46 protein-coding genes, 1 tRNA gene and 1 CRISPR repeat array (2 of these 48 cut by a window edge) are annotated in these 57671 nt (G+C 44.5%); of the genes, 28 read left to right on the forward strand and 19 right to left on the reverse strand.

What is annotated here, in order from left to right; genetic code table 11:
• Positions 1-1525, reverse strand: the 5' portion of a protein-coding gene (lipA, locus tag RDV52_RS01490) for a lipoyl synthase (protein ID WP_004363460.1). The gene continues 299 nt to the left of window position 1, outside the view; the window shows 1525 of its 1824 coding nt (coding positions 1-1525); it begins with the start codon at positions 1523-1525; its stop codon lies beyond the left edge, outside the window.
• A gap of 312 nt (positions 1526-1837) precedes the next feature.
• Here lipA and RDV52_RS01495 point away from each other — a divergent pair, with 312 nt between their 5' ends.
• The 6 genes from RDV52_RS01495 (at position 1838) to RDV52_RS01520 (ending at position 7938) form a co-directional block, all read left to right on the forward strand.
• A complete protein-coding gene (locus RDV52_RS01495) occupies positions 1838-2911 on the forward strand; it encodes an FMN-binding protein (RefSeq protein WP_004367778.1) in 1074 nt (357 codons plus the stop codon).
• A gap of 413 nt (positions 2912-3324) precedes the next feature.
• Positions 3325-3468 carry a hypothetical protein gene (locus RDV52_RS01500; RefSeq protein ID WP_155812042.1) on the forward strand — a complete coding sequence of 48 codons (144 nt, stop codon included), beginning with the start codon at positions 3325-3327 and terminating at the stop codon, positions 3466-3468.
• A complete protein-coding gene (locus RDV52_RS01505; RefSeq protein ID WP_004367772.1) occupies positions 3449-4897 on the forward strand; it encodes a leucine-rich repeat domain-containing protein in 1449 nt (482 codons plus the stop codon). The genes RDV52_RS01500 and RDV52_RS01505 overlap by 20 nt, the downstream gene beginning before the upstream one ends.
• Before the next feature lie 22 nt (positions 4898-4919).
• Entirely contained in the window at positions 4920-5651 is a 732-nt protein-coding gene (locus RDV52_RS01510) for a hypothetical protein (RefSeq protein ID WP_004367770.1), read from the forward strand.
• A gap of 456 nt (positions 5652-6107) precedes the next feature.
• A complete protein-coding gene (locus tag RDV52_RS01515) occupies positions 6108-6836 on the forward strand; it encodes an SDR family NAD(P)-dependent oxidoreductase (protein ID WP_004367767.1) in 729 nt (242 codons plus the stop codon).
• Between the two features lie 163 nt (positions 6837-6999).
• Positions 7000-7938 carry a cation diffusion facilitator family transporter gene (locus tag RDV52_RS01520; RefSeq protein WP_004367765.1) on the forward strand — a complete coding sequence of 313 codons (939 nt, stop codon included), beginning with the start codon at positions 7000-7002 and terminating at the stop codon, positions 7936-7938.
• Positions 7939-8123: 185 nt separating this feature from the next.
• On the opposite strand, the gene RDV52_RS01525 is transcribed toward RDV52_RS01520, so the two are convergent.
• A tRNA-Met gene (locus tag RDV52_RS01525) sits at positions 8124-8196 on the reverse strand.
• Positions 8197-8516: 320 nt separating this feature from the next.
• Here RDV52_RS01525 and RDV52_RS01530 point away from each other — a divergent pair.
• Positions 8517-9275 (forward strand): SDR family NAD(P)-dependent oxidoreductase, encoded by a 759-nt coding sequence (locus RDV52_RS01530; protein ID WP_004367764.1) that lies wholly within the window; start codon positions 8517-8519, stop codon positions 9273-9275.
• 100 nt (positions 9276-9375) lie between these two features.
• Here the strand turns inward: RDV52_RS01530 and RDV52_RS01535 are convergent, their stop codons facing one another.
• From RDV52_RS01535 to RDV52_RS01565, 7 genes are all read right to left on the reverse strand, one after another.
• The gene (locus tag RDV52_RS01535) at positions 9376-9633 is read right to left on the reverse strand and encodes a hypothetical protein (protein ID WP_172606462.1); all 258 of its coding nucleotides are present in this window, start codon (positions 9631-9633) and stop codon (positions 9376-9378) included.
• 11 nt (positions 9634-9644) lie between these two features.
• Positions 9645-10310, reverse strand: coding sequence for an RluA family pseudouridine synthase (locus tag RDV52_RS01540; protein ID WP_004363485.1), 666 nt, complete (start codon positions 10308-10310; stop codon positions 9645-9647).
• A 65-nt stretch (positions 10311-10375) separates the two neighbouring features.
• A complete protein-coding gene (gene fabG / locus RDV52_RS01545; RefSeq protein ID WP_004363487.1) occupies positions 10376-11122 on the reverse strand; it encodes a 3-oxoacyl-[acyl-carrier-protein] reductase in 747 nt (248 codons plus the stop codon).
• 124 nt (positions 11123-11246) lie between these two features.
• On the reverse strand, positions 11247-11864 hold the full coding sequence (locus RDV52_RS01550; protein WP_004363488.1) for a TetR/AcrR family transcriptional regulator: 618 nt from the start codon (positions 11862-11864) through the stop codon (positions 11247-11249).
• Between the two features lie 268 nt (positions 11865-12132).
• Entirely contained in the window at positions 12133-12894 is a 762-nt protein-coding gene (locus RDV52_RS01555; protein ID WP_004367762.1) for an MBL fold metallo-hydrolase, read from the reverse strand.
• 9 nt (positions 12895-12903) lie between these two features.
• Positions 12904-13908 carry a UDP-N-acetylmuramate dehydrogenase gene (murB, locus tag RDV52_RS01560; RefSeq protein ID WP_004367761.1) on the reverse strand — a complete coding sequence of 335 codons (1005 nt, stop codon included), beginning with the start codon at positions 13906-13908 and terminating at the stop codon, positions 12904-12906.
• Between the two features lie 29 nt (positions 13909-13937).
• Positions 13938-14792: a DUF4348 domain-containing protein gene (locus tag RDV52_RS01565; RefSeq protein ID WP_004367760.1), complete on the reverse strand. Its 855-nt coding sequence runs from the start codon at positions 14790-14792 to the stop codon at positions 13938-13940.
• 162 nt (positions 14793-14954) lie between these two features.
• Here RDV52_RS01565 and pheS point away from each other — a divergent pair, with 162 nt between their 5' ends.
• A complete protein-coding gene (gene pheS, locus RDV52_RS01570; protein WP_004367758.1) occupies positions 14955-15995 on the forward strand; it encodes a phenylalanine--tRNA ligase subunit alpha in 1041 nt (346 codons plus the stop codon).
• 33 nt (positions 15996-16028) lie between these two features.
• Here the strand turns inward: pheS and RDV52_RS01575 are convergent, their stop codons facing one another.
• The 3 genes from RDV52_RS01575 to tamL form a co-directional block, all read right to left on the reverse strand.
• Positions 16029-16274: a hypothetical protein gene (locus RDV52_RS01575; RefSeq protein WP_004367757.1), complete on the reverse strand. Its 246-nt coding sequence runs from the start codon at positions 16272-16274 to the stop codon at positions 16029-16031.
• Between the two features lie 217 nt (positions 16275-16491).
• Entirely contained in the window at positions 16492-17295 is an 804-nt protein-coding gene (locus RDV52_RS01580; RefSeq protein WP_004367756.1) for an MBL fold metallo-hydrolase, read from the reverse strand.
• Between the two features lie 57 nt (positions 17296-17352).
• Positions 17353-19626, reverse strand: a complete 2274-nt coding sequence (gene tamL / locus RDV52_RS01585; protein ID WP_004367755.1) for a translocation and assembly module lipoprotein TamL — start codon at positions 19624-19626, stop codon at positions 17353-17355.
• Positions 19627-19710: 84 nt separating this feature from the next.
• Here tamL and RDV52_RS01590 point away from each other — a divergent pair, with 84 nt between their 5' ends.
• The 4 genes from RDV52_RS01590 (at position 19711) to trmB (ending at position 24606) form a co-directional block, all read left to right on the forward strand.
• The gene (locus tag RDV52_RS01590; RefSeq protein ID WP_040557259.1) at positions 19711-20451 is read left to right on the forward strand and encodes an RNA methyltransferase; all 741 of its coding nucleotides are present in this window, start codon (positions 19711-19713) and stop codon (positions 20449-20451) included.
• A 42-nt stretch (positions 20452-20493) separates the two neighbouring features.
• Positions 20494-23193: a 3'-5' exonuclease gene (locus tag RDV52_RS01595; protein ID WP_004367753.1), complete on the forward strand. Its 2700-nt coding sequence runs from the start codon at positions 20494-20496 to the stop codon at positions 23191-23193.
• Positions 23194-23250: 57 nt separating this feature from the next.
• A complete protein-coding gene (locus RDV52_RS01600; RefSeq protein ID WP_004367752.1) occupies positions 23251-23661 on the forward strand; it encodes a hypothetical protein in 411 nt (136 codons plus the stop codon).
• A gap of 153 nt (positions 23662-23814) precedes the next feature.
• Positions 23815-24606: a tRNA (guanosine(46)-N7)-methyltransferase TrmB gene (gene trmB / locus RDV52_RS01605; protein WP_004367751.1), complete on the forward strand. Its 792-nt coding sequence runs from the start codon at positions 23815-23817 to the stop codon at positions 24604-24606.
• 66 nt (positions 24607-24672) lie between these two features.
• Here the strand turns inward: trmB and RDV52_RS01610 are convergent, their stop codons facing one another.
• Positions 24673-24876 carry a hypothetical protein gene (locus RDV52_RS01610; protein ID WP_004367750.1) on the reverse strand — a complete coding sequence of 68 codons (204 nt, stop codon included), beginning with the start codon at positions 24874-24876 and terminating at the stop codon, positions 24673-24675.
• A 188-nt stretch (positions 24877-25064) separates the two neighbouring features.
• On the opposite strand from RDV52_RS01610, the gene glyA reads away from it, so the two are divergent.
• Complete coding sequence (gene glyA / locus RDV52_RS01615; protein ID WP_004363501.1) at positions 25065-26345, forward strand: serine hydroxymethyltransferase; 1281 nt, start codon at positions 25065-25067, stop codon at positions 26343-26345.
• Between the two features lie 404 nt (positions 26346-26749).
• Here glyA and RDV52_RS01620 read toward each other — a convergent pair whose 3' ends face one another.
• A complete protein-coding gene (locus RDV52_RS01620) occupies positions 26750-27967 on the reverse strand; it encodes an SH3 domain-containing protein (RefSeq protein WP_004367749.1) in 1218 nt (405 codons plus the stop codon).
• Positions 27968-29178: 1211 nt separating this feature from the next.
• Here RDV52_RS01620 and RDV52_RS01625 point away from each other — a divergent pair.
• Positions 29179-32277, forward strand: a complete 3099-nt coding sequence (locus tag RDV52_RS01625) for a leucine-rich repeat domain-containing protein (protein WP_040557255.1) — start codon at positions 29179-29181, stop codon at positions 32275-32277.
• A gap of 981 nt (positions 32278-33258) precedes the next feature.
• Here the strand turns inward: RDV52_RS01625 and RDV52_RS01630 are convergent.
• The gene (locus tag RDV52_RS01630) at positions 33259-33960 is read right to left on the reverse strand and encodes a DUF421 domain-containing protein (protein WP_036882088.1); all 702 of its coding nucleotides are present in this window, start codon (positions 33958-33960) and stop codon (positions 33259-33261) included.
• A 246-nt stretch (positions 33961-34206) separates the two neighbouring features.
• Here RDV52_RS01630 and RDV52_RS01635 point away from each other — a divergent pair, with 246 nt between their 5' ends.
• Complete coding sequence (locus RDV52_RS01635; protein WP_023925484.1) at positions 34207-34368, forward strand: hypothetical protein; 162 nt, start codon at positions 34207-34209, stop codon at positions 34366-34368.
• A gap of 92 nt (positions 34369-34460) precedes the next feature.
• Here the strand turns inward: RDV52_RS01635 and dnaB are convergent, their stop codons facing one another.
• Entirely contained in the window at positions 34461-35981 is a 1521-nt protein-coding gene (gene dnaB, locus RDV52_RS01640) for a replicative DNA helicase (protein WP_036875235.1), read from the reverse strand.
• Between the two features lie 185 nt (positions 35982-36166).
• Here dnaB and ispE point away from each other — a divergent pair, with 185 nt between their 5' ends.
• The 4 genes from ispE (at position 36167) to RDV52_RS01660 (ending at position 38267) form a co-directional block, all read left to right on the forward strand.
• Positions 36167-37000 carry a 4-(cytidine 5'-diphospho)-2-C-methyl-D-erythritol kinase gene (gene ispE / locus RDV52_RS01645; RefSeq protein ID WP_004367741.1) on the forward strand — a complete coding sequence of 278 codons (834 nt, stop codon included), beginning with the start codon at positions 36167-36169 and terminating at the stop codon, positions 36998-37000.
• A 618-nt stretch (positions 37001-37618) separates the two neighbouring features.
• Entirely contained in the window at positions 37619-37882 is a 264-nt protein-coding gene (rpmB, locus tag RDV52_RS01650; protein ID WP_004364425.1) for a 50S ribosomal protein L28, read from the forward strand.
• A gap of 4 nt (positions 37883-37886) precedes the next feature.
• Entirely contained in the window at positions 37887-38075 is a 189-nt protein-coding gene (gene rpmG / locus RDV52_RS01655) for a 50S ribosomal protein L33 (protein ID WP_004364424.1), read from the forward strand.
• 33 nt (positions 38076-38108) lie between these two features.
• Positions 38109-38267 carry a DUF4295 domain-containing protein gene (locus RDV52_RS01660; RefSeq protein WP_004364423.1) on the forward strand — a complete coding sequence of 53 codons (159 nt, stop codon included), beginning with the start codon at positions 38109-38111 and terminating at the stop codon, positions 38265-38267.
• 163 nt (positions 38268-38430) lie between these two features.
• On the opposite strand, the gene radA is transcribed toward RDV52_RS01660, so the two are convergent.
• Positions 38431-39810 (reverse strand): DNA repair protein RadA, encoded by a 1380-nt coding sequence (gene radA, locus RDV52_RS01665; protein ID WP_004367739.1) that lies wholly within the window; start codon positions 39808-39810, stop codon positions 38431-38433.
• A 70-nt stretch (positions 39811-39880) separates the two neighbouring features.
• On the opposite strand from radA, the gene RDV52_RS01670 reads away from it, so the two are divergent.
• The 7 genes from RDV52_RS01670 to RDV52_RS01700 all read left to right on the forward strand — a co-directional run bounded on the left by RDV52_RS01670 (position 39881) and on the right by RDV52_RS01700 (position 50138).
• Positions 39881-40780, forward strand: a complete 900-nt coding sequence (locus RDV52_RS01670) for an ABC transporter substrate-binding protein (RefSeq protein ID WP_004364421.1) — start codon at positions 39881-39883, stop codon at positions 40778-40780.
• Positions 40781-40999: 219 nt separating this feature from the next.
• Entirely contained in the window at positions 41000-43162 is a 2163-nt protein-coding gene (locus tag RDV52_RS01675; RefSeq protein WP_004367738.1) for a tetratricopeptide repeat protein, read from the forward strand.
• Between the two features lie 405 nt (positions 43163-43567).
• Positions 43568-45010 (forward strand): DUF5687 family protein, encoded by a 1443-nt coding sequence (locus RDV52_RS01680; protein ID WP_004367737.1) that lies wholly within the window; start codon positions 43568-43570, stop codon positions 45008-45010.
• Positions 45011-45067: 57 nt separating this feature from the next.
• Positions 45068-45772: an ABC transporter ATP-binding protein gene (locus tag RDV52_RS01685; protein WP_004367736.1), complete on the forward strand. Its 705-nt coding sequence runs from the start codon at positions 45068-45070 to the stop codon at positions 45770-45772.
• A 32-nt stretch (positions 45773-45804) separates the two neighbouring features.
• On the forward strand, positions 45805-46677 hold the full coding sequence (locus RDV52_RS01690) for a GLPGLI family protein (protein WP_004367735.1): 873 nt from the start codon (positions 45805-45807) through the stop codon (positions 46675-46677).
• Positions 46674-47522, forward strand: coding sequence for a GLPGLI family protein (locus RDV52_RS01695; RefSeq protein WP_004367734.1), 849 nt, complete (start codon positions 46674-46676; stop codon positions 47520-47522). The genes RDV52_RS01690 and RDV52_RS01695 overlap by 4 nt, the downstream gene beginning before the upstream one ends.
• Before the next feature lie 60 nt (positions 47523-47582).
• Positions 47583-50138, forward strand: coding sequence for a peptidase associated/transthyretin-like domain-containing protein (locus tag RDV52_RS01700; protein WP_223381211.1), 2556 nt, complete (start codon positions 47583-47585; stop codon positions 50136-50138).
• 319 nt (positions 50139-50457) lie between these two features.
• Here the strand turns inward: RDV52_RS01700 and crcB are convergent, their stop codons facing one another.
• On the reverse strand, positions 50458-50832 hold the full coding sequence (crcB, locus tag RDV52_RS01705; protein WP_036875237.1) for a fluoride efflux transporter CrcB: 375 nt from the start codon (positions 50830-50832) through the stop codon (positions 50458-50460).
• A 7-nt stretch (positions 50833-50839) separates the two neighbouring features.
• Positions 50840-51052, reverse strand: a complete 213-nt coding sequence (locus RDV52_RS01710) for a hypothetical protein (protein WP_004367731.1) — start codon at positions 51050-51052, stop codon at positions 50840-50842.
• Between the two features lie 182 nt (positions 51053-51234).
• Here RDV52_RS01710 and RDV52_RS01715 point away from each other — a divergent pair, with 182 nt between their 5' ends.
• Positions 51235-52074: an aldo/keto reductase gene (locus tag RDV52_RS01715; protein WP_040557251.1), complete on the forward strand. Its 840-nt coding sequence runs from the start codon at positions 51235-51237 to the stop codon at positions 52072-52074.
• A 95-nt stretch (positions 52075-52169) separates the two neighbouring features.
• A complete protein-coding gene (locus RDV52_RS01720; RefSeq protein WP_004364770.1) occupies positions 52170-52562 on the forward strand; it encodes a MoaF-related domain-containing protein in 393 nt (130 codons plus the stop codon).
• Between the two features lie 139 nt (positions 52563-52701).
• Positions 52702-57671: a CRISPR direct-repeat array (repeat unit 47 nt; unit sequence GTTGTGATTTGCTTAAAAAGTTGTATCTTTGTGGTGTCAATTACAAC) (it continues 764 nt past the right edge of the window).

Raw genomic sequence — 57671 nt, forward strand, 5'->3', positions numbered from 1 at the left:
AACTGCGGTCATATTGTGCCACGCTGCGCACCGATGGAGTAAGCCTGCGCACCGTCTCCATGTTGTGTCCACACACGTGTGGCTTTGTGGTTAGCACCTTTTGTATCAGTTCTTTCTTCCCCATGAAGTCCGGTATAAGCAGTTCTATCTTTGTGTCAGGGTTCAGTTGCTGTATGGCTTCCACGGTTTTCACCCAGTGTTCGGCACCGTAGTCGGGCAAATCGTCGCGGTCTACCGACGTGATTACGGCATAACGAAGGTTCAAAGCCTTTATCGATTCAGCCACGTGTCGGGGTTCTTCAGGGTTCAAAGCGTTGGGACGTCCACTCAATGTGTTGCAGAATCGACACTTGCGGGTACATATTTCGCCCCCTATCATGAGCGTTGCGGTGCGTGCTGCCCAGCATTCTGTGCGGTTGGGGCATAGTCCGCTGGTGCAGATAGTGTTCATGTGGTGGCGTGCCAGAATGCCCGCTGTTTCGCCAGACGACTTCTTTGAGGTTAGGTTTATCTTCAGCCAATCGGGCTTCATCACGTGTGGCGGACGTCCGAAGAGCAGGCGCAAGAACTGTTCGGTGGTGAAATTGCGAATCACGTTGCCCATTTCCACGCCCTCGATAGCCTTCTCTACCGCCTCGCGCGTAAAGCTGACACCATGCAGAAGGTCGAGCAATTCACGGTCAAGGTCGCCCGACAGGAAGTAATCGCCCATCAGATTGATGTTCACAATCTTTTGGTTCTTCAGTTCAATATGTGCCTGAATGGTACCCACATCGGCAAAACGCTTCTGCCGAACCTCCGTATATTTAGGGTTCTTGCCGTATGTAAAGTCGTCAGAAGCAAGTCCTTTCTCAATCTCTTCAATCTGTTTCATGTCGTCAGGAGTAAGTTCCAGCACCTCGTTTCCACACATATACTTGCGTACGTAAGCCATAAACGCCTCTATATCGAGCGTGGTATAGTTGCCCACATTGGCAACACGCTGGCGCACGGACGCTACCCCCTTGCTCTGCAACTTCTCCTTTCCGGGTGTCAATGCTTCTGAAAGGTGTTCCAACTGCGTGCTGAACAAGAGCGAATTGTGCAGCACGCTGCGCCCTTTAAGGCGGTAGAAGGCACTTCCAGCCACCTTCTTTCCCTCCACGAGAATATCGTTTCTGCCCGAAAGCTCGGTGTTAATGCCAAGACTTCTTATCATGTCGGCAATGCCCTGCATATACTCTACAAAGGCACTATTCACGTTTTCGGCAAACGAGATGTACGAAAACTGCATGCAGCCCTTGTCGGCATAGATGCAGCCTCCGCCACTCTTACGGCGGAAAATGTGTATGCCGTTGCGCTTGCAGTAGTCTATGTTCACTTCGTTTTCGGTCAGCTGGTTGCGTCCAAGCATGACCGTCGGCTCTACACGCCACGCCATAAAGTAGTCGTCGTCGGTGTATTTGCGTGCCACATACTCTTCTACGGCAAAGTAAAAAGGCAGTTGGTGGGTAGTCTTTCGTTCAGGAATAATGATATATTTCATTGTTCAGATCTATGTTCTCAATATGTGTTGATAGGTTGTTTCACCTTATCGTATATATAATGCCCACAATTTCATCGGCAAGTCGCTACACCCTGCCAATGCCATCGAGGGCTTGCAAATGTACGAAAAAATATTGATTTGGGCGAAAATACACCCTTTTTTATTACAAACGATACTTTCCCGGAGGATTAAAAAAGATGAAATTACACCATAAAACGAATATTTTCTTTAACTTTGTACAATTGTTTGCGAACTGTGACAGCTACAAAACGCAACGGAAGAACAATACAATAAGAATAGAAAACATTGATAATGAAGAAACTACAGCAGGTCTTAATGCTCGCTGTCTGCCTACTGATACTGATGGTGGCAGCCGTCCAGCGCGATGGAAAACTATGGGGAAACAGTCTGAAAGCTGCGAAAGCCGACAGCCTGAAGACTGCAAGAATAGACACGATGCGTACGCTCGATGACGGAACAAAGGTGATAAATACCACCATGTTGAGTAAAGACATTACGGGATATGGTGGTGCTGTGCCGTTAGAAATATATGTAAAAGACAACAAAATAGTGAAAGTGAAGGCGTTAAAGAATGCCGAAACGCCCGAATTCTTTGCCGAAACGAAGCCATTGCTTGCCAAATGGAACGGCAAGACCATAGACGAAGCACTGCGATTGAAGGTAGATGCCGTCAGTGGAGCTACCTTCTCGTCGCGCGGAATCATCGGAAACATGAGGCGCGGACTGGCTTACGCTTCGCAAAAAGCCGTAGAGCCAAGCATTCTGGAGCAGATGGACCTCAATGCAAAAACCGTTTCGGCACTCTTGGTTGTACTCTTGGGTGCCATTGTTCCGCTGTTCTATCGAAACAAACACTACCGCACGGTGCAGCTTTTGCTAAACGTTGTGGTGCTGGGCTTCGGTTGTGGTACGTTCCTTTCGTGGTCGCTGTTCGTCAATTTCGTGTCAAGCGGCATTAATTTCTGGGCTTCGCTCGTACCTGTTCTTATGTTAGTCACTGCCTTTGTCTATCCGCTTTTTGGCAAGAAGAACTATTATTGCACGAACATTTGTCCGTGTGGCTCGCTCCAAGACCTGGCTGCGAAAACGAAAAACAGGAAGTGGCGCATGGACGGAAAGACGGTTAAAGCACTCAATGCTGCCCGTAGACTCTTGTTTGCAGTGCTGTTGGTGCTTGCACTTTCCGGCATTTGGTTCAAGTGGATGGACTACGAAGTGTTCTCTGCCTTCATCTTTCAGACGGCTTCGGTGTTTGTCCTGGCGCTCGGTGGAGTTTTTTTGCTACTTTCCTTCTTCGTTGCCCGCCCCTATTGCCGCTTCGTCTGCCCTACGGGAACACTGTTCAAGATAGCCGAACGCCGTTAGACGATGGCAGGAAACAAATAGGATAAAAACAATAACAATAGGGAAAAATCAGTTTCCGACCTACCCTTTGCCTAATACTTGCCGCCATTTCGCAATTCTGCATATATATGAAGAAAAGCAAGCAATGGTGCAAGAAATCCACCGAACGGAAAGCATGGTGTAACCATTTCATTATCAATACATAACAAAAACCATTGTTTCGCCTCATAAAAACGCCTGTTTTGCATGGTAAAACAGGCTCTTTCGTCTTGCAAAACAATATCTTTTGCAAAGCCAAAACGCTGCTGTCGTTTTCCCGTCGGATATTCATTAGGAGACAAAAGTATCTTTATGCAGAAACCGTATATGGCAGGAAGAAGACAGAAAGTGCGTGTTGCGCATTACACCAACCATGCAGTCGTGTCTTATGAGTCATGCAACAAGGTGAATTTCAAACAGGAACTGCAGAGCAGGCAAAAAAATATTGGAAAACCATTCCGCACAATTGGATTTCCAGGAAATATTTTGTAATTTTGCTTTCAAATAATAAAAATGACGATGAAAAAGAGATTATTTAGTGCAGTGCTTGTACTGTTGTTCAGTGTTGCATGCTCGGTTATGGCAGTTGCGGCTACCTCTGGTGGCGACGAGGCAGACGAAGTGGTGCGTGCGGGAGGCTTTCTGTTTCATTTCAACCGCGACAGAACGGCACTCTCGCTGTGGTTCTGCAACCGTGCCGACCGCAACATGACACTGCCCGACAAAGTTTATTACGACGGCACAACGAAGGAGGCAAGTCTCAAACCGTTCGGTAAGGCAAAGGCTTACACTGTGGAAGAGCTCGAAGAGCGCACGTTCAGAGGCAACCCCGATATACAGTCCGTCACCATTCCAGCCTCGTATCGCACCGTGGGCGGCACCGCCTTTATGAATTGTCCGAACCTGAAGACCTTCGTAGGCTTGGGCAAGGACGTCATGTATGGCAACGATCTTTTTTCTGGATGTACGGCTTTGGAGAACGTAACCATAGATGCACGCGCCATCGGTTCACACATTTTTGAAGGATGCGAAAGGCTCATCAAGCCTCACATTACGGGCACATTGGATCACATTCCCGATGCCGCTTTCCAGAAAAGTGGCATCAGAAGCATCGACTTTATACCGCAGAGCGTTACCGCTATATGGGCGGGAGCCTTTACAGAGTCGCAGTTGGAGGGCGACCTTGTGCTGCCGTTGCGTTTCGCCGTCATAGTCAATGGGGCTTTCTCGCTGACGAATATCCGAAGCGTAACCGTTCCGGAAGGCTTCAGAGAACTGCGTGATGGGGTCTTCGCAGGGTGCCGTTCGCTCAGCAAAGTGTCGCTGCCGAGTACGCTGAAATACCTTGGCGGCATGGAATTCTCGGCTACGGCAATCAAGCAGATCGATATTCCGAACTCGGTTATAGACCTCGGTCCGTCAGCTTTCTTCAACTGTTTACAGCTCGATTCAGTCCGTCTTTCAAATCAATTGGACAAGTTAGAACCTTCTATTTTCCAAGGTACGGCATTGAAACACATATACCTTCCGGCTTCCATCAAGAGCATAGGGAAAGGCTGTTTCATGTTCTGTAAGCAGCTAACCGATGTCTACTGCTTTTCAACAACCCCGCCAGAGGCTCACGAATATAGCTTCAACGACTTTGACAAGCCCACCATACATGTTCCGAAAGGTACGCTCGCGGCATATAAAAGTGCTCCGACATGGAAGAAATTCAAGAAGTTCAAGGAGATGCCTGCCGCTGCAACAGATATTTCTACCACACAGTTTGCCACATCAAACATATACCGTCAGGACAACGAAGTGCACGTTAACGATGTTCCTGACGGCACGCTCGTACAGGTCTACACGCTTGATGGTCAGCTAATAAGCGAGGTTACGGTTCACAACACTGGGGCTGTTCTGCCGCTGAACACCGAGAACCCTGTTATTGTCAGGGCAGGCAGACAAACCGTAAAGCTTAGATAAACAACACTGAATATTGAGGCTTATGGAAACTGACGATAAATATCAGCCGCTTTTATACTATATAGTGTTTGGTTCTGACGCATCAGAGTTAGTCGTTTCTCGTACGAAACACCATGTAGACACTATTCCGCATGGATTGGAAATAGAACAACTGAATCGTCAAGAACACGGAGAGAGAATGGACTGGCTGCTGAACGGAACGATAGAAAAGGTGTTCCGGCAACACGATGCTACACTGTACGATACCTGCAAGGACACAGACTGCTGGACCATTCTGCGCGGACGGATTGCCACTGACGGCGGTTCAGACTATTTGCGAAACACCATCGGGCTGGTTCAGGCACTCATCGAACAAGGCGGAATAGGCGTCTTCGACCTGCTGACGCTCGACTTGCAGCCGGCAAGCAAGTGGTCTGCCCGCTACTTCGAAAAGGAAACAGACCCGCAGACACATGTAGTTGTGCTGAAATCGGACAACGAAGATGGCAGCGTATGGCTGCATACGCGAGGCATGATTAAGTTCGGTCGCCCCGATTTCAGCGTCCTTCAACTTGCTCCATCGCAGGTAAACGATGCCAAGCAAGCCCTCGACCAACTCATCTTCCATAGTGGAAAAGGTGCGGAAATGAGTAAGAAACTACGCCTGCATACGGCAAACGGCAAGACCATCGACGCACAACTCCGCCTCGTTCCCGACTTCGACAACTTCGATTTCAATAACGCATACTACGAAACAGAGCTGAAGTTGCAGTAAAGCAGTAACGACTCTATCCTTCTCTCACCCTCGATTGGACAGCCCCTCGTGTGCCTATGCTGCTTCCTCTCGTTGCCAGCACATTGCAAAACCCGTAGGTTTTAAACGGTAGAAGCATAACTCCGAACGCTATCCGAACAAGCAGAACACTATCAAAAAGCAGAACCAAGAAGATTCCTGCAGGTTCTACGTTGCCATGTCGCATGCCAAACGCTACCCCATTGTAGTCTATTCCCTCGCCAGCTGCGATTGGCACAACGTGTCGCACACCCGCAAATTCACCCCATTTATAGACAGTATAGCCTGCTATTTCAAGGAATCAAACGTCTGGACACACTTCCCGAGAAACGAAAGACGAACGATTTTTTGGTTGTTTGATACTTTTTTATTATCTTTGTAAAACAACGACTTACAGATTGAAAGCTGACAAACAAGTAACAAATCAATTTTCGGACTATGAAAAGAGCTATTGTAATGGGTGCCAGCAGTGGCATCGGGCATGAGGTGGCAAGGCTTCTTATCATGCAAGGGTGGACGGTTGGAGTGGCAGCACGCCGCAAGGAAAAGTTGGAAGACCTGAAGAACTGTGCGCCCGAACGCGTCTTCACAGCGCAGATTGATGTAACCAACGAGAAGGCAGACGAGGCACTCTCCCAGCTTGCAGACCGGATAGGAGGGCTCGATCTTTATTTCCATGCAGCAGGAATTGGGTGGAAGAATCCGACCTTAGAGCCTGAAAAGGAGATGAAGACAATGCAAACCAATGGACTCGGATTCGTACGAATGGTGAGCGAGGCCTATCGTTATCTTGCCAAGCATGGTGGCGGACACATTGTCTGCATCACTTCCGTGGCAGGCACAAAAGGCATAGGGACCATTCCTGCCTATAGTGCTACGAAAGCAATGCAGAACACCTACCTGCAAGCCTTGGAACAGTTGGCAGCCAATAATCATCTTAACATTCGCTTCACGGATATTCGCCCCGGTTTCGTAGATACTCCGTTATTGCCCGATTCCTCTCATTTCCCCATGCTGATGAAGACAGATGATGTAGCGAACAGCATTATGAAAGCCATAGAGAGGAAGCGCCACGTCTGCATAATCGATGGTCGCTGGTGTGTCTTCACAGCCATGTGGCGACGTATTCCGAACTGGATTTGGAGGCGAATGAAACTGAAAGAATAACTACATGTATTGTATGCAGTTTCACAAAAAAGCAAGATTGCACAAGAATTATGGTATTTCAGAGTCCTCAGATGACCTTGTACTAACATGTGGAAACGACTTTTGGATAAAATTTTCGGTAACTTTGCAACGCAGAACGAACCGAATTACTTAACAGACAGAGATGGAGCAAGAGAAAAACAAGGGTGGAATGATGAGTGTTATTGCCGCTTTGGGTGCTAATGTGCTGGTGGCAATATCTAAGTTTATAGGTTTTGCGGCATCGGGTTCGGCTGCCATGCTGAACGAATCGATACACAGTATAGTAGATTGTGGCAACGAAATACTTCTGCTTGTGGGCAATAAGCAAGCTGAAGCGAGGGTGTCCGACAAGCACCCGTTCGGTCAGGCTCGTGCAAAATACTTTTACAGTATGGTAGTTGCCATGATGTTGTTCTTTGCCGGTGGTGCATTGGGAATCATGGAAGCTGCCGAAAAGTTGTTCCACCCCGAGCACAGTGTAGAAAACACGTGGCTTGTAATGGGGATATTGGTGTTCGGACTGATTGTAGAAACTGTGAGCTTGCGTGTTGCGTTAAAGGAAATAGAAGCACTTAACAAGGAGAACTTGTCGCTTTACAAATTTCTGCGAGAAAGCCGCCACAGCGAAATTCTTATAATTTTTGCTGAAGATAGTTGTGCCGTTGTGGGCTTGCTGATAGCTTTTGGTGGCACGTTGCTTAGCCATTTCACCAATAATCCGTTCTATGATGCCCTGTCTGGTGTGTTAATTGGATTGTTGCTTTGCGGTGCAGCCCTCTTTTTGGCACGCGAGTTTTACAGTCTGCTTATTGGCGAAAGCGTTACAACAAAAGACTTGGTGCGTATAAAGTCAGCTTTCAATCGTGCCGAAGTAAGTAGGTTGATTAATGTAAAGACCATACATTTAAGTCCTACAGACATATTGGTTACGGCGAAAATAGATTTAAAACCCGAGTTCGAGGCGCAGTCGTCTGCCATAGTTAACGACATTGAACGGAATATGCGAGCCGATTTTGCCAGCTACAACATATTCATATATATAGAAATAGACGAATATAAAGACGGTTACAAACGTTCTTGATGGGGTGGACAAGCCCAATAATTCCTCCATGTGTTCTATGAAATTTAGGATTTATAGGAGAATTAGTAGCTTTAGGCTTCATAAATTGCGAGTGTCCCTTCATAAAAACACATTGAATGCCACGTGCACTGACCACCAAAAACAAAAAAAGTCGCCTTGATTAAGACGACTTTTCATTTCTGTTGTTGCGGGTGCAGGACTCGAACATGCGACCTCCAGGTTATGAGCCTGGCGAGCTACCAACTGCTCCAACCCGCGATATTAACCGTTTGCAATTATAAAATAAGTTTCGTTTACTCGTTCCTGAATTGCGAGTGCAAAGGTAGATATTTATTTTTAGATATGCAAGACATTCGGATAATATTACTGATAAATTGGTTCGTTTTAACATAAGTAAACATTATACCTGATAAAAAAGTAGAGAAGTGCGTATAAATTAATTTTGCAGACTAAATAAAATCCATTACCTTTGTTGTCTGTTCTGTCTGTTGCACATTGTGCGAGGGCAGAACCGAGATGAAACAATTAATATAAAGGTGTAGTGGAAACACTATGCCGCAACTTAAACAAGATAATACATGGAAAAGAAAATCGTAATGGTTACGGGTGCAACGAGTGGCATTGGAGAAGCATGCGCACGCAAGTTTGCAAGTGGTGGATACAATGTCATCATTACCGGACGCAGGGGAGAGAAGCTCGATGCGCTAAGACGAGAGCTTGAAAGCATGGGGGCAGAAGTGCTGGCAATGCAGTTTGATGTGTGCGAACGCGAATCTGCACGAAAGGCAGTAGATTTTCTGAAGGGTAAATGGGCTAAGATAGATGTTCTGATAAACAATGCCGGACTTGCATTGGGCTTGGACAAAGAGTATGAAGGCGACTTCAATGACTGGGATACCATGATAGATACCAACATTAAAGGATTGCTGAACATGACTCGTTTTGTAGTTCCGGGTATGGTGGAACGCAACGAGGGACACGTTATTAATATTGGTTCGGTGGCTGGCGATGCGGCTTATGCAAACGGAAATGTGTATTGCGCTACGAAGGCGGCAGTAAAAGCTTTGTCGGACGGACTGCGTATTGATGTTGCAGAAAGTGATGTGCGTGTAACAAACTTGAAGCCGGGACTGGTTCAAACCAACTTCTCTAATGTGCGTTTCCATGGCGACGACGCTCGTGCAGAAAGTGTTTACAAAGGAGTGAAGCCACTGACGGGCGACGATATTGCCGATGTTGCTTTCTATGCAGCCAGTGCTCCGGCTCATGTCCAGATAGCTGAGGTGCTGATTTTGGCGACACATCAAGCCAATGGCTCGGTGATTGCAAGAAAGTAAGGCAAATATTATAAGACCTTTTGGGGAAAACAAAAAAGCGAAACATGCGATTGTGGTTGTTGCAACTGCACGGTGTTTCGCTTATTCATATCTGTAATTACTACCTTTTCAGCTTCGCTTTCAATCGTTTGTAGCCGTCTACGCCCAAAATAGCAAGTCCGCTGTATTGCAGTGCCTTAGCCAATCCGAAGAATGCTGCCCACAAAATACCTTTTGCAGCTACGGAAATGGGGAGGATTGCCTGTGCAAACGATGTGATATAGCACAACACACACATGGAAAGAACGATGACTCCGGTGCGGAACGACAGCTGTTGAAGCCATGCTATAAAGCGTTTCAATAGGGGAGGAGTAGTCATTTGTGTGGGTGTTATCTGAAGTCGTCCCATACCTTTTCGGCAGGTAGAGGTGATGTTACAACTATTTTCTCTTTACTTACGGGGTGTATGAACTCAACCTTGTGGCTCAGCAGCGATATGCTTCCATCGGGGTTGGAGCGGCGTGCACCATATTTCAAGTCGCCTTTAACGGGGCAACCAATGGCTGCAAGCTGGCAACGTATCTGGTGGTGTCGCCCAGTAAGCAAATTTATTTCGAGCAAAGTGTAGCGTTCGGTGTGTCCTATGGTTTTGTATTTCAGTATGGCTTGCTTTGCGTTCGGCACATCGTGGTCGTACGCGTAGCTTTTGTTCTGCTTCTCGTTTCGTACCAACCAGTTGGTTAGTGTGGCTTCCGGTACATCGGGAGCCGTCTGAACCATTGCCCAATATGTTTTCTTCACTTCGCCATTTCGGAACATATCGTTGAGTCGGGAGAGCGCTTTCGATGTCTTCGCAAAGACAACTAACCCAGAAACGGGACGGTCTAAGCGGTGCACAACACCCAGAAACACATTTCCAGGCTTGGCATATTTCTCTTTAATCCACGCTTTAATGGTTTCCGAGAGAGGCTTGTCGCCCGTCTTGTCGCCTTGTATTATCTCTCCGCTTTGCTTGTAGACGACAATAATGTGGTTGTCTTCGTAAAGAACTTGCATCGTTTAAAAAGTTCTATCGCCCCTTTACCCATAAGAGCAAGGGGGATAGATATTAGAAAGGAATATTACATATTCATACCGCCATCGACCTGAATGACCTGTCCAGAGACGTAGCTTGAGAGGTCAGATGCAAGGTATAGCGCAGTATTTGCTATGTCCTCGGTAGTGCCTCCGCGTCGCAATGGTATCTTGGAAGTCCATTCCTTGCGGATTTCTTCAGAAAGCTGCTGTGTCATGGCGGTGTCAATGAAGCCTGGAGCAATGGCATTGGCGCGCACGCCCTTTGGTCCCATCTCCTGAGCCACGCTCTTTGCGAGTGCAATCATGCCCGCCTTAGAAGCCGCATAGTTTGCCTGACCCGCATTGCCGTGTACTCCCACAACGCTTGCCATGTTGATTATGCTGCCATTGCGTTGGCGCATCATGACCGGAACGCACGCATGTATGAAGTTGAATGCACTTTTTAGATTGACACCAATGACGGCGTCCCACTGTGCTTCAGACATACGGAGCATTAATCCGTCCTTGGTTATACCGGCGTTGTTGACTAAAATGTCTACGCTTCCGAACTCTTCTTTTACTTGTTTCACTACTTCTTCAGACTGAGCGAAGTCGGCAGCATTGCTGGCATAGCCTTTACACTTTACTCCGAGTGCTGAAATTTCAGCCTCAGTAGCCTTTCCGTTCTCATCGATAACGAGGTCGGTGAATGCAATATTGGCACCTTCGCTTGCAAATTTTATCGCAATTGCTTTGCCTATTCCGCGTGCTGCCCCTGTAATGAGGGCTGTCTTACCCGTTAATAATCCCATAATCTGTTTCTATTTATGTTTTTAATATCTACGTTTTTGGCAGGTTTGGTATCTTAATGATGTACGTTCCGTAGTCTTAAACGATACGAATTGCACCTACGTAAAATAGGTATTGAACCGCTTTTTAATAGGTGTTGCAGTCTGTCTTGCCTTTTCCCATTTTGTTTCCGAGTGCTCCGTACACTACTTTTGCTACGAGCGGACGACTGCTTTCTTCGGTTAAGCCGTGCCCAAGTCGCCCATAAATGAAGGGAACTTCCAGTCCTTTAATACAATAATGGGTTATATCGGCAACCAAATCTACGTTGTCAATGTCGAAATCGCCATCGTTCTTTGCTTCCGTATATACCTTTCTGAAGAGTTCTATCTCGTCTTCGTCGAAGTTTTTGCGCACCTTTTCCACCATCCAGATGTTTCGAAAGAACTCTGCCCTGAGGTTTCCGTTCCTCATAACAGTTTCCTTAATCATGCTGAGGTGGGTGTAAATAAGTTCTATAATCTTGTCGTGAGGTGGTATCCGCTTCGATGCCACTTCGTCCAACTTGTCCGACAGGCGTTCCAGTTCGGCTTCTATAACGGCATAGTACACGTCTTCCTTACTCTTAAAATAGGTGTACAGCGTACGGCGCCCCTTGCCTGAGGCTTCCGCAATGTCGTTCATTGTTGTGTTTGCAATACCTTTCTTGGCAAAAATCTGCCTTGCTACGTCTACAAACATCTGTCTTGTCTTCGAAATAGACATTTCTTTTTCTCCTTAAATTCTTCCTTATATTGCGCTGAAATGCCGACCATTCACGTCATTGCACAATATTTTTATTGTGTGCAAAAGTAGAGAAAAAAAACTAATTCTACAAGTAATTGCGTAAAAATACATATTTTTTAGTATTCTGTTCGCATTCAGATACATTATGATATAAAGGATATGGAGTGTTGCGAACGGTACTCTGATAACTGAAAATACTATGGAACAAGTGCCACAGCATGGTTGTTGCCTGACAGTCCGTACACTTCTACACATCTGTTTCCAAACCATCGTAGGCGAAGAAGATGTTTTCCGGCAGACGTTGTTGTGTTTCTTCGTGCAAGCCAATCTCGTGTGTGAGATGCGTTAAGTAGGTTCGCTTGGCATTGATGGCACGGCTAAATGCTATGGCATCAGCTATCAGCTGGTGCGAATGGTGCTCTTTTTTCCAACGCAACGCATTCACCACGAGCGTATCTACGCCTTCAAGATAAGGCAATTCCGTGGCATTGATGGTCTTCATGTCGGTAATGTAGGCAAAGTTTCCGATGCGATAGCCCATAATGGGCATCTCTCCGTGTATCACTTCGACGGGTGTAACCGTGCAATCGCCTATCGGGAACGCCTTGTGAGGTACGACAGTGTGCAGGTTTAGCTTGGGGACACCCGGATAAAGATGCTCTTTGAAACAATAGGGAAAGTTGTGGCGCAGCCCCTTGCAGGTGTCTTTGTCGGCATATATTTCCAAATCGGACAGCCAGCTGAAGGGTCGCAGGTCGTCGATACCCCCTACATGGTCGTAGTGAATGTGCGTTATCAGAATGCCATCAATCTTTTTGTAAGGCACAGGAAGTATCTGCTGGCGGAAGTCGGGGCCGCAATCTATCAGTATGCGTGTGGTTTCGGTTTCGAGCAGTGCCGACGTGCGCAGTCTTTTATCCTTGGGATTGGTGCTTTGGCACACCTTGCATGTACAGCCAATGACGGGTACTCCGTTAGAAGTTCCGGTACCTAAAAAGCGTAGTCTCATAGTATTTGTTTAGCGAATGTTCACCTCCGGTTTTATGTCGATGCCGAATTTCTGCCTTACGTCGTGCTGAATGGTTTCGCAAAGATGCACCACTTCGCTGCCCGTTGCGCCGCCGCGGTTCACCAATACCAATGCCTGCTTGTCGTGAACGGCAGCTCTACCCAATGCTTTTCCTTTCCAACCGCATTGTTCTATGAGCCAACCTGCTGGTATCTTTTCGTGTTCGCTGTCGATGGTATAGTGGGGCATACCCTCGTATTGCCGTGCCAACTCGTTGTATTTTTGTGTTGGAACCACTGGATTCATGAAGAAGCTACCAGCATTGGCCAATACTTTCGGGTCGGGCAACTTGGCGTTTCTTATCTCAATAATGGTCTCACGAAGTTGCATTGCCGTGGGGTTGCCTATTCCCTTTGCTGCCAATGCCGCACGAATGTTGCCATAATCCAACTTCGGAGCGTAGGTCTTAGAGAGCTTGTAGGTAACGGCAGTAATCAGGAAGCGGTCTCTCCACGCATGTTTGAACTTGCTTTGCCGATAGCTATAGGCGCATTCAGCGTTCATGAAGCGGCAAATGCGCCCCGTTTCAATCTCTACAGCCTCCACAGAGTCTATCAAGTCCTTCGCTTCAACGCCGTATGCGCCAATGTTCTGCACGGCACTGGCACCTACTTCGCCGGGTATGACAGACAAGTTCTCGGCTCCGTACAGTCCGTTTGCCACACAATAAGCCACGACATCGTCCCAGACGTAGCCCGAACCGCAGCGAATGTGGCACTCGTCGGTCTGTTCGAGAAAGCGAATACCCGAGTGCAACACCGTTCCATCGTAGTCGCCGGTCAGCAAAAGGTTGCTTCCTCCACCCAAAATCAGTAGCGGACGGTCGGTTTCGGTAAGCATTCCAACCACCGCCTGCGCCTCTTCCACCGAGCCATACTCCATAAACCGTTTGCATTTCGCATCAATTCCGAACGTGTTATGCCTGAGCAGGCTGTAGTCTTTCTCGTCTGTCATCGTCTCATTCAGCTTGTCTCGGTTTCTTTTTAGTAGGCAATAATGCGTTCCAAGCGCCAGTTCTTGCCTCGTTTTTTAAACTCTAACTGTGTTTCAATGCCATTGGAGAGTCCTCGGAACACAAGAATTTTCTTCTTGCTCTCCCCATATTTCTGTCCGTAAAGAATGTTATAGATGTTGTTCTTCGGCACTTCTGGCAGATACGTGCTCCATTCCGATGCTGGAATAGTAGTGTTTACCTTGTTCGTAGTTTCTCCGTTAGGGTCTATGCCAACGTATGGCAGTGGGTCTTTTATGCTTCCTCGTCCGTCGTTGGCAAGGAATTTGCTCAAGAAATCAAGGAACGAGGCGTTGTATTTCTGTGCAAATCCGATGTTGTTTATCTTGTTCATCTTCCATTTGCCGTCCTGATGGTCGAAGCAATATTGCTCTACCAGTCGTTGGTTCAGGTTTATTTTCTCCACAATCACCGTGTCGAGCTTGGTCGATTTGGCATATTCTGCCTGACCTGCGTTGTCGAAAATCAGCGTATAATAGCCTTTCGGACGGAAGAAGTAGTCCATTTTCCACTGATTGCGCGCTATCTGTTTCGTAACTTTTCCGTTGGTTTCAACGGGCAATGGGAACACAATGCGCTTGCGTTGCAGCTTTTTGTTGGCAATGAAGTTGAAGAAAAAGTCGTCGAAAAGTTGGTCGGCAGCTTTTGGCATTGGTGTTTCTGCAATAATTTCTGTTGCCGAATCCACGTTGCTGGTGGTGTCTGTCGTGTCTGTTACAGCTGTTTTTGTAGAGTCTGCCGGCTCTACTTTCTTCTTGTTACAACCTGTTGTGACGCATACCATGGCTGCGCACAAGGCAACAACGAGTAAAATTGCTTTTCTCATATTTTCTAATTATATTCTCAAATTCTTTTTTATGGCTTCTAAAACCGCTGCAAATGTACTACTTTTATTTTATAATAAGCTTGTAAGAACCAATATTTTTCTATCCCAGTGCTTCTCTTTTCAGATTATAAATTGTACCTTTGCACGAAAATTACAAGTGTTATGATTCTCGAAAAGATAGAAAAACTACTAAAAGAAATGAGCAGCGTATCGGCTAAAAACGCTGAAGACGTAGAGCAACTTCGATTGAAATATCTTAGCAAGAAGGGCGAAATAAATGCCTTGATGGGCGAATTTCGCAACGTAGCTGCCGACCAGAAGAAGACGGTAGGCATGAAAATAAACGAGCTGAAGCAGCTTGCACAAGACAAAATAAACGATTTGCGCGAACAGTTGGAAACAAACGAGGCGCAGAGCAGCGACATAGACCTTACCCGGACAGCCTATCCTGTTGGCTTGGGTACCCGTCATCCGCTTACATTGGTAAAGAAAGAGATTATAGATATATTTGCACGAATGGGCTTTACACTCTATCAGGGACAGGAGATTGACGACGACGAGCACGTGTTTACCATGCTCAACTTCGCTGCCGACCACCCTGCTCGCGACATGCAGGACACTTTCTTCATAGAGCGTTCGCACTCTTTGGACGTAACGAAGAATGTCTTGCTACGCAGTCACACCTCTAACGACGAGGCGCACTATATGTCTACCCACCAGCCGCCTATCCGTGTGCTCTGCCCGGGACGTGTTTTCCGCAACGAAGCCATCAGTGCGCGTGCCCATTGCTTCTTCCATCAGGTGGAAGGACTGTATGTAGACAAGAACGTCAGCTTTGCCGATTTGAAGCAAGTTCTGCTTACTTTCGCCCGCGAAATGTTCGGAGCAGACACCAAAATACGTCTCCGTCCGAGCTACTTCCCCTTTACGGAGCCCAGTGCAGAGATGGATATAAGTTGCAATATATGCGGTGGCGAAGGCTGCGGATTTTGTAAACACACTGGCTGGGTAGAGATTTTGGGTTGCGGAATGGTAGACCCTCACGACCTTGAGGCTTGTGGCATCGACTCGAACGTGTACACGGGTTACGCCTTTGGCATGGGTGTGGAGCGCATAACCAACCTGAAATATAGGGTGAGCGACCTCCGTTTGTTCTCCGAAAACGATGTCCGCTTTCTCAAAGAGTTCGAAAGCGCATTGTAAGCTCCATTGCAATACGTTCCAAAACCTATTGTTTTACACAACAAAAGAGCCTGTTTTGCCACGCAAAACAGGCTCTTTTGCAATGTAAAGACGCACACATTGTTTTTTGTTAGAACCACTTTCGCAAAGTCGGGGTTGTTTAGTGGCAAAGTCATTTCGTTGATATGGCGTGGCAGTTGCAATGCCGTAAGGCTCTGTCCATCGTGCCATGGCGTCCTCGAATACGCAAAGCGATGTTGTGTTTTCCACACAGCATGGATACGGTTTATCACGTTCCATTTTGTTTTAACCATTTGGTACCTGCAGGTTATGGGGAGGATGAGTTGTGCCCTTACCGCCTTTGGTATGCCCTTTGGCGTGTTGTTGAATGTTGGCAAACACATATATAATAAGGTGTAACGGCTGGCGGAAAGTCTGTCCTACCTGTTTCGTGGAACTGCCCCCCCCTCAGAGGAGTGTGTTGCGGGGGCTTCAGTTGGGCGAATATAAATATGTGTTATTTCAATTCGTATATTTCGCTGGGTATCTTGCGTCGCAACACTTCTACAATAAAGTCTACGCCCGGTACCAATCCGTGTCTTTCCATCTCGTTCGCAACTGCTATTCGTGCCAATTCGGGGTGATTGTTCTCATCGCTAAGGTGGCAGAGCCATACGTGTTTCAGCTCTTCTGTAGCGTTCTCCACTATGGTTCGGGCACATTCGGTGTTGCTTAAATGTCCTGTGTTGCTGGTTATGCGAGTTTTTAGATGCTGTGGATAGGGTCCAGCCATAAGTTTTTCCAATTCGTGGTTGGCTTCAATAACCAAGTAGTTGGCTTTTGCCACGAACGCACGAATCTCTTCTGTAATGTGTCCGCAGTCGGTTACGAGCGTAAAAGTAACGCCTTGGCATTGCACACAGTACCCCACGCAGTCGAGACTGTCGTGCGGGACGGCAAAAGGAGTAACGGTAAAGTCGCCTATTTGCTGTGTCTTTCCTTTCTCAACATATCGTACTTGTTCGGGCGCAACCTTCTTCTTTACACACCAGTTCCTTGCTATTCCCTCGTGGACTGTCCGCGTAGAGTAGACCGGAATGGCAAGACGGTCGCTTATGCTGCCCACCGACTTGATGTGGTCGGCATGGTCGTGCGTAACAAGAATGTTGTGAATCATCGATAAGTTTAGTCCGTAGCTCTGCATAAACCTCTTCATCGACCGTATGCCGATGCCGCAATCAATCACGATTCCATCGGTTTCGGTATATAAAAGATATGCGTTGCCACTGCTTCCGCTTCCAAATGATATAAATTTCAGCATTGTTTTCTAATTTGTTGTAAAAGTAATTAAGTTATTCAACCCGTGAAGTCAGCTTGTTTAGAACGGCAATCCGACAGCGAAATGGAACGTAAAGTCGCGACTGAACTTGGGATTAACGATAGGGTAGTGCCCCTTTCCCGACGAGTAGGCAGGGTCTATGGCTTTCATGCCGGCATCGAAACGCAGCACGAAGTAGTCGAAGTTGAGGCGCAGTCCTAAACCGTAGGCTACTGCAATTTGCTTGAGAAACTTGCCGAAATGGAACTGTCCGCCGGGCTGCTCGGCATATTCTCGCAGTGTCCAGATGTTGCCTGCATCTACAAAGGCTGCCCCATCGAACTTCCAAAACAAGTGTGTTCTGTATTCGGAACTGAGGTTCAGCCTTAAATCTCCCGTCTGGTTGATGAAGTCTATGCGCCCATCGGTACCACGAAAACTACCCGGCCCCAATTCTCTGACGCTCCAGCCGCGCACCGAGTTAGGTCCACCGGCTATGTAGCGCTTCTCGAAAGGCAGCACCTTGCTGTTTCCGTAGGGATAGGCAATGCCGAAATCGGCATGCAAGGCAAGCGAGTTGCGAGGGTCGAAACGCAGGACGCGCGTGAAAGCAAAGTCGAATTTAAGATACTGGGCGTAGGCAATGTTGAAGATTTTAGACTGTCCCTGCTCATTTTTCTTAAACTTCGACACGGCGTTAGCCAACGAAAGCAAGTTTCCTGCCGACTCTATCTTGGCCTTGATGGCTATGTCGTCGTTGCGATTATAACTTACGCTGAAGCCCGACCGCATGATGAACAGGTCTTCATAGTTATAGCGCAGTATGGCGTTGCGGTTAGAAACATTGTCGAGATAGTCTGCCTTGAAGCGCTCGCTAATCCATGGCATGTACACATAGCTAAGGTCTGGTATCTCGAGTTCGTAGTTCAGATGGCGTCGGACATTGCTCCAGTTGTATTTCCAGGCTGCCGAAAAGACACGGCGGTGGAACTCCGGGCGATCCTGGAAGTCCCAGCCAACCGACAGTTCGGACGTTGCGTTGCTGCGACGACGGAACTCTCGCGTGGAAAAGGGAGAGAGAAAGCGTGGGAATTGCAGTCGAGCCTGCACGCCATACTCCTCGTAGTTGTGGTTGGAATAGCCCTCCAAGCCCTTGATAGCCTCGAAAGCGGCACGCAGTTCGATGCTGAACAGCTCGCTGCCATGGAACAGATTGCGGTTCTGATAGGTGAGAACGGCAGCTGCTCCAAGGTCGCCCGCAGTGTTGGTGCCCTCGGGCTGGAATGCAACCGTGTTGGGTTTGGTGGGCGAAAGTTTAATGTTGGTTTCCAAAAAGCGCAGGGAAGCAGGCTGATAGTCGAATATTTTGCCAATGGCAATGGAGTCGAACTGAGGCATTTCCCTGAATTCTATGTCGGTGTAGCGTATGGCTCCCAACCTCGCAAAGTTGTTGTAAGTAGTCCGAAGGTCGGTTGCCGAGAAGTATTTGCCGGGTTCTATGAGCGTGTTGTCGGCAATGATGCTGCGCCGAAGGTGCAATCCGGTAGAGTCGCCGGGTATGATGTTCACGCTTCCAATCATGTAACGGGGGTGTAGAGTAGGCGTTGCCGTGTCCGTAGTCCTGTATTTCGTAAGATGGAGCGTAACATCTACACTGCGTGAACCCCGTATCGAGTCTGCCGTATAGTAGATATAGTCTTTGTTGAAGCGGTAATAGCCTTGGTCGTTCAGTATCTTTGTAATGCGTTTCCGCTCATTGTCCAAGGCTGCAACGGTGAATTGGTGCGGTCGGTTGGTGTTGATGCCTTGCGAAAGCGTTGGTTTCAGAATGTCGGCAATAACCGAATCTTGAATGTCGTAGGCGAAATGGTCTATCATAAACGGTTCGCCGGGCACCAACGTGTATATTGCCTTGAGCTTTTTCCCCTTTACCTTGGTGCTGAAAACCACGCGGGCGTTCATGTATCCCATGTTGTTCATTGCCAATCGGAGGTCTTCGCACGACAGTCGAGCCTGCAACGTGTCGTAGTAAACGGGCTTTTCGCCAATGCGTTGCAGTGTTCTGTTAATCCATTTCGTGGTGTCTCGCCCAGCTAAAGAGTAAGTGCCAAGAGGTATTTTGAAGAAAGAGAACCATCGGGAGTTTTCTTTCTGCCGTACATATTGTGCCAATTGCGACGCATTGAAGTCGGCTGCATCAGAGCGAAGTTCCACTTTGTCGAGCAGATAACTGCCATCTGGCACAAACTTATCGGTGGAACACGATGCTAAAAATGTTGCTGCAATAGCAAAAAACAGAAAGATATATGTAGGGAAAACCTTTATCCGAAACATTAATACTGCTGATTTTTTGCGCAAAGATACTAAAAAGTTGGCAGTAAAAGCGTGCAAACAGAGAGTTTTTTGTATTTTTGTGGAGTGATATCGAAGAACAAAATAAAGCTCATCAGAGCACTCGAAACAAAGAAAGGACGTGTAAAACACGGTATGTTTGTAGCCGAAGGGCCCAAGATTGTGGGCGATTTGCTGGCTGCAGGGTTTCGTTTGGCGGAGCTTTTCGATGATGAAGACGACATAAAAAAGGTGTCGTTCTTGCAACATCCGCAAGGAAAAGTCGGTGTGTTTAGGTTGCCCGATTATGTAGAAACGGCACATGACGAACGCGAAACGGCTGTTGATGAAAAGTGTATGCCCATGCTTGGCGAACACGAACTGGCACTTGCGCTGGACGGAGTGCAGGACCCAGGCAATTTAGGAACCATCATTCGGGTGGCAGACTGGTTCGGAATAAAGCGCATTTTCTGTTCGATGGATACGGCAGACTGCTGGAATCCAAAGGTAGTGCAAGCCACAATGGGCAGCATTGCAAGGGTTCAGATATGTTACTTGAACTTGGGAAAGTTCGTAAAATCACTTCCAACAGACTATCCTGTCTATGGAACACTGCTCGATGGAGACGACATCTACACAGAGAAACTGACCCATCACGGCATTATAGTGATGGGAAACGAAGGCAACGGCATCTCGGCTGTCATTCGGAAGCATGTAAACAGGAAGCTGCTGATACCCAACTTCTCTATCGGAACAACACGGGCAGAATCGCTTAACGTGGCAGTTGCAACTGCCATAGTGTGCTCGGAGTTCAGGCGAAGAGGGTAGGCGAGTGGCTCTTGCTTTGTCTGCATAACCCATAAACAAGCTATGAAGAAAAAGGAAACATACACATTGCTCGACGAAAGTCAGCAAAAGGTGGTAGACGCACAGCACGGCTATCACCTTGTGTTGGCATCGCCGGGCTGTGGAAAGACACATATCCTGGCTGAACGCATACGGCATGCACGACAACAAGGCATGGACTACGACGACATGCTGTGCCTGACGTTTACCAACAGGGCTGCGCGCGAAATGCAAAACCGCGTTCGTGCGGTGATGAAAGACGACGATACAAGCAGTCTGCAAATAGGAAACGTGCACCATTTCTGTTCCAAATTCTTGTTCGAAGAGGGCAAAGTGCCTGCCAATACTTCAATCATAGACGATGAAGAAGCCATCAGCATCATTGCCGAATACAGGCAAGAGAGTGAAGAAGCTGTAATGAACAACTACAAACGGCTGCAGGAATACAAGCAAATGATATTGTTTTCGCACCTTATGTTCCAGATGAAGCACCACCATGAGTGGAAATATTACCTCCACCCCGAGTGCCTTACTGCTACCGACAGAGAAGCCATGAAGCATATTTGCCGCACTCAGGATAAGCCCTACAACGAACAAACGGTGCTGGAAATATACGACAACGCAATGCTATATATCGATGAGGCTGAATCGCCATACATTAACCGACAGCTCGCCGAAGCCATTCGGGCACTCATAATAAAGATGAATTTTGCCAAACTCTTTGCCGATTACAAAGAGGAACACGGCATGTTAGACTTCGAGGACTTGCTGCTCTACGCCTATAACATATACAGCACCGACCCCACATGCCGTAAGTACAAATGGATTCAGGTAGACGAAGTGCAAGATTTAAACGCCATGCAGCTTGCCATCATAGACCTGCTGGTGGACGACAACGACCCTACGGTGATGTATCTCGGCGACGAACAGCAAGCCATCTTCTCATTCATGGGGGCAAAAATAGAAATGCTGAGCTTGCTGAAGACACGCTGCAAAGGCAACATTCACCATCTGTTGCAGAACCATCGCTCGCCAAAATACCTCTTAAACGTGTTCAACGACTATGCCGAACACGAACTGCACATAGACAGAGACCTGCTGCCTATTACCGACAACGATGCTGAAGCCGGACAAAACGACCTTGTGGTATTGGCAACAGATACGGTTGAAGACGAGACCGATGCTGTTGCGATGACAGCAAAACGCCTGCTCGAGCAAGACAAGACCACCACGACAGCCATCATTGTAAATGCGAATGCCGACGCCGACAAGGTGAGCACTGCCCTGAACCTCCACAACGTAGACCATTTGAAGATTTCGGGGCGCGACCTTTTCGACACTTCTGCCATGAAAACGCTTATTGCGCACCTGTCAGTATTACACAACGAGCAGAACGTTCTGGCGTGGTCGCTCCTGATGAAAGGGCTGAAGGTGTTCGATTCGAAAGCGCTTGCACGCCGTTTTGTGCACAAACTCCGACAACTTTCGCTCTCTCCAACCGACTTCCTGCTGTATTCGGACAGCAACTACACTGCCGACTTCCTGCAAAACTATACTGATGGCGACATCGTTGTGTTCGATACGGAGACAACGGGGCTTGATGTGTACAGCGACGACATTATAGAGATAGCAGCAATTCGGCTGCACAACGGAGCGATAGTGGGCGAACCGCTCGACCTTTATATTCGTACCGACAAGCCCATTTTGCCGAAACTTGGCGAGAAAGACAACCCGATGTATGCCATTTACCACGAAAAAATGTACCGGAACCAACTGCTTTCGCCTGCCGAAGCCTTGCAACGGTTCTGGCAATATGTGGGCGATGCTGCCCTGTTGGCACACAATGCCAGCTACGACAGCAACATCTTAGACTACAACATGCGTCGCTATACACCGGCAGATAGTTGGAAAAGTCATACAAATACGTGCTTCGACTCGCTCAAGCTCATACGTCTGCTTGCGCCTGGACTGTCATCTTACAAGTTAGAGGCACTGTTGGAACACTTCCATCTTGCAGGAACCAACTCGCATCAGGCTATCGACGACGTGGCAGCAACCCTATCGCTGGTACGTCTCTGTGCTGATGAGGCAGCAAAGCAAAAGCCCCTGCAGGCAGCCTTTATGCACCATAAACGAGTTGTTCCCTACATTCAGCGTTTCCGTGCAGCATACGCACCGCTCTTCAGAAATACGCTTTCGCACTGCTACGAAATAGAAATGGGTGGCGAAAAGGCGCTTGTAACCGAGATAAAGAATGTGTACAACGGACTGGTGGCACAAGGACTGATAGCCAAGATAGAACGTCTGCCTTACTTCCTGCGCTACTTGGAATTCGATTTATTGACAGACAGGGACACGCCCAATGTACTTATCGAACAACTGAACCGTTACATTATAGAAATCAATACGATGAAAGAAAGCGACTTTTGCAACAGTAGAAGCATTGAAGAACGGGTCTACGTTACCACCATACACAAGGCAAAGGGCTTGGAATTCGACAATGTCATCGTCTACGATGCCGCTTCCGAACGCTATCCGAACAAGCGTAACACCACCGAAAGGCAAAATCAGGAAGACGCCCGCAAGTTCTATGTAGCCATGTCGCGTGCCAAGCACCGCCTCATCGTGGCATATTCGCTCACTGCCCGCGACTGGCACGGTGTGTCGTATAGTCGCGAGCTCACTCCATTTATGAACAGCATTGTCCACCATTTCAACGGATAGACAGTGCCATATCGTGGCTTGGCAGGGCAATTACTATATTAATAAAAAACAACATTTATGATGATTGGTAACCATACAGCGTTAAGTGTGTACGTTCCACTGCTTATGGCAGTGGTATTGGGTGCAATGACCTATTTTCATTGGCACCATAGACTGAAGTATTTATATTTGGCAGCCCTGTTGCTCTTGTTGGTTTACGCCATTACGTCTGCCATATATGTCAGTCATTCGGCAGGCTATAATTTGTCTGCGTCTTTAATAAAAGGTGCTCCGCTTTTGTGGCGTTTCGTCTGCCTTGGCGGAATCGTTCTATTCTTTGTATCTGTTGGCTGCTTTGTATATGAAAATGGAAGTTTCAAACTGTTCTTTAAAATCGTCTCGTGCATCGGAATAGGCTTTTTTATGCTGTGCGGCTTCTATTCGTTCTTTTTCATCATGGCAGGTCTTGCATCGCTGAAAAGTGGATAAGACACCATTCAACATGCATACTGTAAGACTGCGAAACACATTCTGTAAAGACTGACAAAGCACCTAAATTTTCTCATATCTCTTTAGTCTATCAGCACAAATTTTCGTAAGTATGCCGAATTATAGGCGTTTTTCCGTAACTTTGCAGCCACTATGAGCAAAGGAAAGTTACAGAAGTTTGCAGCGTTGGAGACGTTTAAAAATGTCTTTCAGTATCCGTATGGCGTAATAAGCGAAATTCCTTTCGACATGAAAGGATATTGGAACGAACAGTATTTCCATAACAACCACCCGATAGTTTTAGAGTTGGGGTGTGGAAAAGGTGAATATACCGTGGGCTTGGCGCGTCGTTATCCACACATAAACTTCGTTGGCGTAGACATAAAAGGAGCGAGAATTTACACAGGCGCAAAGCAAGCATTAGACGAGAATTTGCCCAATGTGGCTTTCCTTCGCACGAATATAGAGATTATAGACCGCTTCTTTGATGCCGGCGAAGTTCGGGAAATCTGGCTGACTTTCTCCGACCCGCAGATGAAGAATCCACGCAAGCGCCTTTCGTCTACCTTTTTCTTAAACCGCTATCGCAACTTTATGGAAGACGGTGGAGTGGTGCACCTGAAGACCGATTCCAATTTCCTCTTCACCTATACCACCTGTCTCGTCCGCGAAAACCACCTGCCCTTGCTCTTCCGCACCGACGACTTGTATGGCACCGGGACCAATGGCACGCAACCTGCAGATATCGATTCGGAAACAAGGGAAATACTCGGAATACATACTTACTACGAAAACCAATGGTTGGAGCGTGGACTGAACATAAAGTACATGAAGTTCCGACTGCCGCACGCAGGCAACCTTGTTGAACCGGACGTGGAGATAGAACTCGACGACTACCGTTCGTTTAAGCGCACCAAAAGGAGCGAAAAGGAGACAGCAAGATAGAATTTTATTATTAAGAGAGTGCCATTGCAAAATATGTATCAAAATAATCAGCAACAATGCAGCTTTTTATATATTCTTCCAAATACGCGGGTTGCATAATAGAGTGCCACCAATTCCTTTAAACTTTTCAATGAAAGCTGTAATCTTCTTGAATACATTTTTAGTCCTGTGGGTATCGCCATCAAGGCGAGCTTTGCCAGCCTCAACAAACTCCTTTGTTCCATTTGTAGTAAGATAAGTTCGACGTTGAATAATATGCTTTGTTTTCATAATAAAAACTATTAAAGGAAGGCTCTGATAATTCTAATAAATGGTCGCTTTAAAATATTTGCACGAAATATTTGCCATGTTATTAGAAAATTCCTATATTTGCAACTAATTATAACAACCTTGCTTTTGGCGACATCTTACTAAAAACCGTGGACTGTCGGCGGAGGCATTTTTAATACTTAAACAACATGAGAAAAGATCTTGAGATTTTCGATCTCATCGAGCAAGAGCACCAGCGCCAGTTAAAAGGCATGGAGCTGATTGCTTCGGAAAACTTCGTCAGCGACGAAGTTATGCAGGCAATGGGGTCTTACCTTACCAACAAGTACGCTGAAGGCTATCCCGGCAAGCGTTATTATGGTGGCTGTCAGGTAGTAGACGTAGTAGAGAACCTATGTATCGAGCGTGTAAAGAAGATATTTGGTGCATGCTGGGCTAACGTGCAACCACACTCTGGCGCACAGGCTAACCAAGCTGTTCTTGCTGCTGTTCTCCAACCGGGCGATACCTTTATGGGACTCGACCTTAACCATGGCGGGCACCTTTCACACGGTAGCCCAGTAAACAACTCTGGTATTCTCTACCACCCAATTGGCTATCAGCTCGACAAAGAGACGGGACGCGTAGACTACGACCACATGGAGAAACTCGCACGCGAGCACAAACCAAAGCTCATTATTGCAGGTGCATCAGCCTACAGCCGCGAGTGGGACTACGCACGCTTCCGCAAGGTTGCTGACGAAATTGGGGCTATCTTCATGGTAGACATGGCTCATCCGGCAGGTTTGATAGCCGCAGGTCTGCTCGAGAACCCTGTCAAGTACGCTCACATCGTAACAACAACTACACACAAGACCCTCCGTGGTCCTCGTGGCGGTGTGATTATGATGGGCGAAGACTTCGACAACCCATGGGGAAAGAAGACACCGAAGGGTGTCATCAAGAAGATGTCTCAACTTCTCGACTCTGCTGTGTTCCCTGGAAACCAAGGCGGTCCGTTAGAGCACGTTATTGCTGCCAAGGCTGTTGCCTTCGGCGAAATTCTACTACCAAGCTGGAAACAGTACGCTACACAAGTAAAAGAAAACGCTGCTGTACTTGCCGACGAACTCGTAAAGCGTGGTTACGGCATCGTTTCCGGTGGTACCGACAACCATTCAATGTTGCTTGACCTCCGCACGAAGTTCCCTGAACTCACCGGTAAGGTTGCAGAGAATGCTCTTGTTGCAGCTGACATTACAGTGAACAAGAACATGGTACCATTCGATACACGCTCTGCATTCCAGACGTCAGGTATCCGTCTTGGTACCGCTGCCATGACTACTCGTGGAGCCAAAACCGACCTTATGGTGCTCGTTGCCGAGCTTATCGACAAGGTTCTTTCTGCACCGGAAGACGAAAAAGTCATTGCAGAAGTTCGCGAGAAAGTAAACGCAACAATGAAAGATTATCCATTGTTCGCATACTAATCAAGAACAAAACAAAATTTCTCATAGCTAAAAAGACTCCCTCCGCAGTATTACCGCAGGGGGAGTTCTTGCTTTATTTATTAACACACCGATTTTGCATTTTCTCACATCCCTCATATCATTATCATTAGGATTTGTCTGAATATGAGGAACCATAAAGCAGTGGTGTATTCTCCCCATAGTATAGGCATGCTTCTGTATGTTTCCAACACCCTAACCAATTAATTTTGTTTGTATATGATTTGTATATGAGGTTACGCTCAAACGCACCCTCGTCTTGTGGAGTGTTTGCAGACATATATAATAATAAGGTGGTAGCTGCATTGCAGATTGTTTGCAACTGTTTTTACAACCATCACGCTACGAGGGCTTTATGGAACATGAATCATGCTGGATGCAGTTTACTACCTTTCTCTTATAATTCTGCTTTTGTGCACATAGCCAGTCTTGCCGTCGTTTGTAGAAACCTTCCACCACTCACCGTCCGCCTCTAAAACACGAACCGGAGTGTCGGAAGGAATGCGTCCGATTATCCGTGCCGATGTGCCGCCCTTTTCCCGCAGGTTGCAATAACCATCAGAATCGTATATAAAGTGAGACGCAACCTTATTGTTGAGTCCATTAGCAGTTTCTGTCTCCTGTACAGAATGAATAGAGGCTACAAGTTCTTCCAGCCTATTGTTATCATAAAAATTGTGCTTTTTAAGTCGGCTTTCTATATCTGGAAACTGACGAAGAAAATACTCAAGATATTCGAAGGCCTTGCTGCCACGAGGTTCAAGAATAGCTGCCCGGTTCTTGTCGTCGTAGTCCATCATGAGCGTAACCAAGTAAGCCAAACATTGGTCTTTCACGTTCACATCGTATTCCAACACATCAAACGTCCAAGAAAACGATGTAACAATTCCTTCAAAGTCTTTAAAATCGTCTCGGTTATTGGCACATTGTTCGTATATCTGTTTTATAAGCCGTTTCCTAATGCCCCGTTTCTTGTTATTATAAAATAATATCGATATGACAGATGGAGCGTCGAAATAGCTAGACAGTCGTGCATTTCTCACGGCTATCTCCATGAGGTCTGGATTACCCTCATAGTCGAACTTGAAAACCACTTCAGTTGCATCGCCTGAGTTTTCTTTAAAGTATGGCAGAACTGTAGAATCGTTGTTGAACAGCAATTTGTTATATGCTGCAATTCTTTTACCTGCACCCGACTCGTTGTCGTAGAGGTATCTTCTTGCGTCTTCTTTGGTTACGTTTTTCTCAATCCATGGTTGGTAGAACAAATCTTCTACGGCTGGGTAGATAAATCTACCAAATTCGTTAATCGTATATTCAGTATCTATCGAATTAATTGGGTTTGCTGTCGTTTTTGGAACTGCAGGCAAATACAGTCCGAACAAATATAAACATTTGTCGCGGAAAGACTGTTGCGATGGTTCTTTATAGCCATTCTCTTTCAGAAATGTCCTAATCGTCTCGGTTTGCCATTTGTCTCGGTCGAAAGTCTTCTTGTTATTAATCTTTCTAACTGTCTTTATGTTGCAACAAGTCCAACTATATGAGCCATTGCAAACAAAAAGTAAGCAGAGTATTAACAGTGAGTAAAATCGATTGTTCATACGCAATTTTTTGTTAAAGTTCCTACATATATTTTAATCAAAGTCGTTTCTGCATTTATGAAGAAAATTATTTTCCAACATCATAAACAAACAAATTACATTTCCCAATCCAATTCATTATGAAGTCATCAATGACAGAGGAAAGACGTGGCATGCCCAGTCACAATTCAATATTCCTTTAAAACATACACATACCATAAACAACTCTTTTTTGGTGGTCAATTAGCATTTGTTCAGCAAAAAGCCCAAAAGTTTTGTAAGTTGTTCCAAATTGTAGTGCAAAGTTACTATATTTCTTCGGAATATGCAACTATTTGCTCATTTATTTTGTAATCAGATACAGTTATATAGGAGTGGCATTTATTACAATCACCCTTTTTCCAAAGTATCTCCACCTCTTTTCTACTGAAGCATTTATTTCCTTTTGGGAAGAATTGTATGGGACTTTTTCAAATTTATTTTAAGAAAGACTGATAATTTCTTAATTACCACTGCGCTGCGTGGGATACGAAGAGAAAACTCAAAGTCATGACTATACTAACGACGGGAACGAAAGCCATTAATTGCTCTTGGTCATTCGCTTTGACAAATAAGACAGAGTACCACTATGTCTGCGATTGTAACATTAAAATAGAAAAAATTTATGCATAAAAAAAAGCGATGACCCTCTCAGGCGACCGCTTCATAAACCTTTAATAGGTATTAGTGGATTTAAGGTAAAAAAGATTGTTTTCAGGATAACGATGGCAAAGTTATGTAAATAATTCTGTTGCTCCAAATGTTTTTGCTGTTTTTTTATTGTTTTTTCATTGTGCACGCCAACACAAACAAACATTCTTATAAAATCTAAGTCATGTCAAAGTTTAATTAAAGAAATACAACAACATCATATAGGTACAATCTAAATAAACCGTTTCCTTATTGTGTTTAGATCATTTGTAAGAATTATTAGATTTCCCAGTCTGTTTCTTTGACATCAAAATTATTTATATTACCTTTGTCAGGTCTAAATGCAGACCTATATAAATCGATTTCTAACCGTCTTGCCTTGTATCTTATGATGCAAAACACTCCATAACGAGATTACGACGGGTGGGGTATAATTCGAACAAAAGGACACCATTGCACCATGTCTCTTTCCGAAGAGCGATTTAAAAGTACTGTCCAAAGACAACCAACCCTAAACATTAATTATTAAACAACAAGTTAAAATGAGAAGAATCTACTTACTGATGTTTGCCCTGATGCTATGTTTTAGTATGGCAAATGCACAAGTTATCGAAGGTACGGTGCTGAAATCGTGGGACGGAGCCAGTGGTTCCATCGAGATTCCAGCCAATGTTACCGAGATAGCAGCGAACTGTTTCTACACGCCGGCCGAGGAAGACCCCGACACTTGGGAGGTTATTGCCGAGGAAAAGAGTAACACCAACATTACAAGCGTTAAGCTGAACAATGTCAAGAAGATTGGCAAGAACGCATTCAGAGGCTGTTCCAACATCGAAACAATCGATGCTCCAAATGTTGAAACTATCGAAGAAGGTGCATTCTATGGGTTAGAGAAATTGACAATACTCAGTCTTCCAAGTATAAAGGAACTCGGTATGAACGCCTTCGAAGGCTGCAATCAAATCGCAAAAATCGCCTTGGGAAGTGGTCTTGCAAAGATGTTTGGCAACACTTTCAAAGGCTGTAAGGCGGTGTCAGACATCTCTGTGGCTGCTGGCGGCACATACAAAGCCGCACAGAACGCAATCGTCAGCCCAGACAAAACACTGGTCTATCTTGCTGGAAAGGCAAAGGAGATAAAGCTGACAGCCGACGAATGCACTGCCATCGGCGACGATGCACTGTACAACAATACCAATGTAACGAAGATAGACCTGCCCGGTGTGAAGACCATTGGCAAGAACAGCTTCACGGGTTGCAGTGCTTTGTCGGAACTGTTGGTGCCCAATCTTGTGAGCGTAGCTACCGATAGCTACATTACATGGAGCGGTGTGGCATCGCTGACAGTGGTTGATATTCACCTAAGTAAGGACTTCGTGTCGTTCGGAGCCACCGAATTTGCCGACAAAACCTCTACTACCATCTATGTTGCCGACGAGAATGTAAAGGCAAAACTCCAGAAAAAGTTCAGCAAATGTAAGATTGTAATTGGCGAACCACAGTCTGTCAAGAACTACAAAGTAACCTATTATATTACGAACATAGAGGTTGCAGGAAAGAAATCAGGCGAAATAGAGGCCTGGACCAATGGCGCACGCAACTTTGAAACAGGGACGGAGATACCCGATGGCAATGCCGTTTCGGTGATGGTAACACCCTATGGCGGCTACAAAATAGACAAGTGGGAGGTGAACGGCAAGCCTGCTGCAACCGAAAACATTCGTCCATCATCGTCCATCAATGGCGAAATATGGTTTGTCAACCACATCACCGAGGCTTTGAACATAGCCGTTACGCTGAAGGCAGAAGAGGAAGGAGACCTTATTTTCTTTAAAAGTAAGGAGCCAGACTTTGGCAATGTAACCTGCACGGTGGTGGAGACGGGCAAGCAGATAAAGACTGCCGAAAAGGTAAAGAAGGGTGCCAAGCTCCACTTCGAGGCATTCCCGAACACAGGCTACCACGTTACGCAGTGGTATAAGCTTGGTAAAGAAACCGTTACAGACGAAAATGGAAACAAGAAAACCGTTGAAAAGTATCTTCCTATCCCTGGTTACGACAACGCTACAGTGTACGAATGCAACGCAGAAGATGCCTTGGACATACTCGTAGACTTCGATCGCGAACAGGGAAAACATATTGTCAGCTTCAAGTCTCTGAACGAAAAGACAGGCGAACTCACGGCTTCGGTAGATGGAAACAATATTTCTACGGGGGCAGTAGTAGCCCATGGCGCAACCGTAGTGTTTACAGCGCACCCCAAAGAGGGCTATGTTGTAGACAGCTGGCTGCTCAACGAAGAAGAAGTGAAAGGCGAAAAGGGTCTGACCTACACCATTTCCGACCTGAAAGAAGACGTTACTGTATGGTTGGTTTGCAGTGAAAAGTCGGAAGAACCCGAGCATAAGGCAGAGATAAAAGACGGGCATCTCATCTCGTGGAAGCCAAAAGGCAAGGCAGTTACCCCCGAAGGAGTGCAGTATATAGACAACAATGCGTTGCAAGCCGCCACAGAACTCGAGTCGTTCCACATCACGAAAGACGTCAAGAGCATAGGCGAACTGGTGTTCTTGTTCTGTACTCAGCTCACAGAAATAACGGTAGACCCTGACAACAAGTACTTTACTTCGGTAGACGGCGTATTGTACAGCAAAGACAAAACACGCCTGATGGCTTATCCTCCGGGACGTTCAGGTGCGTCATACGAGATTATTCAGAGTGCAACAAGCATCAAGCCGGGCGCATTTGCATTGGTTCCGTCGCTTCTTGGCGTTACTGTGGCAAAGGGAAACACGGCTCTGCGTGCCAGCAAAGGTGCTCTCTACACACGCAACATGCTCACTTTGCTCTATCAGCCCACCATTCCGCAGACTGCACCAGGTACTGATAAGCTTGCATTGAACGAGGGATTGGAAACCATTGCACGCTATGCTTTGGCCTACAACCATACGGTTACCGAGATAACGCTGCCGGGTTCGCTGAAGACTATCGAGGCCAATGCGCTTTCAAACAATCCTAACTTGAATGGCATAAAGTGGGAAGAGGGCGTTGAACCCGAGCTTGAAGCCATTGGCGATTCGGCTTTCTACCACGACGGACAGTTTGCAAAACTGCAACATATCCCCTCTTTGAAAACGCTTGGAGCAGGTGTTTTCATTAAGAACGCCAACCTTTTGGAAGTCCATATACCTGCCAATTGCACCATAGGAGACAAGGCATTCTTCGAATGTCTGGCTCTCCAGAACGTCTATTCGTACGGAATGACTCCGCCAGTGATAGCCGATGACGCTTTCAAGTCAATCTACTATCTCGACGAAGCAGTACTGCACGTGGATAAGAATGCGGTGGAAGCCTACAAGAAAGCCGATGGCTGGCGCCACTTCAAGCACTACGAGACGGGCACAGTTACTGCCATTGGCTCGGCAAGGGCAGGCGCAGGCAGTGCAATTCGTGTGGTAGGGCAGAGCAACGGCTACACCGTTGAAGGACTGAATGCCGGACAACGCTACACGCTCTGCACCGTTTCAGGCACACAGATAGCAGCAGGCACAGCCAACGGCAGCAGTCTGTTTGTCCCCGTTCAGCGCGGACAGATTTACATTCTGAATATTGCAGGCGTCAGAACCTACAAATTATTTTAATACAGACAACCCAAACGCGCCTTAGAACAACGCAGTATAGACAACGATACAGTGCAAACCAAGGCACATTCCCCATGCAGGCAGGAACGCTAACCATTACGTTCCTGCCTTTTTATTGATACGTGCAAACGCTGAAAGCCAGTATTGGAGATACTTCAAGCATCTGTCAAGACCAACAACTGAAGATTGCTTAAGCTGATTTTCAAGTAACAATTTGTTTCAAAAATCACGATTTCTTAGCATTATTTACTTTTGTTATTGGTAAACCCGTCCTATGCGCACATTTTTGAGAATAGAGCTACAAGCCTCTTGTGATTAGTTTTATAAACAGGAATGATTGCCAAGACAACACGAAACCTATCGTTTTGCTTACGAAAACCTATGTTTTTGCATTGTAAAAGAGCCTATTTTATAAAGCAGAACAACAAGTATTGCAATATGTTGATTATAAGGTACTTATATAATTACAATATTTAGAGAAAATATTTACACCTTTATTTATAACTCGAATCCTATATTTTGAAATATAATGCGAGTTATGATAAATAGGTAGTTTGACGCCTCTCATTTTTAATATAACGAAAGAATTATAAAAATTACACTTATCGTACCAATGAACGTACAGAAAATATAACACGTATTGTTTTTACGATAGCCCATCATGACCACATTCCAAAAAAACTGTAGTCTTGATAATCTACGTGCGTTGTGCCAAGTAAGTATCTTTCCGGTTTTAACATGCTGCATAAAATCTTGTGATAAAGTTTCATTGTGCAATGCTTCCTCTCTCGTATTTCCCCTTTAAAGACCATTGTTATCCGACTGTAATTTAATGAAGATCAAGTCCATAAACAAAAATGGAACCTTACAGTGTGTAACGATGCGGCAACTGTGTAAAGCTCCATTGATGGTAATTAACATTGTGCAGGTATATATTTAAAGTTTCGGATAGAAAGTATCAATATTCAAAATTAGATTAATTTACACAATATAGCCGCTATCGTCCACTTCAACTCCCTCTTCCCCACGTTTCACTTCGCCTTCGTATGTAACGAAATAGAAACCTTTACGCGGTGTCCATTCCATGCAGAAGAGTTCTGAAGGAGATTCAAAGCCATTGTGGACTATGTTGCTCAGCACCCAGGTTTTGGAACGATTGCATTGGTCCAAGGTGCTTTCTATAATGGCTCCATTATTTACTAACAGGAACGATGGCGCTGTATGATTCGGCGGAAGAACTGTTACGGCTCCATTGGTTTCGAAAATAACATCTTCGGCATCGAACATAGAGAAGATTCCTTTCTGCCGCAAGAGCAGGCGGAATTGTTCCATTTCAAGACTATTACGCTTAAAATTCTTAAAATTAATAGCTCCATCTTTTACGAGAAACACGCTTTCACCTTTTATAAAATGACGCAGACGAGCCGAACGCATAGCAAACCGAATGAGCATATTGAACAGCGTCCACACCGTCAAGGCGAAAAGAATATGCCACATAGACATATCGGGATTGTATAAAACGCCACCGACTAAAGCACCAATAACAAAAGCACTTACGGTATCGAGCGGAGTAATTTGAGCCATTTGGGCTTTTCCTGCAATGCGCAGAAATACTAATATGCCAATCATACCTGTAATAAGCTTCAGGGCAATGGCAATGTAAGGTTGTAATAAATCCATTATACTTATCTTTTTATTATTCCAGGGACAAATTTACATATAAAAAAAATAACAGCCCTATTTCTGTCTTACATTCTTAATATTTTTCTATTCCCAGACTAACTTGAGAAAGAAAAACATGTTGGTTGGAACTGGGGGAAGCAACTGTGCAACTTGCAAAAAAGCCAGTCGAATGCTTTGCATAAATTAGATATCTGCCATTCTCGTTTCAGATATCTGGCACAATGGAATTAGATATCTAATTTTACAATGTCTATCGAATGGCTATTCCATACGGTTTGCATGACTGCCTTCGATGGACTTACAGTAATGAGCAAATGGTGGGTGGAAATGGGATTGGTCAGCACACAGAATTGGCTGGTTGGCAAGTACTTTATAAGCGAAAAACTTCCCCCATGCCTTCGTTTATAAAAAATTTAACACAAAAACGTTATGTATGAAAAAAGGTCTGTTGGGGGAAGTATATAGAATGACAGATGAGCGTCTTAAGTGTCCATTTCGACTTAAAAGTCAGGATCGCTGCCTGGTGGTGGCAACGGGTCGTCGTTCATTCGGCTGGCTATGATTTCTCCACCAAACTCGTCAGGCATGGCTGGAGGCAGAATGTCGTTGTCGTCTGGATTGGAAAAACGTGTGTATTCGCCACGGAACGAGAGCAATACGTCGTCGGTAGCGCCTTTGCGGTGCTTGGCTATGATGATTTGTGCCTTGCCGTGCAAATCGTTTCCTTTTTCGTCCTGAAATATTCGGTAGTATTCCGGTCGATGCACAAAGAGCACCAAGTCGGCATCTTGCTCAATGGCTCCCGATTCGCGCAGGTCGCTCAGTTGCGGGCGTTTGCCCTCTATGCCATCGCGCTGCTCCACCGTACGGTTCAGCTGAGAGAGAGCCAGCACTGGTATGTTCAGTTCTTTCGCCAGTCCTTTTAGCGAACGGCTAATGGTAGACACCTCTTCCTGTCGGCTGTTGAAGCGCATTCCGTTGGCATTCATCAGCTGCAGATAGTCTACCATGAGCACTTTTATGCCATGTTCGCGAACCAAGCGGCGGGCTTTGGTGCGAAGCTCAAAAACCGACAGTCCTGGTGTGTCGTCTACATAGATGGGCGCGCCGTCCATCTTGCGCAGGTTGTTGTCGAACCGTTCCCAATCGGAGGGGTCCAACTGTCCGCTCAGAATCTTGCTGCCCGATATGGAACAGACGTTAGACAGCAAGCGGTTTACCAACTGTACGTTGTTCATTTCGAGCGAGAAGAAGGCTACTGGTATGCGATTGTCTATTGCAATGTTCTTGGCAAGGCTGAGGGCAAACGAAGTCTTACCCATCGCAGGACGCCCCGCGATAATAACAAGGTCGGACGGTTGCCAGCCCGCAGTAATCTTGTCCAACTTGGTGAAACCAGTCGATATCCCCGTCAAGCCGCCATTCTCCTGGTTATTGGCTGCTTTGAGCAATAGTTCGTGTGCTTGCTTTACAATGGGGTCTATCTGTGTGTACTCTTGCGCCATGTTCTTTTGCGAGAGTTCGAACAGGCTGCCTTCTGCCTTTTGCATGAGTTCGTCTACGTCGACGGTTTCGTCGAAAGCTGATGTCTCTATCATGGAAGCGAACTGTATGAGCTGGCGGGCGAGGAATTTCTGGGCTAATATTCTGCCATGATATTCTATGTGTGCCGATGATGCCACGTGCGAGCTCAGCTCTACTATATAGGCTGGTCCGCCCACTTCTTCCAAGTCTCCGCTGCGTTTCAACTCTTCTGCCACCGTCATAATGTCGACGGGTTTCTCGTGGAGGTTCAACGATTGTATGGCACCATATATTTTCTGGTGGCGCGGGTCGTAAAAAGTTTCCGGACGAATTAGCTCCGACACCACCGTAAAGGCGTCGCTGTCAATCATCAAAGCACCGAGCACAACCTTCTCTATGTCTAACGCCTGGGGTTGTAAATGTCCAAACGATGTATCGATAGGTGCAACATTACGTTTGCGGGTGCTTTTTGCGCTATTACTTTTCTTTTCTGCCATAACAGCGACAAAAGTAATGAAAAATCTGCAAACTATCGCAACTTTATCCATAATCATTTTCTATCTTTGCAAAAGGTTACTGCCCCAAGAAGCACAAAACCTTAAAAAATTGCAGAACGGCGAAGCACTGCAGATTGTCCATGTGGCGAATCGCTTTTATGAATGAAACATAAACGGAAAAAAGAATGATAGTATATCCGAACTGTAAAATAAACTTGGGATTGAAGGTCGTGCGTAAACGCCCTGACGGGTATCACGACCTTGAAACCGTGTTCTACCCTATTCCACTTTGCGACAAGCTCGAAGCCGTAGTGGGCAGCGGGACCGAAGGCACGTGTTCGCTCGCCATAAGCGGAAACCCTGTCGATGGGGAACTGTCCGACAACTTGATAGTAAAGGCGTATCGCATGCTGTCTGCCGACCATCTGTTGCCCCACATAGATTTCAATTTAGAGAAACACATTCCATCGCAAGCAGGACTTGGCGGAGGCTCTTCTGATGCAACTTACACGCTCCGATTGCTCAACGGACTGTGCAAGTTGCATCTCGATTCAGCCACGTTGCATCGCTATGCTGCCAGATTGGGTGCCGACTGCGCCTTCTTTGTTGCTTCAATACCATCTTTTGCCACCGGAATAGGTGATGTGCTCGAACTAATGCACACCGAATGTACACATCTGCACGGACTACACTTATTAATAGTAAAGCCTTCCATAGCCATTTCTACCGCACAAGCGTTTGCATTCGTAAAGCCACAGCCAGCTGTAATAAAATGCAGGGACATAGTGGCACAACCTGTTGGCAGCGAGTGGCGCAAAAATCTTACGAACGATTTCGAGGTATCGGCATTCAAACTGTATCCGGAATTGCACGCCATAAAAGAAAAACTTTACAGTATGGGGGCGCGCTATGCACAAATGTCGGGCAGCGGAAGTGCCTTCTTTGGGATTTTTGAAACGTCCCCTACCCTAACACCAGAAACCTTCGGTGGAATGTTCACGTATCTCTGCAAATTGTAAAAGTTCCTGCTTTGGCAAATAATAACTGCATAAATACTTATAAATGCTTGATATATATCATTTAATCACACTGTAACTGAAAATATGCAGGGCAATATTTGGAAGTATCAGAAATACTTTCTTTCTTTGCAAAAAGAATAAACGAGATAGTTTAGATTAGATTTAGAATATCGATTGTTTAGGTTATAAAGATTAGTTGTTTAAGTTAAAGAAAGTATTTAGGCTCAGTAGGAATTTTAAGGTAAGAGATTTGTTAAGACAGGATACAACATTTTGAGACGAGATTCTGGTTAGACACCGTGAGATGTCAGCCACAATCAAACTCAATGAAAAGATTTTTTAGTTTTAAGTTATGAGCACGGTCTTGACCGTGCTTTTATTTTGCACTATAAAGTAGTGGCGTGGTGGAATTTCGGTGGTAACAGTTCGTGTCATTGCATTGCGTTTCTTCTCTTTGAACAGTAACGTATTACGACCGCTGTTCTACACAAAACTCGAAAAAAAACTTAATTTGAAAGAATATGTCAGCATTTTCTTTGTCAGTTTAGAATATTTTTGTAATTTTGCAACCTGTTTGGAATAGGTATCAATTAACGAATTACAAAACTACAGATAGAAATGTCTAAGATTTGTCAAATCACAGGTAAGAAGGCACAGATAGGTTGTAATGTGTCCCACTCAAAGCATCGCACGAAACGCAGCTTTGACGTAAACCTCTTTAGAAAAAAGTTCTTCTACGTAGAAGAGAACTGCTGGATATCGTTGAAGATTAGTGCTGCTGGTCTTCGCACAATTAACAAGTTAGGCTTAGACCGTGCGTTGAAGCAAGCTGTGTCCAAAGGTTATGTAGACTGGAAGGACATTAAAGTTATAGGAGACTAATATCATGGCAAAGAAAGCTAAAGGAAACAGAGTTCAGGTTATCTTGGAATGTACTGAAATGAAGAGTAGCGGTCTGCCTGGTACAAGCCGTTATATAACAACAAAGAATCGTAAAAATACTGCTGAGCGTTTGGAGCTTAAGAAGTATAATCCGATTCTTAAGAAGATGACTCTTCACAAGGAGATTAAGTAAGCACGTAAATTAATAGTTAGATTATATTAGACTATGGCAAAGAAAGCGGTCGCTACCCTCCATGAAGGCTCAACGGATGGTCGCGCATATACAAAAGTAATAAAGATGGTGAAGAGTCCTAAGACTGGCGCATATATTTTCGATGAGAGAATGGTGCCAAACGAAGATGTAAAGGACTTCTTTAAGAACTAATTGGTCATATTTTTTTAAGTTATGAAAGGGAAATGCAATGTATTGCTTTTCCCTTTTTCTTTTGCGGCTCATCTATAGAAACTAAAATACATAGAACACCTATACCTCCGATAACTCTTAGGAATACTATAGCGCCTATAAACACCGAAACTCCCCAGAACTCTTATCCAAACAACAAGCGTAATGCCTCATCAACTTTAGCAACAGAATGTGTTGCAATTTTAAAACGACCTTTTAGTCCTTGTGCATTGTTCTTTGGGATAATGATATTACTAAATCCTAACTTCTCGGCTTCGGCTATGCGTTGTTCAATACGGTTAACCGGGCGGACTTCGCCACTCAATCCAACCTCTCCAGCCATACACCACCCCGCTTCGATAGGTGTATCCACATTCGACGACAACACTGCAGCAATCACACTCAAATCCATAGCCATATCTGTAATGCGCAGACCACCGGCAATATTCAGAAACACGTCTTTTTGCATCAGCTTAAATCCTACACGCTTTTCGAGTACGGCAAGCAACATATTCAGCCGACGCTGATCGAACCCCGTCGCCGAACGCTGTGGAGTGCCATAGGCTGCCGACGAAACAAGCGCCTGAGTCTCTACAAGGAAAGGGCGCACCCCTTCGATAGCACTTGATATGGCTACACCCGACAAATCACCAGGAGTATCGGTAAGCAACAACTCCGAAGGGTTGCTAACCGGTCGCAACCCATCTTGGCGCATCTCGTATATCCCTAATTCGGAAGTAGAGCCAAAGCGGTTCTTTATACTACGCAGAATACGATACATATAGTGCTGGTCTCCCTCGAATTGCAGCACTGTGTCTACAATATGTTCCAACACTTTCGGCCCTGCAATAGAGCCTTCCTTGTTAATATGCCCGATAAGAATGACGGGAATATCGCTCGATTTCGCCAATTGCAACAATGCAGCAGCACTTTCCCGTATCTGGGAAATACTCCCTGCACTACTCGCAACCGTTTCCGTGGCAACCGTTTGTATAGAATCTATTACCAGAAGTTCAGGCTTAACTTCTTTAATGCTGTTGAATATCTTCTCTATTGATGTTTCAGACAATATCACAATGTTTTCTGGAATAGTATCTGAAATGCGCAAAGCTCTCATTTTTATCTGCTGTGGACTCTCTTCTCCGCTTACATAGAGCACTCTGCGGTCGGAAGACAACAGCGTCTGAAGCGTTAAAGTACTCTTCCCTATCCCGGGTTCGCCACCTATCAACACCATGCTTCCCACAACGAGTCCTCCCCCAAGCACACGATTCAGTTCGCTGTCTTTCATATCAACACGAATCTCCTCGGTCGAAGAAACTTCTCTAAGTGCTTGTGGCACATTCTGTTTCATGGCACCAAATGTATGAGAGACAAGTGTCTTCGCACTGCTCACGCCCACATCTGGAGCTATCCTGATTTGCTTGAATGTGTTCCACTGTCCACAATTAGGACATCTCCCTATCCACTTCGCGCTTTCCTGTCCACAGTTGTCGCAGACGTATGCTATTTTGTCTTTTGCCATAATTATAGCACAAAAGTAGCATTTTCTTTCGTTATTACAAAATTATTAATTACTTTTGCAACATAAGATTATGTGTAGAATAAAGTATTTATTGCTTCTCGCAGCTCTTGTCATCATGGGCTGTCAGGTATCCGAACAAGACGATTCGCTTATTGAGAAGCGCAAGAACAAAGTGGAAGAGGTGGCATACCAGCGAGCTTTTAAGGTTGGTGTTATGCCAACTATGGACTGTCTGCCTATTTTCCTGCTCAAGGACAGTGTACTTTACAATCCCGACGACATTGATATCCGACTAAGAGAATATACCTCTCAGCGCGATTGCGACACTGCAATGATAAATGGCAGAGTACAGGCTTCAGTAACAGATTTGGTTCAGGCTGAATATCTAAAGGAAGAGAAGCATGCCGTACTCGACTATATGACTGAAACAAATGCAACGTGGCAACTTATGGCAACGCCAACCTCTGGTATCAGGAAGATCGAAGACTTAGGCGACAAGGTCATAGGACTGGCTTCCAACTCTGTTACCCAATATCTCACAATACAAGTTCTCTGTAGCCACCCGATTAAGAACCGAACCTACGGCTCGCAAATAAACGATATCTTCATTCGCATGCAAATGTTACGCAACAGTCAGTTAGATGCCATCTGGACAAGCGAACCACAGACCACACAGGCTAAAATATTAGGCAATAAAGAGATATACAATTCTACAAAAGAAGACTTCACTCCTGGAGCCATTGTCTTTGTAAATGCACCCAAAATAGCGAAACGAAAAGCTTTTGAAGACGCTTACAACAAAGCAGTAGACATGATAAATCGTCATCCGCTGCAATACTTTGCACCATTAATAAAGAAATACATGCGGGTAGACGACAAGGTAATCTCTGCCTTGCCTAAAATGCTATATAAGCAGGTTACGCAACCTCGCCAAAGAGATATTGTAAAGGCACAAAATGCGATAATGTAATTGGCTTCGAATGTAGCCCTACCTATCTACTTCAAGCTAAGAAATAGTACAACCTATTGTAACACAGCAAAATGGGTGTAGTAAGATACAGAGAGAGAATATTTTTATAAATCGGAATAAAAACTATACAACAAACCAAAAGAGACGAGTTTTAGAAATTGAAACAACGAGTATTGCGATATAAAGACATTTAACTTAGCGGCATAAAGAATATAAATATTGAACACAGAAACGAATATAAACAGTGCTTTAGAACTATTGAGCACCAGACAATTAGACAAAGCCATCAAGGTGTTGCAACCCATATACGATGGCAAGCCCTCGTTAGTGGACTACAATGAGTATATGGCTATTGTCAACGACTACCACTTGATGTGCGAGTATATGCTGCGAGGTGTAAAAGACCCTGCCCGAGAAAAGCTTTATGTCTCGCTTATGGAACGACTCTATCGAGTATCAGCTAACCTGCTGTTAAGCTGGAGGTGCAAGAACAAGCCTACTTTCATAGATGCTTTCAGTACTTCCGACCATCTCAACCTTAGTCATAATTTCGTGCGTACTGTCTTGGAGAGCTTTGTTTCTGATGTCGCAATGCTCTCGTTGGCCTCTGGGAACGAACGAAATGCCAAAGAAACAGAACTTTACAAGCGACATCAAACTTTCGTAGAACGACTTTTCTGTGCACTTCTCGTGTCAAGCCAGTGGTCGGAAAGCGATGCAACGTTCTATATCAGTCTTCTAACCTCGCCTACCATCGATGCATCAGACCAGATGCTTATCGTCAGTGCAATCACCCTTTCTACGATGTCTATCTACGATGTGAAGAAATTCTATACACTCGTAGAGGTCTATCGGCACGCTCACGACACAAAAGTCCGTCAGCGTTCATTGGTCGGCTGTGTGCTGTCGCTCACCAACAACCAGCTCTTCAAAAAGGAACAAAGAACACTTGTGAACAGTTTCATAACAACAAAAGAGGCTAAACGTGAGCTTTTGAACTTGCAGAAGCAGATGTTCAACTGTATGGAAGCAGATCGCGATAACGACAAAATACAACGCGACATTATGCCAAACATCATAAAGAACTCCGATCTGCATTTCGATAGATTTGGCATAAGCGAAAAAGAAAGTAATCCATTGGAGAACATTTTGCACCCCGATGCCGACGAACAGAAGATGGAGAAGATGGAAGAGAGCATTCAGAAGATGATGAAAATGCAGCAGCAGGGATCCGACATATATTTCGGAGGTTTCAGCAAGATGAAACGCTTCCCCTTCTTCGACCACATTGCCAATTGGTTCATGCCTTTCAGTGCACACCACCCAGGCTTGGAAGAGGTGGCACAAAAGCTTGGCGATGGCTCGCTGCTCGACCGATTGGCTGGACAGGACCCTTTCTGCGAATCGGACAAATATTCGCTTGCCCTCACCATTGCACAGATAGTCAACCAGCTGCCACCTAATATCTTGGAACTTATTAAGTCGGGCGAAGGCATCGGGCTGCCTGACATGCAACCCATAGACTACTCGCCTGCTTTTGTACGTCGTATGTACATACAGGATTTGTATCGCTTTTTCGAGGTGAAGATGGCATTCAATAAGGACATTCCCAACCCTTTCAAAGCCGACGGCGACTATAAGGCATTCTTCATGTTGCACGATTTGTTTGTAAAAGACTTCTATGTCGATGCAAAAGAATCGTTGGCAATGTTCCTGTACAAGCACAAAAGAGAGGCTGATATAGAGAAACTCACTGGAACTTATCAAAGCGATTCGGCAATGTACCGTATGTTTAGAGGTATAGAAGCTGTCAGAAAGGGGAACGAGGGCGAAGCATTAGAACACTTTGCAGTAGCCGTTGGGTTAGAGCCAGACAATGTTTTGCTGCTCCGAACAGTTGGGGCAGTTGTTTTACGCCGTAGAGGTTATGGCATTGCCATCATCTGTTACAACAAGTTGTGCGAACTGCTCCCCGACGTTAAAGCCTACGCCATCAACCAATGTCTTTGTTTAGCAGCCACTGGCGATACCAAGACGGCTGTGAACAAGGCGTATGAGCTTAATTTGAATAACGAATCCGACAACCAGGTAAAACGTCTTTTAGCGTGGGTACTTATTTGTAATGGCAATGCCGAAAAGGCACTAAACATCTACGATGAACTTATGGCTACCGACAAACAGCCCGACGATGCACTCAATATAGCATACGCACAGTGGATAAATGGCAACCCAGGCGAAGCCAAGAATAGTTTCACAGAATGGCTAATCAACCACCCCGGGGCCAATTTGGAGCACGAATTTAAGAATGATGACTACGTTTTCAATCTCAACGGTATTACAGACGTAGACCGAGCACTTATGTTGAGTGCCATCAACATGTAATTTCCGCCAGGCAAAAAGCAACAACTTTTTTCTATGTATTGCCCTACATTACACCTTATTATGTATAAGGCAGAAATCATACCATCATACGTACACTAAAAATTAGATATCAGTCACGCTTGTTTCAGATATCACTCACGTTCGTTTTAGATATCAGTCATGCTCGTTTTAGATATCTAATTTTTTATTCTGTTCATTCACATTGCCTTTTTTAATCGATTGTTTCAAAATCTATACCTACCCTGTTTCTTTCATTCGGATATGAATTTCCACAACATCTATATTTTCAATTTGTATAATAAAACGTAATTTTTTTTGTCAGATACTCTTTTATTCCTATCTTTGTAGACAAATTGATTGAGCTTCTCTATATGCTGAATAAATAGTGTTAAGTTCACTTAAACAGTGGTGTGGCAAGAGAGTGCACTCTGCGAAGAATTAGAAAATAACAACAAACTCGACTATAGATACATGTTAAAACAACTCATACAACTACAAATAGTAAAGAAACGGCGCAACTTTAAATGGAAGAATCTCTTCCTTGCTACATATTTCTACATGCTCATAGCCTTGATAATCGTATCCACCTTTGCAGAGATGGACAGCAGAATATGGAAAACATTTGTACAGTTAGATTGGAAAAACATTGTCCCCATAGTAGCTTCCATGATGCTCTTGCCCGATATTCTCTCGAAACTTATATTCAAGACGGACTCCGCCATTATGGACGCATACATAAAGTCTCGTCCTATTAGTAAACGGACGTGGATATATTTTATAAGCATAACCAACCTGTTCAACTTCTGGACGCTGGCATGGGCACTGCCGTTAAGCATTGGCTGTTTCTTCGTAATGCCTTTCGGCACAGCGTTCGTGTCTGCTCTGCTGCTGCTCTCCGTGTCTTATATCAACAGTTTAGCCGTTGTTGCCCTCAGAACCTCGCAGGGCTGGGAATGGAAATGGGCAACCATTGTGGGCTGGCTCATGTGGTGGTCGCTGACATTTGTACACGGTCTAAACCTCTTCGGCATGTCGTGGGGCATACACATCACCTTGTTTTTTGTCTTAACCGTGATAGGTATTACAACTGGAATATACTATTTGCAATGCCTAAATAGCTACGACGAAAGCAAGCGGAAGCAAGAAACCATAAACAAATCGCACCGCTCGGCTTTCTTTATAGAGATGCGTCCTTTCCTTAGAGGCAAGCGATTGCGCCTTATTCTGATATTCCCCGTACTGCTTGTTGCGCAAGCTTTCTGGTCTGCCTCTATGGGACCGGACGACGGAGACGCTTCCGGCAGCAACTTACTGCTGCCTCTTGCCATTATCGCACCGTCGGTAATGGTGCTGCAACTTACGTTTGCATTGGAAGGAAACTACTTCGACGGACTGTGGACGCGCCCCGTAAGCATTGCGCATCTGCTGTTCCGGAAGTACTATACAGCCATTCCGCTTACCATAGGCAGCTTCTTGTTGCTGCTGCCCACTTATTTCTTGTATGGTACCAGCCTATTCGTTCTGGTGGGGAGCCTGCTCTTTGCGCTGGGCTTTGCCAATGTGTTTATACTCACTTACTGCTTCCGCACCAAGGCAATGGATATCTTTGCCTCGGGCTTTATGAATACGCAAGGCACCGATTTCAGTGCTTCGAGCTTTGCAATCGCCTTCACCGTGATGATAGGACCGATGCTCATGGTGTCGTTTCTTCCGCCAATGGTGTACGGAATCGTGCTCAGTGTCCTCGGTCTGACAGGCATCGTGTTGCACAAACCTGCCATTGCGTGGATAGCACGCCGCTACGAGGCAAATCGCTATCGCCACTTTGAACGTTACAGAAACAAGTAACGGCTGAACGAAACTTTTATTCAAGAAAGCAAAAAAATAAGATAATAACAGCCGAATATGGAAATAAAGATAGAGAATTTAAAGAAGATTTACGGACAGAACACCGTGATAAACATACCTGAACTGACGCTGCACAATGGCGAGCTCGTAGGACTTGTGGGCAATAATGGTGCGGGGAAGACCACACTGATGCGCCTTATACTCGACCTTATCCGTGCCAACGAGGGGCGAGTACTATCGAATGGCAGCCCTGTAAACGAGTGTTTCGAGTGGAAGAAATACACTGGTTCGTTTGTAGACAAGGGTTTTCTCATCGATTACTATACACCAGAAGAGTTCTTCGACTTCATTGCAGGCGTCTACGGCATCGACAGCGCAACACTCGCAGAACGTCTGCAGGGCTTCGAATCGCTGATGCGCGACGAGATTATGGGCACCGGAAAGCTCATTCGCGACTTTTCCGAGGGCAACCGACAGAAAATCGGCATCATCGGAGCCATGATAGTGAACCCCAAAATACTCATTCTCGACGAGCCTTTCAACTATCTCGACCCATCGTCGCAGATAAACATAGCACGCATTATCCACGAGGTAAACCAGCAACACGGCACCACCGTGCTGATTTCGAGCCACAATCTGAACTTCATTTCCGAAATTTGCAACCGCATAATACTGATGGAAAAGGGGGGCATCTTGAAGGATTTAACCAACGCCGACGAAGCTGCAGCAAAGGAATTGCAAAGCTATTTCGAGGGAATGTAGGCGCAACGGCAGGAACTGATACTATAAAATATATGATGCTAAGAGTGTTTTTTACTACTTTCGTCTGTCTTTCTGCTACGCTTTTTGCTCACGCAAAGCCAACGGATAAGGAGAAGATAGACAAGGTAAAGTACGAAATTATCTACCATACGAAGAGCATTACCGACACCACGAAGGTCGATTCGCTCGGCAATTTCATCTACAGCGAGGAGGATATGCGCCTCGATGTGGGCGAGCAAGTGAGCTTCTTTTATAGCTATTCCAATGCTCTCTACGAGCAACAGCGCATCGAAATGATGAACAAAGGCAACTTTTCTCCGCCTTCAACCCACAGCGGACACATCTATTGGAAGCTGTTCAAGAACTTTCCAACAGGCAAAACAACCTACGTAGACCATGTTTTCCGTGATGGATTTCGTGTAGTAGAACCCATAGAGCAGCCCCAGTGGGAGCTGATACCCGACAGTACAGCCCGCATTCTCGGCTACGACTGCCAGATGGCACGCTGCAATTACAAAGGCAGACAATGGTTTGCATGGTTCACAACCGACATTCCCATCGATAACGGACCGTGGAAATTGGACGGATTACCGGGACTTGTGCTCCGTGCATACGACAATTCGCTCCATTATATCTTCGATTGCATTGGATTGAAGCAGACCGACGGCACACGCAACATGGTGTTCGATGACCGTTTTAACGGTTACGAGGAAATCTCGATGCGACGTTTGCAGCAGCTGAAAGCCAGCACCACGCCTTTCGATGCCATCAACAGAGGCGGCAAAGGAGTAACATTCCGCGTGGTAAGCGGCAGTGTTAATGGCAAGCTAACCGAAGCACAGCAAGAGGCGATGCGCAAGCAAATGCAGAAAAGACAACCACAAAACCCAATAGAAAGATTATGAAACGTATTATTTTAACAACGGCAGCACTCGCCCTTGCAGTGCTCACCGTAAGTGCAAAACCCAACAAAAAGGACGAAAACAAAGTTATCGACAAGCTCAAGTACACCATTACCTATCGGACAAAGAGCGTACGCGACACCACAAAACTCGACCCTGCAGGTCGTTATAACTATGAAAACGAAGACATGCAGCTCGAAGTTGGCGAGAAGGTAAGCTACTTTTACAGTGCCACCTACCGCGCTTATATAGAGAATTTGCGGAAGTCTCTCGATGGAAACAATATTCAGATAGAAACTTCAAGTCCTGCGCGTGGCAACCTCTTGATGGACTTCTATCGTGGCTACCCGACAGGAAAGTCTACTTATTTAGGCGAGGTGCTTGGCGAAAAATTCCGCATCACCGAGCCTTTAGAGCAACCAAAGTGGGACATTATAGCCGATAGCACAAAGCAAATTCTCAACTACGCCTGCCAGATGGCGCGCTGTAAGTTTAAAGGACGCACGTGGACAGCTTGGTTCACCACCGATATTCCATTGGACAACGGACCTTGGAAGCTGTGTGGATTGCCCGGATTGATACTTCGTGCCTACGATGCCAAGCAACAATACATTTTCGATTGCGTGGGCATGAAACAGGCAAAGGAAGGCGAAAACATTACTTACAACTCCGATTTTGACAAGTATGCTGCTTCAACAATGAAGGAATTTGTAGACTATCAGCGCAAGGCTGTACCCGAAGACATACTGGCAACGCAGGGAATAAAGATAGAAGTGCCCGAAGAAATGAAGGCTGAGGTGATGAAGGCATTGGCAAAACCGCAGCCCAGTAACCCACTTGAACTGTAACAAACCATATTCGCAGGCATGCATGACCTGCTCCAGCAAAGCACCGATAATACCCTTTTTATGAAGAAAATATTGACAATAAACGCTAAAAGCACTTTCTTCCACTCGTCAAGAATGGGCTGGAAGAGGGTGTCTACGCTTTTCTTGTGTCTTCTTTTCGTCCTTTTTGCATCGGCACAAGACCGCATTTCGGGCGTTGTCGTAGACTCTTTAACCCACAAACCCATAGCAAAAGCCAATGTAATGTTGCTGAAAGGCGGCAAGGTAGTTACCTTTTCGCGTGCCAACGATAAGGGAGAATTCAGCTTTACACACAGCACTGCCAACCTGAAAGAACTGCAGTTGCAAGCCACAGCATTGGAATACGAGAAGAAGCGCATAGCCATTGCCACCCCAATGGGCAACCGCATAGCAATGGTACAGAAGGTTTTTGAAATGCAAGAGGTTACGGTGATGGCAGGCCCGATAACTGGTGGCAAGGACACGATTACGTTCGACCTTACTCGTTTCGCATCAGAAAGAGACAATTCGCTGAAAGATGTACTGGCAAAACTGCCGGGCGTGAACGTCGGAAGCGATGGAAAGATAAGCGTAAACGGAAAGGATATCAGTCGCTTTACGGTGGAAGGGCTCGACCTTAGCGACGGACGGTACAACAAACTCACCGAAAACATAAAGGCAAAGGACGTGAAAAAGGCGGAAGTAATAGAGCACGACCAGCCCATTAAGGCACTGAAAGGAAAGGTTTTCACCGACAATGTGGCAATGAACGTTAAGCTGAAGGACAACGCCCGCGACCGTCTTTCGGTAACGTTGCGTCCCTATCTTGCCGTGGGAAAGCCGTCGCACGTTGCCGGTTCTGCCAATATGCTGCAGATAGGAAAGCGTAAGCAGATTATGTACGATGCGATATACGACCGTCGGGGCAGAGATGTGGCTCAGTCGGGCTTTGCTTTTGTTTCCGATTATATGGCACCACAGCCTGCAAGCCTCTCGTCGTGGTACTCTGTTCCCACGCTCAAAGCTCCAATAGATGCTGACCGTTTGCGCTTCAATACGTCGCAAAGTTACAGCATAAACCGCCTGCTGAAAACGAAAAATAACAACGAGATGCGCATAACAGCCGACTATTTCCGCAACGTTCTCCGCCAGAACACAGCCAACAGCTCTACCTACTACTTTGCCGAAACACCTACAACTACTACCGAAAAGCATCGCATGATACTGAAAGAAGACGTCTTCAATTTCAGCATAGACAAGAAAATAAACACCGAAAAGTACTATGGTTCGATGCGTTTCAGTGTGAATGCCGAGCAGGACGATGCCTTGTCGGGACTCGAAAGCACAGGGCACGCCAAACTTTCGCAGCGGGTTCGCACGCCCGAAGTGAATGTGAAAGGCTACATTACCACCACGCAAAATTGTAAGCGAGGCACACTTTCGCTGCAATCCATAGTGGATTATCACCACACACGCAACGATTTATACATCAATACCGACCGCGAGAACATTCAATCGAACCTTTGGCACAACAACAACGAGGTGAGTTGGCGAACCACGGAGAACGGTTTTACGCAGCATTACAACTTCGATGTAGACTTTCAACACCTGAATGTGCGCAACGGGCACACACAGATAACTTTCCATTCGTCGCCTTCGCTCAACTATGAAAAGGGAAAATGGCACGCGACGGTACGGCAAGAACTGAACTTGAAGTATCTTACCCAGCAACGCAAATGGTACTTCTATATGTCGCCCTCGCTGTATGCAAACTATAAAAAGAGCAGTCGTACCGAAACAAACGCATTGTTTTACTACGGTCAATCGCTGCGCGGACTGTCCGATTTCGCCCTCGACAGCTACCGAACCAACTACCGCACATGGAAGACTTCGCCTACGTTTATGCCACGTACCCACTCGCTAAACTTCAATCTGACCCACAATTACAAGCGCGTGGCAAGGGAATTCTTTTCCAATTTCTCGCTGAATGCCAACCGCACATGGAGCAATTCGGTGGTGGATATGCAAATTCAGAACGGCAACTACCTTATGACGTATGCCCAACACAACACCAAAAACACCAGCGTAACGGGGCGTTTCTGGGTTTCAAAAGGCTTCTACAAGCAACATTTCAAGACATCGTGCGGCATCTCAGCGGCTTACAGCGACGGCGAACAATACACTGCGGGCAAGGTGGTGGGCTACCAATACCGTTCCTTAACGTTTTCGCCATCGCTCACTTATTCGCCTTCGTGGGCATTTGTAACCTACAGTGGCGATTTCGCTCTCAGCAAATCAACGTCCGACAATGCGTCTATGTCGTCGCGTTTCAATTGGAAACAGAGCCTGACGCTTACCTCCACCATTCGGAAAGTAGACCTTTCGCTGTCTGGCATCTACTATCACAACCAGTTGGAGGGCGCAACGCTCAACACGTTCCTTGCCGATGCGAAAGCAACTTGGCGACAAAAGAACTTCCTTGTGCTTGCTACGCTTGCCAACTTGTTCAACAAACGCAACTACATAGAAACATCATACAGTGGCGTGGGCATCTTTACAAACAGCTACGAACTGCGTCCGCGCGAACTGATTCTTACCTTCGAGTTCAGGTTCTAAAGCCGAAGAAGAACGCCATAAAGGTGTAAATATTTTTCACAAGCATATCTGTCGCATGACAACCTTATTATCAACACATTGTAAAACCTATTGTTTTACGTTCCAAAAGAGCCGCTTTTGCAAGGTAAAAGCGGCTCTTTTGCGTTGCAAAACCTACGCTTTCGCAACGTCAAATCGAAATTATCGTTTTCCTTCCGAATTATCTTTATAAAATCAGGACGATTTCCATATATTGTTTCTAAAGTTTCTAAGGATTCTAAAAAACGATGTTCCCTATAATTCCTATACTCCTAAGCGTTCTTTTAAAAACTAAGGCATGCTAAAAGATGCGTGCTGCTTGCTGTCCTCCAACTACTGCAAGGAAGCCAACAAGAAAGCTGGCAAAAGTATAAAGTAACGCCGTGGTGTGCATTCCGTCTTTCAAAAGCGTGGCATTCTCGTTCATAAAGGTTGAGAAAGTGGTAAAACCGCCACATAATCCTGTTGTCAGCAGTAGGCGAGTGTTAGGACTGAGCGAGCTGCCAACGGGCAAAGCCGAGACAAAACCAATGATGAAGCAACCCAGAACATTCACGGCAAACGTGCCAAAAGGATAGGAGGAAACCACCATAGCCGACAACATGCGTGTTACAAGATAGCGAACTACACCACCGAAAAAGCTGCCGAAGCCCACAAGCATAATGTTTTTGAACATCTGTTTTTTATGTGCAAAAATACGAAAAATGCAATAAATAGACAAACTCGCATCGGTTTTTAAAAGAAAAATTGTAACTATTATTAAGTTTGGGAAGTTCTTTCATGGCTTTTTTCAGTTCGTCAATCTCCAGCGCATCTGTTTCTGCACCATCTGGAATGGTCGTCAACTTATGTTGCGGCTCATATTCTATAAATTCAACTTCGGACTTCTCTTGCATTATTCTATTTCATTCCACTGCACATATAAAAGCAAATACGTTTTGAATATTTCCATCGCATTTAAACCAATAATGAACCATTATGGTTTAATGGCTGATTGGGGTTAAATAAAATACCGACCATCTGAAGCATATTTCATTGAAATTTCGTAACTTTGTGGTGCAACATAAAAATAAAAGTTATGGAATATACTAAATTAACAAATGGCGTAGAGATGCCATTATTAGGATATGGCGTGTTCAGAGTACCGGCAGACGAGTGCGAACGGTGTGTAAGCGATGCGCTTTCTGTGGGCTACAGACTGATAGACACAGCACAAGTATATCGCAACGAAGAGGGTGTGGGCAGTGCATGGCGCAAGAGTGGCATTGCGAGGAACGAACTTTTTATTGTAACCAAGGTATGGATTACCAATTCGGGAGAAGAACGAGCAGCGGAAAGCATAGACGAAAGTTTGCGCAAACTGCAAACCGACTACGTAGACTTGTTGCTTATCCATCAGCCTTACGGCGATGTGTTTGGCACGTGGCGCGCAATGGAGAAAGCATATAAAGATGGTAAGGCACGTGCCATTGGCGTATCGAACTTTCAGGCAGGACGCTTCTTCGACTTCGTAAACTTTGCCGACACAAAACCAATGGTAAACCAATTGCAGTGCAACACGTTGGCACAACAAAAGGACATTCAGCCATTCCTGGCAGAAACAGGAACAAAAACAATGGCATGGGGTCCACTGGGCGGACAAGGTGCCGATGGTATTGTGAAGAGCGAACTGCTTGCAAGCATCGGACAGAAGTATGGCAAATCGGCAGCACAGGTGGCTCTCCGCTGGCTAATTCAGCGCGGCATAGTTGCCATACCAAAGAGTAGCCATATAGAACGTATGAAACAGAACATCGATGTCTTCGACTTTTCGCTAACAAATGACGATATGGCGCAGATAGAAACAATGAATCAATCGGACACTGGTTTCAGAAATTACACAGATCCACAATATATAAAGCATCTGATAGAGTTTTAATAACAGAAGAAACCATCAAAACAAGTCGGTTTTGAGATTTGTGGTTTTGCACCGAATAAAGTAAAGTATAATTGAATGAAAAGAGGTAAAGAAGTATGAAGAAATTAGTTTTAGCAGGAACTGTTATAGCTCTTGTATTATCGGCTTGCCATTGTAAGGACAACAACAAAGATATATCGTTGACAGGAAAGAAAGCTACCCTAACCTATCCGGGCATGGTAGCCAATGTGAAGTATCTAAACGATAGCACCATTCATTGGAAATCTATAGACGAAAACGATAGCATTGACGAACAAACTAAAGCAATGAAAATGAAAAAGATAGACAATGGAAAGTTCTTTATTAGCTGGATAGGAGACTATGGTGTTACATCTAGTCAGGTGGTAGACCTAAATAAGAAGACTTTTATTGAGTTCTATACTTCGGCAGACATTTTAGGTAACCGAGTTGGTCAGATGATTGAAGGGAAATACGAGTTAGACAAATAAGTCATAGCTTTTAGACATCGCCTCCTACCCATATCATAGCAGCAGGAGACAATTTGTTGTGTCTTAATACTCACTTCAATTTATTAAGGTGTCATATTTGCAATATAAATAGCAAGTATGATAACAGGCAGTCTCGTTCGTTGTGATTTGCTTAAAAAGTTGTATCTTTGTGGTGTCAATTACAACTATAAAGGTTGCGACATCGTTACTATCTCCGTTGTGATTTGCTTAAAAAGTTGTATCTTTGTGGTGTCAATTACAACCTATTTTCATAAGCACGTTTTCTTTCCTCAGTTGTGATTTGCTTAAAAAGTTGTATCTTTGTGGTGTCAATTACAACAGTAAAAAAAGAAAGGACAAAAGCCAAAATGTTGTGATTTGCTTAAAAAGTTGTATCTTTGTGGTGTCAATTACAACAAAGTTTCTTAACCAATTCCGCATTCTGCGGTTGTGATTTGCTTAAAAAGTTGTATCTTTGTGGTGTCAATTACAACTTTCCATTCTCGTATATATTATGTATTTTAGTTGTGATTTGCTTAAAAAGTTGTATCTTTGTGGTGTCAATTACAACGCGGACGTAACGAGCCAGGTCCATACTCGCGTTGTGATTTGCTTAAAAAGTTGTATCTTTGTGGTGTCAATTACAACCAACACGTCGTGTTTTATCTTTAACAGATGGTTGTGATTTGCTTAAAAAGTTGTATCTTTGTGGTGTCAATTACAACACAAAATTTGATTAAAGTCCTCGCACATTGGTTGTGATTTGCTTAAAAAGTTGTATCTTTGTGGTGTCAATTACAACATCCACTTGTGGCGATATACTGTAAATACAGTTGTGATTTGCTTAAAAAGTTGTATCTTTGTGGTGTCAATTACAACATCCTTTTCCTGCTTCGAAACACAGTCAGAGTTGTGATTTGCTTAAAAAGTTGTATCTTTGTGGTGTCAATTACAACTCTGTATATGTCGTTCCTCCCGTATCTTTGTTGTGATTTGCTTAAAAAGTTGTATCTTTGTGGTGTCAATTACAACCTTAATTTGGGGTGTGGGGTTGGTAACTTGTTGTGATTTGCTTAAAAAGTTGTATCTTTGTGGTGTCAATTACAACTTCTTTTCTTTGGATTAATGAACAAACCAAGTTGTGATTTGCTTAAAAAGTTGTATCTTTGTGGTGTCAATTACAACCTGCAGTTACCACACCATTTGGTACACCATGTTGTGATTTGCTTAAAAAGTTGTATCTTTGTGGTGTCAATTACAACATTCCACCCTTACCGTCAATCTTCGGATAAGTTGTGATTTGCTTAAAAAGTTGTATCTTTGTGGTGTCAATTACAACTCCCATAACTAACTAATCTTTAAAACATTGTTGTGATTTGCTTAAAAAGTTGTATCTTTGTGGTGTCAATTACAACTGCGTATCTAATATATGTGACTCTTTTCCAGTTGTGATTTGCTTAAAAAGTTGTATCTTTGTGGTGTCAATTACAACGAGCTTCACGAGCAGGTGGAGCGCGTGAATGTTGTGATTTGCTTAAAAAGTTGTATCTTTGTGGTGTCAATTACAACCTATTTCTGCCATACGGTTGGCGAAATCTGTTGTGATTTGCTTAAAAAGTTGTATCTTTGTGGTGTCAATTACAACATATTTTAAAAATGGAATTACAGCCATTAGTTGTGATTTGCTTAAAAAGTTGTATCTTTGTGGTGTCAATTACAACATCAACATACTGCTTAACTTCCGATTTATTGTTGTGATTTGCTTAAAAAGTTGTATCTTTGTGGTGTCAATTACAACTTCAGCAGTAAAATTAAAAGAGTTATTTGGTTGTGATTTGCTTAAAAAGTTGTATCTTTGTGGTGTCAATTACAACTCAATATCTTTATTATACTTATAAAAAAGGTTGTGATTTGCTTAAAAAGTTGTATCTTTGTGGTGTCAATTACAACATTTATCAATAACCGAATTGTCAAAAGCATGTTGTGATTTGCTTAAAAAGTTGTATCTTTGTGGTGTCAATTACAACCTCATTAGAACAACGTAACACTCTATCATAGTTGTGATTTGCTTAAAAAGTTGTATCTTTGTGGTGTCAATTACAACATCAACTTCTTTAGCTGAAACAAGCGCTTGGTTGTGATTTGCTTAAAAAGTTGTATCTTTGTGGTGTCAATTACAACCGATTAACAACAAACAGTACATCTTTCTCGGTTGTGATTTGCTTAAAAAGTTGTATCTTTGTGGTGTCAATTACAACAAAAGGAATAAAATAGATAACACGCCAACAGTTGTGATTTGCTTAAAAAGTTGTATCTTTGTGGTGTCAATTACAACGTTGTACAAAATTCCATACAACGGCTATATGTTGTGATTTGCTTAAAAAGTTGTATCTTTGTGGTGTCAATTACAACGTGGCTTAAGCTGATTTACAACCATACTATGTTGTGATTTGCTTAAAAAGTTGTATCTTTGTGGTGTCAATTACAACCACGTTCCTTATTAACGTTTATTCGTTCTAGTTGTGATTTGCTTAAAAAGTTGTATCTTTGTGGTGTCAATTACAACTATTACCAGTGGCTTACCTATCAAAAACTCGTTGTGATTTGCTTAAAAAGTTGTATCTTTGTGGTGTCAATTACAACTGTCACATTGTAACGCATGTTTGTAACCTTGTTGTGATTTGCTTAAAAAGTTGTATCTTTGTGGTGTCAATTACAACACATAATAGAAAGTCCTAAATTATGAGACAGTTGTGATTTGCTTAAAAAGTTGTATCTTTGTGGTGTCAATTACAACCTTGATGAGCACGCTCAACGTCCATACCCTGTTGTGATTTGCTTAAAAAGTTGTATCTTTGTGGTGTCAATTACAACTTTTCAAGCGGAGATACCTGATTAGCACTAGTTGTGATTTGCTTAAAAAGTTGTATCTTTGTGGTGTCAATTACAACTATATGAATTACCAATTTCAAACTCAGATAGTTGTGATTTGCTTAAAAAGTTGTATCTTTGTGGTGTCAATTACAACCGACCATAAAATATGCCCAACATAAATACCGTTGTGATTTGCTTAAAAAGTTGTATCTTTGTGGTGTCAATTACAACATAAACTTTTTTTGCATCCTTTGAATAGGCGTTGTGATTTGCTTAAAAAGTTGTATCTTTGTGGTGTCAATTACAACAAAAGTATTATTAATATTAAAATAATTATAGTTGTGATTTGCTTAAAAAGTTGTATCTTTGTGGTGTCAATTACAACATTGTTTTAAAGGCATCGAAGCAATAGCTTGTTGTGATTTGCTTAAAAAGTTGTATCTTTGTGGTGTCAATTACAACTTGTGAAGGAATGATACCAATGCGCGACCTTGTTGTGATTTGCTTAAAAAGTTGTATCTTTGTGGTGTCAATTACAACAATATACTTGCAAAGCATATCATACTGATGGTTGTGATTTGCTTAAAAAGTTGTATCTTTGTGGTGTCAATTACAACAATTTTAGTATCTATGAAGTCTTTACTGCGGTTGTGATTTGCTTAAAAAGTTGTATCTTTGTGGTGTCAATTACAACATAAATGATTTACTATTCATAAGCAAAACTGTTGTGATTTGCTTAAAAAGTTGTATCTTTGTGGTGTCAATTACAACGGGAGAATTCTCCCCATACACTACTTATTAGTTGTGATTTGCTTAAAAAGTTGTATCTTTGTGGTGTCAATTACAACACATTGCTTAAAGTTAGAATTTAGTTGCAAGTTGTGATTTGCTTAAAAAGTTGTATCTTTGTGGTGTCAATTACAACTTTGCGTTTAGAATACACTTTTAACCTATTGTTGTGATTTGCTTAAAAAGTTGTATCTTTGTGGTGTCAATTACAACTATCATAGTCTTTAGCATGCCATTTCCTAGTTGTGATTTGCTTAAAAAGTTGTATCTTTGTGGTGTCAATTACAACGTAAAAGTCGTTATAAATACGTTGGTAACCGTTGTGATTTGCTTAAAAAGTTGTATCTTTGTGGTGTCAATTACAACTACCTTTCATGTGCTTACCATCGGTACAAGGTTGTGATTTGCTTAAAAAGTTGTATCTTTGTGGTGTCAATTACAACTTGCATCACTGACGGCACTCATTACAGTAGGTTGTGATTTGCTTAAAAAGTTGTATCTTTGTGGTGTCAATTACAACTTAAATCCATAGTGTGCAGCTATCTGATTAGTTGTGATTTGCTTAAAAAGTTGTATCTTTGTGGTGTCAATTACAACTTGCATCACTGACGGCACTCATTACAGTAGGTTGTGATTTGCTTAAAAAGTTGTATCTTTGTGGTGTCAATTACAACAAATTAAACAAAATCCCCCACAATGGGGGGAGTTGTGATTTGCTTAAAAAGTTGTATCTTTGTGGTGTCAATTACAACAAAGGCAGCAGTATTAAGAGGCTGCGTCCTGTTGTGATTTGCTTAAAAAGTTGTATCTTTGTGGTGTCAATTACAACCAAACATTCTGTCACCATTTGTTACTCCTGGTTGTGATTTGCTTAAAAAGTTGTATCTTTGTGGTGTCAATTACAACCACCAGCACCGCCAGATATTACTTCACCTAGTTGTGATTTGCTTAAAAAGTTGTATCTTTGTGGTGTCAATTACAACTGATTATCTATCATAACGCCAGTTGCCTCTGTTGTGATTTGCTTAAAAAGTTGTATCTTTGTGGTGTCAATTACAACAAGGTAACGAAGAGACTAACCATCTCTCCAGTTGTGATTTGCTTAAAAAGTTGTATCTTTGTGGTGTCAATTACAACTGGAGAAGACCACATTGTCGATGTCCTCCTGTTGTGATTTGCTTAAAAAGTTGTATCTTTGTGGTGTCAATTACAACCGTTGAATAAATCGTTCGAGGTGGAAAGAGTTGTGATTTGCTTAAAAAGTTGTATCTTTGTGGTGTCAATTACAACCAAATGTAGGATTAGGCATAACAGCATTACGTTGTGATTTGCTTAAAAAGTTGTATCTTTGTGGTGTCAATTACAACCGAAAAATTACGCAGAAGCAACAGGCGTTGGTTGTGATTTGCTTAAAAAGTTGTATCTTTGTGGTGTCAATTACAACTA

The sequence above is a fragment of the Prevotella nigrescens genome, assembly GCF_031191185.1.
Classification (GTDB): domain Bacteria; phylum Bacteroidota; class Bacteroidia; order Bacteroidales; family Bacteroidaceae; genus Prevotella; species Prevotella nigrescens.

Excerpts from the sequence above, each read along its gene's own strand:
- RDV52_RS01495 (WP_004367778.1), top strand. The coding sequence starts at position 1,838 with ATGAAGAAACTACAGCAGGTCTTAATGCTCGCTGTCTGCCTACTGATA.
- RDV52_RS01500 (WP_155812042.1), top strand. The coding sequence starts at position 3,325 with ATGCAACAAGGTGAATTTCAAACAGGAACTGCAGAGCAGGCAAAAAAA.
- RDV52_RS01505 (WP_004367772.1), top strand. The coding sequence starts at position 3,449 with ATGAAAAAGAGATTATTTAGTGCAGTGCTTGTACTGTTGTTCAGTGTT.
- RDV52_RS01510 (WP_004367770.1), top strand. The coding sequence starts at position 4,920 with ATGGAAACTGACGATAAATATCAGCCGCTTTTATACTATATAGTGTTT.
- RDV52_RS01515 (WP_004367767.1), top strand. The coding sequence starts at position 6,108 with ATGAAAAGAGCTATTGTAATGGGTGCCAGCAGTGGCATCGGGCATGAG.
- RDV52_RS01520 (WP_004367765.1), top strand. The coding sequence starts at position 7,000 with ATGGAGCAAGAGAAAAACAAGGGTGGAATGATGAGTGTTATTGCCGCT.
- RDV52_RS01530 (WP_004367764.1), top strand. The coding sequence starts at position 8,517 with ATGGAAAAGAAAATCGTAATGGTTACGGGTGCAACGAGTGGCATTGGA.
- RDV52_RS01535 (WP_172606462.1), bottom strand. The coding sequence starts at position 9,633 with ATGACTACTCCTCCCCTATTGAAACGCTTTATAGCATGGCTTCAACAG.
- RDV52_RS01540 (WP_004363485.1), bottom strand. The coding sequence starts at position 10,310 with ATGCAAGTTCTTTACGAAGACAACCACATTATTGTCGTCTACAAGCAA.
- fabG (WP_004363487.1), bottom strand. The coding sequence starts at position 11,122 with ATGGGATTATTAACGGGTAAGACAGCCCTCATTACAGGGGCAGCACGC.
- RDV52_RS01550 (WP_004363488.1), bottom strand. The coding sequence starts at position 11,864 with ATGTCTATTTCGAAGACAAGACAGATGTTTGTAGACGTAGCAAGGCAG.
- RDV52_RS01555 (WP_004367762.1), bottom strand. The coding sequence starts at position 12,894 with ATGAGACTACGCTTTTTAGGTACCGGAACTTCTAACGGAGTACCCGTC.
- murB (WP_004367761.1), bottom strand. The coding sequence starts at position 13,908 with ATGACAGACGAGAAAGACTACAGCCTGCTCAGGCATAACACGTTCGGA.
- RDV52_RS01565 (WP_004367760.1), bottom strand. The coding sequence starts at position 14,792 with ATGAGAAAAGCAATTTTACTCGTTGTTGCCTTGTGCGCAGCCATGGTA.
- pheS (WP_004367758.1), top strand. The coding sequence starts at position 14,955 with ATGATTCTCGAAAAGATAGAAAAACTACTAAAAGAAATGAGCAGCGTA.
- RDV52_RS01575 (WP_004367757.1), bottom strand. The coding sequence starts at position 16,274 with ATGGAACGTGATAAACCGTATCCATGCTGTGTGGAAAACACAACATCG.
- RDV52_RS01580 (WP_004367756.1), bottom strand. The coding sequence starts at position 17,295 with ATGCTGAAATTTATATCATTTGGAAGCGGAAGCAGTGGCAACGCATAT.
- tamL (WP_004367755.1), bottom strand. The coding sequence starts at position 19,626 with ATGTTTCGGATAAAGGTTTTCCCTACATATATCTTTCTGTTTTTTGCT.
- RDV52_RS01595 (WP_004367753.1), top strand. The coding sequence starts at position 20,494 with ATGAAGAAAAAGGAAACATACACATTGCTCGACGAAAGTCAGCAAAAG.
- RDV52_RS01600 (WP_004367752.1), top strand. The coding sequence starts at position 23,251 with ATGATGATTGGTAACCATACAGCGTTAAGTGTGTACGTTCCACTGCTT.
- trmB (WP_004367751.1), top strand. The coding sequence starts at position 23,815 with ATGAGCAAAGGAAAGTTACAGAAGTTTGCAGCGTTGGAGACGTTTAAA.
- RDV52_RS01610 (WP_004367750.1), bottom strand. The coding sequence starts at position 24,876 with ATGAAAACAAAGCATATTATTCAACGTCGAACTTATCTTACTACAAAT.
- glyA (WP_004363501.1), top strand. The coding sequence starts at position 25,065 with ATGAGAAAAGATCTTGAGATTTTCGATCTCATCGAGCAAGAGCACCAG.
- RDV52_RS01620 (WP_004367749.1), bottom strand. The coding sequence starts at position 27,967 with ATGAACAATCGATTTTACTCACTGTTAATACTCTGCTTACTTTTTGTT.
- RDV52_RS01625 (WP_040557255.1), top strand. The coding sequence starts at position 29,179 with ATGAGAAGAATCTACTTACTGATGTTTGCCCTGATGCTATGTTTTAGT.
- RDV52_RS01635 (WP_023925484.1), top strand. The coding sequence starts at position 34,207 with ATGTCTATCGAATGGCTATTCCATACGGTTTGCATGACTGCCTTCGAT.
- dnaB (WP_036875235.1), bottom strand. The coding sequence starts at position 35,981 with ATGGCAGAAAAGAAAAGTAATAGCGCAAAAAGCACCCGCAAACGTAAT.
- ispE (WP_004367741.1), top strand. The coding sequence starts at position 36,167 with ATGATAGTATATCCGAACTGTAAAATAAACTTGGGATTGAAGGTCGTG.
- rpmB (WP_004364425.1), top strand. The coding sequence starts at position 37,619 with ATGTCTAAGATTTGTCAAATCACAGGTAAGAAGGCACAGATAGGTTGT.
- rpmG (WP_004364424.1), top strand. The coding sequence starts at position 37,887 with ATGGCAAAGAAAGCTAAAGGAAACAGAGTTCAGGTTATCTTGGAATGT.
- RDV52_RS01660 (WP_004364423.1), top strand. The coding sequence starts at position 38,109 with ATGGCAAAGAAAGCGGTCGCTACCCTCCATGAAGGCTCAACGGATGGT.
- radA (WP_004367739.1), bottom strand. The coding sequence starts at position 39,810 with ATGGCAAAAGACAAAATAGCATACGTCTGCGACAACTGTGGACAGGAA.
- RDV52_RS01670 (WP_004364421.1), top strand. The coding sequence starts at position 39,881 with ATGTGTAGAATAAAGTATTTATTGCTTCTCGCAGCTCTTGTCATCATG.
- RDV52_RS01685 (WP_004367736.1), top strand. The coding sequence starts at position 45,068 with ATGGAAATAAAGATAGAGAATTTAAAGAAGATTTACGGACAGAACACC.
- RDV52_RS01690 (WP_004367735.1), top strand. The coding sequence starts at position 45,805 with ATGATGCTAAGAGTGTTTTTTACTACTTTCGTCTGTCTTTCTGCTACG.
- RDV52_RS01695 (WP_004367734.1), top strand. The coding sequence starts at position 46,674 with ATGAAACGTATTATTTTAACAACGGCAGCACTCGCCCTTGCAGTGCTC.
- RDV52_RS01700 (WP_223381211.1), top strand. The coding sequence starts at position 47,583 with ATGAAGAAAATATTGACAATAAACGCTAAAAGCACTTTCTTCCACTCG.
- crcB (WP_036875237.1), bottom strand. The coding sequence starts at position 50,832 with ATGTTCAAAAACATTATGCTTGTGGGCTTCGGCAGCTTTTTCGGTGGT.
- RDV52_RS01710 (WP_004367731.1), bottom strand. The coding sequence starts at position 51,052 with ATGCAAGAGAAGTCCGAAGTTGAATTTATAGAATATGAGCCGCAACAT.
- RDV52_RS01715 (WP_040557251.1), top strand. The coding sequence starts at position 51,235 with ATGGAATATACTAAATTAACAAATGGCGTAGAGATGCCATTATTAGGA.
- RDV52_RS01720 (WP_004364770.1), top strand. The coding sequence starts at position 52,170 with ATGAAGAAATTAGTTTTAGCAGGAACTGTTATAGCTCTTGTATTATCG.